Annotated in this window: 55 protein-coding genes (2 of these 55 only partly in view); 24 read left to right on the top strand and 31 right to left on the bottom strand. The window is 48.7% G+C overall.

The features are described 5' to 3' along the window. The 7 genes from lnt to IC612_RS05625 form a co-directional block, all read right to left on the bottom strand. Positions 1-453 carry the 5' portion of an apolipoprotein N-acyltransferase gene (lnt, locus tag IC612_RS05655; protein ID WP_194739208.1) on the bottom strand. It extends 1,212 nt beyond the left edge of the window, so only the first 453 of its 1,665 coding nucleotides appear in the window; its start codon is at positions 451-453; its stop codon lies beyond the left edge, outside the window. Positions 454-485: 32 nt separating this feature from the next. Continuing rightward, positions 486-1,526, bottom strand: coding sequence for a UDP-N-acetylmuramate dehydrogenase (gene murB, locus IC612_RS05650; RefSeq protein WP_194739207.1), 1,041 nt, complete (start codon positions 1,524-1,526; stop codon positions 486-488). A 73-nt stretch (positions 1,527-1,599) separates the two neighbouring features. After that, positions 1,600-2,802: a pyridoxal phosphate-dependent aminotransferase gene (locus IC612_RS05645; protein WP_194739206.1), complete on the bottom strand. Its 1,203-nt coding sequence runs from the start codon at positions 2,800-2,802 to the stop codon at positions 1,600-1,602. 175 nt (positions 2,803-2,977) lie between these two features. Continuing rightward, complete coding sequence (murA, locus tag IC612_RS05640; protein ID WP_194739205.1) at positions 2,978-4,285, bottom strand: UDP-N-acetylglucosamine 1-carboxyvinyltransferase; 1,308 nt, start codon at positions 4,283-4,285, stop codon at positions 2,978-2,980. After that, positions 4,285-4,932: a DUF4290 domain-containing protein gene (locus IC612_RS05635; RefSeq protein WP_194739204.1), complete on the bottom strand. Its 648-nt coding sequence runs from the start codon at positions 4,930-4,932 to the stop codon at positions 4,285-4,287. The genes murA and IC612_RS05635 overlap by 1 nt, the downstream gene beginning before the upstream one ends. Positions 4,933-4,980: 48 nt before the next feature. Beyond that, positions 4,981-5,400, bottom strand: coding sequence for a thiol-disulfide oxidoreductase DCC family protein (locus IC612_RS05630; protein ID WP_228512892.1), 420 nt, complete (start codon positions 5,398-5,400; stop codon positions 4,981-4,983). Next, a complete protein-coding gene (locus IC612_RS05625) occupies positions 5,387-5,866 on the bottom strand; it encodes a heme-binding domain-containing protein (protein WP_194739203.1) in 480 nt (159 codons plus the stop codon). The genes IC612_RS05630 and IC612_RS05625 overlap by 14 nt, the downstream gene beginning before the upstream one ends. Positions 5,867-6,019: 153 nt before the next feature. Between IC612_RS05625 and der the strand changes: the two genes are divergently transcribed. Then, positions 6,020-7,330 carry a ribosome biogenesis GTPase Der gene (gene der, locus IC612_RS05620; protein ID WP_194739202.1) on the top strand — a complete coding sequence of 437 codons (1,311 nt, stop codon included), beginning with the start codon at positions 6,020-6,022 and terminating at the stop codon, positions 7,328-7,330. A 74-nt stretch (positions 7,331-7,404) separates the two neighbouring features. Further along, positions 7,405-8,055 carry a uracil phosphoribosyltransferase gene (gene upp, locus IC612_RS05615; RefSeq protein ID WP_194739201.1) on the top strand — a complete coding sequence of 217 codons (651 nt, stop codon included), beginning with the start codon at positions 7,405-7,407 and terminating at the stop codon, positions 8,053-8,055. Here the strand turns inward: upp and IC612_RS05610 are convergent. Then, positions 8,052-9,530: a helix-turn-helix domain-containing protein gene (locus tag IC612_RS05610; protein WP_194739200.1), complete on the bottom strand. Its 1,479-nt coding sequence runs from the start codon at positions 9,528-9,530 to the stop codon at positions 8,052-8,054. The genes upp and IC612_RS05610 overlap by 4 nt on opposite strands. Positions 9,531-9,690: 160 nt before the next feature. On the opposite strand from IC612_RS05610, the gene aceB reads away from it, so the two are divergent. Further along, on the top strand, positions 9,691-11,265 hold the full coding sequence (aceB, locus tag IC612_RS05605; RefSeq protein ID WP_194739199.1) for a malate synthase A: 1,575 nt from the start codon (positions 9,691-9,693) through the stop codon (positions 11,263-11,265). Positions 11,266-11,294: 29 nt separating this feature from the next. Then, positions 11,295-12,575: an isocitrate lyase gene (aceA, locus tag IC612_RS05600; RefSeq protein ID WP_194739198.1), complete on the top strand. Its 1,281-nt coding sequence runs from the start codon at positions 11,295-11,297 to the stop codon at positions 12,573-12,575. A gap of 77 nt (positions 12,576-12,652) precedes the next feature. Here the strand turns inward: aceA and IC612_RS05595 are convergent, their stop codons facing one another. Then, a complete protein-coding gene (locus tag IC612_RS05595; protein ID WP_194739197.1) occupies positions 12,653-14,965 on the bottom strand; it encodes a S9 family peptidase in 2,313 nt (770 codons plus the stop codon). A gap of 148 nt (positions 14,966-15,113) precedes the next feature. On the opposite strand from IC612_RS05595, the gene IC612_RS05590 reads away from it, so the two are divergent. From IC612_RS05590 to IC612_RS05565, 6 genes are all read left to right on the top strand, one after another. Next, positions 15,114-15,566 (top strand): 6-pyruvoyl trahydropterin synthase family protein, encoded by a 453-nt coding sequence (locus tag IC612_RS05590; RefSeq protein WP_194739196.1) that lies wholly within the window; start codon positions 15,114-15,116, stop codon positions 15,564-15,566. Between the two features lie 14 nt (positions 15,567-15,580). Further along, positions 15,581-16,378 carry a UDP-2,3-diacylglucosamine diphosphatase gene (locus IC612_RS05585; protein WP_194739195.1) on the top strand — a complete coding sequence of 266 codons (798 nt, stop codon included), beginning with the start codon at positions 15,581-15,583 and terminating at the stop codon, positions 16,376-16,378. Continuing rightward, complete coding sequence (locus IC612_RS05580) at positions 16,379-17,374, top strand: LuxE/PaaK family acyltransferase (RefSeq protein WP_194739194.1); 996 nt, start codon at positions 16,379-16,381, stop codon at positions 17,372-17,374. Positions 17,375-17,423: 49 nt separating this feature from the next. Beyond that, a complete protein-coding gene (locus tag IC612_RS05575) occupies positions 17,424-18,137 on the top strand; it encodes a DUF4230 domain-containing protein (protein ID WP_194739193.1) in 714 nt (237 codons plus the stop codon). A 77-nt stretch (positions 18,138-18,214) separates the two neighbouring features. Further along, positions 18,215-20,176 (top strand): ABC-F family ATP-binding cassette domain-containing protein, encoded by a 1,962-nt coding sequence (locus IC612_RS05570; RefSeq protein WP_194739192.1) that lies wholly within the window; start codon positions 18,215-18,217, stop codon positions 20,174-20,176. Between the two features lie 73 nt (positions 20,177-20,249). Beyond that, a complete protein-coding gene (locus tag IC612_RS05565) occupies positions 20,250-22,382 on the top strand; it encodes a S9 family peptidase (protein WP_194739191.1) in 2,133 nt (710 codons plus the stop codon). Between the two features lie 80 nt (positions 22,383-22,462). On the opposite strand, the gene IC612_RS05560 is transcribed toward IC612_RS05565, so the two are convergent. From IC612_RS05560 to IC612_RS05545, 4 genes are all read right to left on the bottom strand, one after another. Then, positions 22,463-22,921, bottom strand: a complete 459-nt coding sequence (locus IC612_RS05560) for a DUF4442 domain-containing protein (protein WP_194739190.1) — start codon at positions 22,919-22,921, stop codon at positions 22,463-22,465. A 58-nt stretch (positions 22,922-22,979) separates the two neighbouring features. Then, positions 22,980-25,085, bottom strand: a complete 2,106-nt coding sequence (locus IC612_RS05555; protein WP_194739189.1) for a M3 family metallopeptidase — start codon at positions 25,083-25,085, stop codon at positions 22,980-22,982. 42 nt (positions 25,086-25,127) lie between these two features. Further along, positions 25,128-25,271 carry a hypothetical protein gene (locus tag IC612_RS05550; RefSeq protein ID WP_194739188.1) on the bottom strand — a complete coding sequence of 48 codons (144 nt, stop codon included), beginning with the start codon at positions 25,269-25,271 and terminating at the stop codon, positions 25,128-25,130. A 248-nt stretch (positions 25,272-25,519) separates the two neighbouring features. After that, positions 25,520-27,667 (bottom strand): M3 family metallopeptidase, encoded by a 2,148-nt coding sequence (locus tag IC612_RS05545; protein ID WP_194739187.1) that lies wholly within the window; start codon positions 27,665-27,667, stop codon positions 25,520-25,522. A 70-nt stretch (positions 27,668-27,737) separates the two neighbouring features. Here IC612_RS05545 and IC612_RS05540 point away from each other — a divergent pair, with 70 nt between their 5' ends. Further along, entirely contained in the window at positions 27,738-28,541 is an 804-nt protein-coding gene (locus IC612_RS05540) for a GIN domain-containing protein (RefSeq protein ID WP_194739186.1), read from the top strand. Here IC612_RS05540 and IC612_RS05535 read toward each other — a convergent pair. The 5 genes from IC612_RS05535 to IC612_RS05515 all read right to left on the bottom strand — a co-directional run bounded on the left by IC612_RS05535 (position 28,538) and on the right by IC612_RS05515 (position 32,837). Beyond that, on the bottom strand, positions 28,538-30,406 hold the full coding sequence (locus IC612_RS05535) for a monovalent cation:proton antiporter-2 (CPA2) family protein (RefSeq protein WP_194739185.1): 1,869 nt from the start codon (positions 30,404-30,406) through the stop codon (positions 28,538-28,540). The genes IC612_RS05540 and IC612_RS05535 overlap by 4 nt on opposite strands. After that, positions 30,406-30,924, bottom strand: coding sequence for an NAD(P)H-dependent oxidoreductase (locus IC612_RS05530; RefSeq protein WP_194739184.1), 519 nt, complete (start codon positions 30,922-30,924; stop codon positions 30,406-30,408). Before IC612_RS05530 ends, IC612_RS05535 begins: the two co-directional genes overlap by 1 nt. Positions 30,925-31,010: 86 nt before the next feature. Then, the gene (locus IC612_RS05525) at positions 31,011-31,820 is read right to left on the bottom strand and encodes a TPM domain-containing protein (RefSeq protein WP_194739183.1); all 810 of its coding nucleotides are present in this window, start codon (positions 31,818-31,820) and stop codon (positions 31,011-31,013) included. Continuing rightward, a complete protein-coding gene (locus tag IC612_RS05520) occupies positions 31,801-32,229 on the bottom strand; it encodes a TPM domain-containing protein (protein WP_194739182.1) in 429 nt (142 codons plus the stop codon). Before IC612_RS05520 ends, IC612_RS05525 begins: the two co-directional genes overlap by 20 nt. Continuing rightward, positions 32,229-32,837 carry a LemA family protein gene (locus IC612_RS05515; RefSeq protein ID WP_194739181.1) on the bottom strand — a complete coding sequence of 203 codons (609 nt, stop codon included), beginning with the start codon at positions 32,835-32,837 and terminating at the stop codon, positions 32,229-32,231. The genes IC612_RS05520 and IC612_RS05515 overlap by 1 nt, the downstream gene beginning before the upstream one ends. A 78-nt stretch (positions 32,838-32,915) precedes the next feature. Between IC612_RS05515 and IC612_RS05510 the strand changes: the two genes are divergently transcribed. Both IC612_RS05510 and IC612_RS05505 read left to right on the top strand, forming a co-directional pair. Then, entirely contained in the window at positions 32,916-33,419 is a 504-nt protein-coding gene (locus IC612_RS05510) for a dihydrofolate reductase (protein ID WP_194739180.1), read from the top strand. 94 nt (positions 33,420-33,513) lie between these two features. Beyond that, positions 33,514-34,083, top strand: coding sequence for a DUF2892 domain-containing protein (locus tag IC612_RS05505; RefSeq protein WP_194739179.1), 570 nt, complete (start codon positions 33,514-33,516; stop codon positions 34,081-34,083). A gap of 84 nt (positions 34,084-34,167) precedes the next feature. On the opposite strand, the gene IC612_RS05500 is transcribed toward IC612_RS05505, so the two are convergent. Genes IC612_RS05500 through IC612_RS05490 form a run of 3 tightly spaced genes read right to left on the bottom strand, consistent with a single transcriptional unit; the run spans position 34,168 to position 36,277 of the window. Next, positions 34,168-34,815 (bottom strand): trimeric intracellular cation channel family protein, encoded by a 648-nt coding sequence (locus IC612_RS05500; protein ID WP_194739178.1) that lies wholly within the window; start codon positions 34,813-34,815, stop codon positions 34,168-34,170. Positions 34,816-34,820: 5 nt separating this feature from the next. Next, a complete protein-coding gene (coaD, locus tag IC612_RS05495; RefSeq protein ID WP_194739177.1) occupies positions 34,821-35,282 on the bottom strand; it encodes a pantetheine-phosphate adenylyltransferase in 462 nt (153 codons plus the stop codon). Next, positions 35,279-36,277 (bottom strand): D-alanine--D-alanine ligase, encoded by a 999-nt coding sequence (locus IC612_RS05490; RefSeq protein ID WP_194739176.1) that lies wholly within the window; start codon positions 36,275-36,277, stop codon positions 35,279-35,281. The genes coaD and IC612_RS05490 overlap by 4 nt, the downstream gene beginning before the upstream one ends. 174 nt (positions 36,278-36,451) lie before the next feature. Between IC612_RS05490 and IC612_RS05485 the strand changes: the two genes are divergently transcribed. The 4 genes from IC612_RS05485 (at position 36,452) to murI (ending at position 40,656) form a co-directional block, all read left to right on the top strand. Next, positions 36,452-37,477: a PASTA domain-containing protein gene (locus IC612_RS05485; RefSeq protein WP_194739175.1), complete on the top strand. Its 1,026-nt coding sequence runs from the start codon at positions 36,452-36,454 to the stop codon at positions 37,475-37,477. A gap of 82 nt (positions 37,478-37,559) precedes the next feature. Then, positions 37,560-38,636, top strand: coding sequence for an RluA family pseudouridine synthase (locus IC612_RS05480; RefSeq protein WP_194739174.1), 1,077 nt, complete (start codon positions 37,560-37,562; stop codon positions 38,634-38,636). Between the two features lie 3 nt (positions 38,637-38,639). Further along, positions 38,640-39,770 carry a radical SAM family heme chaperone HemW gene (hemW, locus tag IC612_RS05475; protein ID WP_194739173.1) on the top strand — a complete coding sequence of 377 codons (1,131 nt, stop codon included), beginning with the start codon at positions 38,640-38,642 and terminating at the stop codon, positions 39,768-39,770. Between the two features lie 55 nt (positions 39,771-39,825). Then, positions 39,826-40,656 (top strand): glutamate racemase, encoded by an 831-nt coding sequence (murI, locus tag IC612_RS05470; protein WP_194739172.1) that lies wholly within the window; start codon positions 39,826-39,828, stop codon positions 40,654-40,656. On the opposite strand, the gene IC612_RS05465 is transcribed toward murI, so the two are convergent. Together IC612_RS05465 and IC612_RS05460 are read right to left on the bottom strand one after the other, a co-directional pair. Beyond that, a complete protein-coding gene (locus IC612_RS05465; protein ID WP_194739171.1) occupies positions 40,628-41,239 on the bottom strand; it encodes an RsmD family RNA methyltransferase in 612 nt (203 codons plus the stop codon). The two genes, murI and IC612_RS05465, sit on opposite strands and share 29 nt — an antisense overlap. Positions 41,240-41,338: 99 nt before the next feature. Then, positions 41,339-42,052 carry a DUF3822 family protein gene (locus IC612_RS05460; protein ID WP_194739170.1) on the bottom strand — a complete coding sequence of 238 codons (714 nt, stop codon included), beginning with the start codon at positions 42,050-42,052 and terminating at the stop codon, positions 41,339-41,341. Positions 42,053-42,202: 150 nt separating this feature from the next. Here IC612_RS05460 and IC612_RS05455 point away from each other — a divergent pair, with 150 nt between their 5' ends. Further along, a complete protein-coding gene (locus IC612_RS05455) occupies positions 42,203-42,517 on the top strand; it encodes a DUF6370 family protein (RefSeq protein WP_194739169.1) in 315 nt (104 codons plus the stop codon). Here IC612_RS05455 and IC612_RS05450 read toward each other — a convergent pair. Together IC612_RS05450 and IC612_RS05445 are read right to left on the bottom strand one after the other, a co-directional pair. Beyond that, entirely contained in the window at positions 42,510-43,004 is a 495-nt protein-coding gene (locus IC612_RS05450; protein ID WP_194739168.1) for a Smr/MutS family protein, read from the bottom strand. The two genes, IC612_RS05455 and IC612_RS05450, sit on opposite strands and share 8 nt — an antisense overlap. After that, on the bottom strand, positions 43,001-43,504 hold the full coding sequence (locus IC612_RS05445; protein ID WP_194739167.1) for a metallophosphoesterase family protein: 504 nt from the start codon (positions 43,502-43,504) through the stop codon (positions 43,001-43,003). Before IC612_RS05445 ends, IC612_RS05450 begins: the two co-directional genes overlap by 4 nt. A gap of 32 nt (positions 43,505-43,536) precedes the next feature. On the opposite strand from IC612_RS05445, the gene truA reads away from it, so the two are divergent. The 4 genes from truA to IC612_RS05425 all read left to right on the top strand — a co-directional run bounded on the left by truA (position 43,537) and on the right by IC612_RS05425 (position 47,729). After that, positions 43,537-44,274 carry a tRNA pseudouridine(38-40) synthase TruA gene (gene truA / locus IC612_RS05440; RefSeq protein WP_194739166.1) on the top strand — a complete coding sequence of 246 codons (738 nt, stop codon included), beginning with the start codon at positions 43,537-43,539 and terminating at the stop codon, positions 44,272-44,274. Between the two features lie 72 nt (positions 44,275-44,346). Next, positions 44,347-46,089, top strand: coding sequence for an ABC transporter ATP-binding protein (locus IC612_RS05435; RefSeq protein ID WP_194739165.1), 1,743 nt, complete (start codon positions 44,347-44,349; stop codon positions 46,087-46,089). A gap of 162 nt (positions 46,090-46,251) precedes the next feature. Beyond that, positions 46,252-46,881, top strand: coding sequence for a type IV toxin-antitoxin system AbiEi family antitoxin domain-containing protein (locus tag IC612_RS05430; RefSeq protein ID WP_194739164.1), 630 nt, complete (start codon positions 46,252-46,254; stop codon positions 46,879-46,881). Beyond that, on the top strand, positions 46,878-47,729 hold the full coding sequence (locus IC612_RS05425) for a nucleotidyl transferase AbiEii/AbiGii toxin family protein (RefSeq protein ID WP_194739163.1): 852 nt from the start codon (positions 46,878-46,880) through the stop codon (positions 47,727-47,729). The genes IC612_RS05430 and IC612_RS05425 overlap by 4 nt, the downstream gene beginning before the upstream one ends. Before the next feature lie 173 nt (positions 47,730-47,902). Here IC612_RS05425 and groL read toward each other — a convergent pair whose 3' ends face one another. From groL to IC612_RS05405, 4 genes are all read right to left on the bottom strand, one after another. Further along, the gene (gene groL, locus IC612_RS05420) at positions 47,903-49,531 is read right to left on the bottom strand and encodes a chaperonin GroEL (protein WP_194739162.1); all 1,629 of its coding nucleotides are present in this window, start codon (positions 49,529-49,531) and stop codon (positions 47,903-47,905) included. Positions 49,532-49,603: 72 nt separating this feature from the next. Further along, complete coding sequence (gene groES / locus IC612_RS05415; RefSeq protein ID WP_194739161.1) at positions 49,604-49,882, bottom strand: co-chaperone GroES; 279 nt, start codon at positions 49,880-49,882, stop codon at positions 49,604-49,606. A 178-nt stretch (positions 49,883-50,060) separates the two neighbouring features. Further along, positions 50,061-52,430: a M1 family metallopeptidase gene (locus tag IC612_RS05410; protein ID WP_194739160.1), complete on the bottom strand. Its 2,370-nt coding sequence runs from the start codon at positions 52,428-52,430 to the stop codon at positions 50,061-50,063. 81 nt (positions 52,431-52,511) lie between these two features. After that, positions 52,512-53,090, bottom strand: a complete 579-nt coding sequence (locus IC612_RS05405) for a HupE/UreJ family protein (protein WP_194739159.1) — start codon at positions 53,088-53,090, stop codon at positions 52,512-52,514. A gap of 68 nt (positions 53,091-53,158) precedes the next feature. Here IC612_RS05405 and IC612_RS05400 point away from each other — a divergent pair, with 68 nt between their 5' ends. After that, complete coding sequence (locus tag IC612_RS05400; protein ID WP_194739158.1) at positions 53,159-53,680, top strand: DUF6702 family protein; 522 nt, start codon at positions 53,159-53,161, stop codon at positions 53,678-53,680. Here the strand turns inward: IC612_RS05400 and IC612_RS05395 are convergent. Continuing rightward, the gene (locus IC612_RS05395) at positions 53,677-54,261 is read right to left on the bottom strand and encodes an acyl carrier protein phosphodiesterase (protein WP_194739157.1); all 585 of its coding nucleotides are present in this window, start codon (positions 54,259-54,261) and stop codon (positions 53,677-53,679) included. The genes IC612_RS05400 and IC612_RS05395 overlap by 4 nt on opposite strands. Positions 54,262-54,291: 30 nt before the next feature. Further along, positions 54,292-55,641: a DNA repair protein RadA gene (gene radA / locus IC612_RS05390; protein WP_194739156.1), complete on the bottom strand. Its 1,350-nt coding sequence runs from the start codon at positions 55,639-55,641 to the stop codon at positions 54,292-54,294. Between the two features lie 289 nt (positions 55,642-55,930). Between radA and IC612_RS05385 the strand changes: the two genes are divergently transcribed. Then, a protein-coding gene (locus IC612_RS05385) for a CTP synthase (RefSeq protein WP_194739155.1) crosses the window boundary here: on the top strand, positions 55,931-56,581 show its beginning. The gene runs 963 nt beyond the window's last position; the window shows 651 of its 1,614 coding nt (coding positions 1-651); the start codon lies at positions 55,931-55,933; its stop codon lies off the right edge, out of view.

The raw sequence follows: 56,581 nt of genomic DNA, 5'->3' as shown, positions 1-56,581 counted from the left end.
CTCCGAAAAAGCGTTGCCCAGATTAAGCCACGGCCAAGTGAGTTCCCACTCCAAATGAAGCTTTTCAAAGGCCATCCAGAGTGCTACAAAAAATACCAGTCCCCAATAGGTCCCCTGCCATTTTTTGTAGTAGTGGTAGAGAATAAATACCACCGAATAGAAAAGTGCATTCACGGTAACGGGAAGGGCTACTGCCAAAAGTGCATTGCTTCCGTCGGGATTCTTCGATCCGTACAGCCATCCCGTCGTGGTGATGTTCCAAATCAGAAAAGTTAGGTACGAAAGTGCAAAGATGCGGCTTGCTTTATTCTTTATAGTCCTAGAAAGCGAAATCTCGTGCTCGGCCAAAAGCAGGGGCACTAAAGCAAAAAACAGAAAAAACACCACTCCGTAGGTGGGCCAGGCAATAGAGAGTAGCAGTGCGCTTATTAGAGAAAGAATCAGGTGCTTCATACGTGGTTGTTTTTAGGCTGTAAAAGGGTAGCTTAAGAGGTGATGATGTTTACTTCCCGTTCCAGGGTGATGCCGAATTTTGATTCGACCGAATTGATGATTTCTTGAGAGAAGGCATAGATTTCCTCTCCCGTGGCCTCTCCCGTAGCGTTTACAAGCACAAGGGCCTGTAGGTGGTGGCAGGCTACGTTTCCAATCCTGCGTCCCTTCCATCCGCACTGCTCGATGAGCCAGCCTGCAGGGATCTTCACGCCTTGGGGCTGTGGGTAGGAAGGTATGGTGGGAAATTGCTGCGCCAAAGCGGAGAAGACCTGGCTCTCCACCGTGGGATTTTTAAAAAAACTGCCGGCATTCCCAAGTATATTAGGGTCTGGGAGTTTACTTTTTCGTATCCGGACCACGGCCTGGGCCACCTGCTGAATGGTGGGTGTAACTACGCCCATGGCCTCAAGCTCGGATGCTATCGCTCCGTAGCTGATCTTTAGGGGGTGGTTTCTTCGGGTAAGACAAAAAAATACTTCGAGTATAATATACTGTCCCTTGGCTTTCCTTTTAAAGATAGATTCCCGGTACCCGAATTCGCACTGGCTATTCGTTAAGGTTTTAATCTCACGGGTACGTAGATCTAGTACAGTGCACCGCTCGAAAACATCCTTTATTTCAACTCCATAGGCTCCGATGTTCTGCATGGGACTGGTACCTACGTTTCCAGGGATTAGGGAAAGGTTTTCCAGACCGCCCCAGTTGTGCCTTAGAGTGTACTCCACCAGGTCCTGCCATACTTCTCCTGCCTGCACACGCAAAAGTACCTGCTCCTCAGTGGTGTGCTCGACGGCAATGCCTTTCAGTCCCAAGGCGATTGTAAGGCCCCTGTAGTCGCCTGAGAAAACAACATTACTTCCTCCTCCCAGTATTAGCAGAGGCAGATCCGGCTCTTTTTTACAGAGGTCTTGGTACCTCTCCAGTGCTGCGTACAACTCTTCTAGGCTAGCGACCTTTAGAAAATAACGGGTACTAACCGGTGAGTGAAAGGTATGGAGGTGCTGAAGGGAAACATTTTTTTCTAATTCCATATGAATCGCAGGTGAAAGTCTGTTTTTAAGAATAAATCCCGGGATCTTACTCTAAGACTCCGGGATGGTGCTATCAGCGGATGGTGCCTGGATAGTGCTCCAGGGCATCGCGCAGAATTTCCACGCTTCGCCTCAAATCGGTCGTGTTAAGCACGTATGCTATACGCACTTGTTTTCTTCCTAAAGCAGGATCGGAATAGAATCCTCCTGCGGGGGCTACCATTACCGTTTCGCTGTCATTACTGTAACTTTCCAGCAGCCACTGCGCGAAATCTTCGGTGTCCTGTACCGGTAGCTCTGCTACGCAATAAAAAGCTCCTTTGGGTTTTGGGCACACCACACCGGGAATGCTGTTTAAAAGTTCCACCAGAAGGTCCCTGCGCTCGGTGTACTCCTTACGTACATCAAGGATGTACTGCGCATCGTTCTTGTGGGCGGCAGTTGCAGCAATCTGTCCCAAGAGCACTGGGGAAAGGCGCGCCTGGGCGAAGAGCATTGCGGCATCGCGGATCTTTTTGGATCGCGTCACGAGGGTACCTATGCGTGCGCCGCACATGGAATAGCGCTTGGATTCGGAGTCAATGACAATGGCATGCTCCTTCAACGAGTCAAATTCCAGGACAGAAACGGCAGAGAGTCCGTCGTATACATACTCGCGATATACTTCGTCGGAGATTATAGCAATATCGTGCTTTAAAGCAATCTGCGCTAGTTTTTCAAGTTCCTCTCGCGTATAGAGATAACCGGTGGGATTGCCCGGATTGCACAGCAGGATCGCGCGTGTTCGGTCGGTTATTTTCTTTTCAAAGTCCGCCATATCGGGCAGGGCAAAACCGGTGTCGATCGTGGAGGGAATAGCTACTACCTTTACGTTGAATGTGCTGGTGAAACCATTGTAGTTGGCGTAGTAGGGTTCGGGTATGATCACCTCGTCGCCTTCATCGCAAAGAGTGGCCAAAGCAAAATTTAAGGCCTCGGAGCCTCCATTGGTCACTATGAAATTATCTGGAGTAAGGTCTGTGAACCCCAGGGAGTGGTAGTAAGACTCCAGCGACTTGCGGTACTCGAGATTACCTTCTGAAAGTGCGTATTCGTAGACGGACAGATCGTTTTCCCTAACGGCTTTCAAAGCTGTTTCCGGTGTCTTAATATCGGGCTGTCCTATGTTGAGGTGGTATACCTTAATACCTTTTTTTTTGGCCTCTATGGCGTAAGGAACCAGTTTTCGGACTGGGGAAGGGGGCATATGCTGGGCCCTTTGGGATATCTTTGGCATAACTGTCGGTTGTTTGCTTGCAAAAATAGCAAATTTTTCCGCTATTGGGGCATAAGACAGCGCTGCTGGGAAGAGTTTTCACCGGGTATTTGCAGTGCTCTAGTACTACAAATGGTCTTCACCGTAGGGAAGACCACTGAGTACCTATTGTCTGTATTCTTACTCTAAGCAGCCACTACATACGCTCGATATACGCTCCGATTTTTCTCAGGCGACCGTCAATGTCTTCGTACCCCCGGTCGATCTGCTCGATATTGTGGATGATGGATTCTCCCTCTGCACTAAGTGCCGCGATGAGCATGGCGTTTCCTGCGCGGATGTCTGGAGAAATCATGGTAGTTCCGCGAAGCGGCGTCTCGTGGTCCAGACCTACTACAGTAGCCCGGTGCGGATCGCACAGGATGATCTGTGCGCCCATGTCAATGAGCTTGTCTACAAAGAAGAGACGGGACTCGAACATTTTCTGATGCACTAGTACGGTTCCTTTCGCTTGGGTAGCCACGACCAAAACAATGGAGAGAAGGTCGGGCGTAAAGCCCGGCCACGGCGCGTCCGATACGGTAAGGATTGATCCGTCGATGAATTTCTGTATCGCATAGCTCTCTTGTGAAGGAATATAAATATCGTCCCCACGGCGCTCGAGAGAAATGCCCAGTTTGCGGAAGGTGGTAGGAATAAGTCCGAGCTCCTCCCAGCACACATTCTTAATGGTAAGTTCGCTTTTGGTCATCGCGGCAAGTCCTATCCACGAACCGATCTCTACCATGTCCGGTAGCATCGTATGCTCGGTACCTCCAAGCTCCTTAACACCGTGGATGGTCAAGAGATTGGAACCGATACCCTCAATGCGGGCGCCCATACGGTTGAGCATCTTGCAAAGCTGCTGAAGATAGGGCTCGCACGCGGCGTTGTAGATGGAAGTGGTGCCCTCAGCAAGTACGGCCGCCATTACTATGTTGGCAGTACCTGTGACGGAGGCTTCTTCTAAAAGCATGGAGGCTCCTTTCAGGCGCTCGCAGGAGAGGCTGTAATGCGCTAGTTTCTCGTCGTAGGAGAACGTGGCTCCAAGCTCGATGAGTCCCTGGAAATGGGTGTCCAGACGTCGTCTTCCTATTTTGTCTCCCCCTGGAGTAGGCATGGAGGCCTTTCCAAAACGGGCAAGCATAGGCCCTAGAAGCATTACCGATCCCCTTAGTTTGGCGCCGTCTTTACGGAATTCCTCGGAATGGATATACTCAAAATTAATGTCGTCGCTCTGGAAGCTGTAGCTCCCCGGCGCGCGTTTTTCTATTTTCACCCCAAAATCTCCCAGGATTTCAATCAGTCGGTTCACGTCGTGAATATCGGGGATATTGGAGATGGTTACTTTTTCTTTGGTAAGAAGGACAGCGCAGAGTATCTGCAGCGCTTCGTTTTTTGCGCCTTGGGGAGTGATTTCCCCTTTTAGCTTATGGCCTCCCTGTATGCGGAAACTTCCACTCATTATTTTCTTCTGTTTTTGTTGGGTTGGTTCTTGTGTCTGGACTTAGGGTTGTGCCCGTTCTGCTGTCCGTTTTTCTGGTTCTTGTTTCGCGTGGAAGAATGGTAGATCTTGCTTTTCTCTAAAGAATCAATCCCGGTAAGGTCCAGTCGGTCCCCGGAGAGTTCTTTCAGGTGGCGGAAAATCACATCGTCGGTCACATGTTCCTTGTTGTAAATATTGTAGGATTTTTTCATGTTGTTGGCAATCACCTCTATAAGCGCTTCTTTTTCTTCGCCGTCCTCTTGTGCAATGGCCATTTCTATGAGTTGAAGGATGCTCTTTCCATAGAATTTGAACTCGCCCTGCAGTTTGGGATATTCCAGTTTCTCAGGGGGTTTCTGACGTTCCTCACGTGCGGGAATCGGGTAGGGGGAATCCACATCGAGATCATAGTCTGCCAAGATAAACAGATGGTCCCAGAGTTTGTGTCGGTAGTCTTCCTCATCCCTTAATTGGGGATTTCTCTGGCCCATGAAATCTACTATGGCCTCGCTCATTTCATTACGCTCCTCTTTGGTGGGTAGTGTCTTACACCGCTCCACAAGCTGTTGTATGAGCCTTCCGTATTCCGGCATATGTAACTGGGTTCTCTCGGTATTGTATTCCATGGCTGCAAATATAGGGATTTGACCCGTATGCTGTAAGGGGAAGTTATTTTAAGGAAGGAACTTTTCACGCTCCTTTGCCGTAGGCATAAAGCAGTGGTCTTTAAGTAGGCGGTTGCGGTTTTCCGCTACACGGTCGTAGAGATAATCCAGCAGTCCCACCGGTAAAATTCCCAGGGCTCCTAAGAGCGGCCAAGGGCCGGGTAGTTCTTTGGCGATACGAAGGGCCGCCTGACTCTTACTGTAGTAGTACGCTCCTCTTTTCCAGAGGTACAGCGTGCTGAGCTGCTGCCTTGAAAGGCCCCGCTCAGAGAGGAACGCTGTTGCGGTTTCTCCCTGAAGGGAGGCAAATACGAAGCGGTCCCTGTGGTCCCTTCGAAGGATCCATTCCACCCAGAAATTGCAGAACCCACAGGACCCGTCGTAGAGCACAATTAGTTTTTCCTGCTCCATACGGCTAAGGCTTGGCATTTAACGGAAGGTTATGGGAATAGCGTATATCGGATTCCATTTTCTTGAAATAAGTGGTAAGCTCTTGTTTCTGCTCCGGGGTGAGTTTGGCCTCGGGATGGGTCAGTAGATAGGACTCCAGAGGCATCTCGCCCGAATCGATCTTTTCCACCGATTCGGAGAGCTTATGGGCCTGGCGCTCGGGACTGTAGGTTGAAAATACGGAAAAATTAAGCTCCACGCGCCCTTCCCGTATGTGGTCCTTCATCCACCAACCTATAGGTTGAATGCGGGTATACCAGGGGTAGCGGGTCTGGTTGCTGTGGCAGTCGTAGCATGCGGCCTTAATAAGTACTGCGGTGGATTCGGGCGTGTTTTTTGTCTGGATAAAGTCCATTCCCTCACTAGAAACGGGGTTTGTGGTGTCTATAGGAAAAAACTGCAGCAGTAAGAAAACAGCAAGAAGTACTACCAAAATATATTTCATGACCTTATGTTTTAAAAAGTGAATTTACGAAAAATGAAGCAGGAGGGCTATCAATTTCGTATCTTTGCGCAAATTTTTGGGCTCGGATAGTCCGGGTAACCCATTAATAATCATCATTCTTGAGCAAGCTCAAGGACTATTAAACAAAATTTTATGAGCAATATTGTTGCCATTGTAGGACGTCCCAACGTGGGAAAGTCCACTCTTTTTAACCGCCTGCTCGAACGTCGTGAAGCGATTGTTGATTCCACCGCAGGGGTGACCCGCGACAGACACTACGGAAAGAGCGACTGGAACGGAGTAGAGTTCACCGTGATTGATACGGGAGGGTACGAAGTTAATACCGAAGATATTTTTCAGGAGGAAATCACCAAGCAGGTGCAGCTAGCCATCGATGAGGCTACCTCCATCATTTTTATGCTTAGTGTGGATGAGGGTCTTACCGATACGGACCAGGAAATCTTCGAGATGCTAAGACGCAGCGGAAAAAAAGTTTATATCGTAGTAAACAAGGTGGATTCTGCCACTTTGGAAGTTGCTGCCACGGAGTTCTATTCCCTGGGTATTGAGAAATACTATACCATGTCCTCGGCTACCGGTTCGGGAACGGGCGAGCTTTTGGACGATGTGGTGGCCGATTTTCCGACCCTGGACTATAAGGATCCGTTTGAAGGCCTCCCACGCATTACTATTGCCGGAAGACCCAACGTAGGTAAAAGTACTCTTACCAATGCCTTATTAGACCACGAACGAAACATCGTGACCGACATCGCAGGTACGACGCGTGACAGTATCGAGACGCTGTATAACAAGTTCGGTCACGAATTTGTGCTGGTCGATACGGCCGGTATGCGCCGTAAGGCCAAAGTGAGTGAAGATTTGGAGTTCTATTCGGTGATGCGCTCGGTACGCGCCATTGAGAATTCCGATGTAGTAATCATCATGGTGGATGCCACCCAGGGCTGGGAAAGCCAGGATATGAATATCTTTGGAATCGCCCAAAAGAACCGTAAAGGCATTGTGATTCTAGTCAATAAATGGGACCTTGTAGAGGACAAGAAGACCAACACCATGCGTGACTTTGAACAGGGCATTAAAGATAAGATCGGGCAGTTTACCGATATACCGGTACTCTTCGTATCGGCACTGACCAAGCAGCGTATCTTAAAAGCGGTAGACACCGCCATGGAGGTCTATAAGAACCGCCAGAAAAAAATAAAAACCTCAAAACTCAACGAGGTGATGCTTCCTGTCTTTGAAAACAATCCACCTCCGGCCCTGAAAGGGAAATACATTAAGATCAAATACTGCGTACAGCTGGGAACCCCTTCTCCGCAGTTTGTTTTCTTCTGTAATCTTCCGCAGTACGTCAAGGAGCCCTACAAGCGCTATGCAGAGAACCAACTTCGAAAGCATTTTGGATTCACGGGCGTACCGATTGAGGTATACTTCCGACAGAAATAAAACCTATCCCCACAGGCCCTTTGGGCCTCTGGGGCTTTTTTTTAACTAATTCCAACCGACAACACCCCCTCCCTATGGTATATAATCTTTCCCAGGAACCTTCCTTACTTACCAGCTGGATCAATGAACTAAGAGACATTAGCGTCCAGAGTGACCGCATGAAATTCCGACGCAATCTCGAGCGCATCGGAGAAATCGCAGCCTACGAGATAAGTAAGCAACTCCCGTATACTAAGTGCACCCTACAAACGCCCCTGGATAAGTGTGCCTCCGTGGAGCTTTTTTCTCAGCCGGTGATCACCACCATCCTTAGGGCAGGAGTGCCGCTCTTTCAAGGACTACTCAATTATTTTGATAAAGCAGACTGCGGCTTTGTGGCGGCCTACCGCAAGCACGAAGAGAACGATTATTTCTCTATCAAGCAGGACTACCTTACCTGTCCTAGTATCGAGGGCAGGCCCCTTATCGTGGCCGACCCGATGCTTGCTACGGGAGCCAGCCTTATTGAAGCCCTAAAGGACCTCTTGACCCACGGAACGCCTACGCAGCTGCATATCGTTGCAGCCATCGCAAGTGAGCGGGGGATAGAGACTCTTTCTCAGGCCTATCCCGATGCCCAAATTTGGGTTGGCGCCATCGATCCGCTCCTTACCTCCAAGGGGTATATATCGCCAGGCCTAGGCGATGCAGGCGATCTCTCGTACGGGGAAAAACTACAGCATTAAGAAAGCGCTTCCCTACGAAGGGTATCAATGGCCTGAAGCATTCGTTCGCGTTGGTGCTGTTTTTCCAGCCGCACCGGGGGCGCCTGGCGCACCTTGCAGTCTAGGATGCCACAGCTCTGGCAGGTGACACCCACACTGCGTTCCAAAAGGTTTTCACTTCGTGCAATGCGGAGTTTTTTGATGCTTTGGGAATTTAAATGCAGCCCCAGGCAATAACTACGGTTGGTACCTTCCGAGAATGGATTGCGCTCGGAGGTGGAAAACACCAGATAGCTCTGGCCACTGTCCCTATAATGGGAGATTTGCGCGCCGCTAAGTGTGCTCTGTTCTTCCAGGCGCAAGAGATTGTCCACGGCAATCCACCGCCGGCAGTAATGCTCCTGAATGTGGTTGCGGTGGGGGGCCTGCGGGCGGCTCATATGCAGTTCCTTTATGATCTCAATTACCTCGGAGTCCTTTTTCTTGGTAAAGCAGAGATAAAAAAGATCCTTAAGGCCCAGCTCGTGGGGAAGAATATTGGTAAGCCGGTAGTAAAAGGTCTCGGGAGAGGTGCTAAATTCCCGCATCAGTGTTTCCAGGTCCTTGGGACTAAACTGTGGGGAATCGAGCAGTTCTTTTATCTTGTAACTTAGGCGCTTTTTATCTATTAAGACCGCTCCGGCGAAATACGAGGCGCGGTGGTTGTTTAACAGCTCTTCAAAATTTTTAAAGTCTAGCCAGGAGTAGGTGGTGGGCCGCTCTTTCAGACCCATCAGCTGAAATCCTACTTCTTTGGCTAGGATGAAAAGACGCTGGCTTTTATCTAGCAGATGGCTAAGCATCAGCTTGCGGACTTCAGGAACGTAGAGCGAGCGCAGCTTGGGAGAGGCCCCGTAGCGGGTAAGCTCCTTGGTTTCTACCCGAAGCGCAAACTTCTTTTCAAGTACTTCCAGTAGGGCCTCTTCTTGCAGCGGGCCCGTGCCACATTGCGGGTGCTCTTGTACAAACTCCTTAGCATACTGTTCCAGATCCGGAAAATAATTACCGTGCAGCTCCTGGTAGGAACCCAGCACGGCAAAATAGAACTGCTCCTGGGAGAGGTTATGGTGGCGTGATATGCTGATTAAGGCATGGATGAAGGCGCTGACCTTGGTGGGCGCATCACTTAGGATGGAGACCAAGGAAGAGCGGCTGATGCCAAAGAGCTCCAGGGGGATTTCCCGAAAGAATGCACTCTGGGTGATTTCCAGAATGTCTTGTAGGTTCTTACCCAGTTTGGTGGAGACCAGATCGTCGAAATCGACTTGCAGTGCCTGGGAAAGAAGGTTTATTTTCTCGGGCTTGGGGTATTTCTTGCCTTTTTCAATTTCGTTTAAATAGGATTTGGAAAGGCCCGTATGGCGTGAGAGGTCCTGGAGGGACCACTTTTTATCCTGACGGAGTTCCCGGAGCTTGAGTCCAAATACGGTCTTGATATAATGGGTATCGCGTTGCATTCTGATTAGAAAAAGGTGGCTTGCGGGGGAAAGTTCCGCCCTCTAAAGGTATGAATAAAGTGCTAGTAGATGCATACAAATTTTTAAAATTATTTTAGCGAACGTTCGCTGTTAGTGAAAGTTTTTTTATAAGTTTGTTTCCATACCAAACATTAGGTCTATGGAAATCAGTACACTAACAATTCATTCCGAGAAGCGCTATCCGCAAATTTTAACCCAACAGGCCCTGCAATTTCTTGAGGCGCTCCACGGGCAGTTTGAATCAATGCGTAGTGGTCTTCTTTTAGAGCGGGCCTCAAGGGCAATTCTCTACCACAGCGGGGTGCTTCCCAGTAAGGACCCTTCCACTGCCGCCCTGCGCAATGCACCTTGGCAATGTGCTGCTGCTCCAAAGGACCTAAGGGACCGAAGGGTGGAAATCACCGGTCCGGTAGAGCGGAAAATGGTGATCAATGCGCTCTCCAGTGGAGCCAATTGTTTCATGGCGGATTTCGAGGACAGCAATTCCCCTACGTGGAGCAATTGTATGGAAGGGCAGGAGAATCTTAAGGGCGCCGTAGCGGGAAATCTTAGCTACACCTCCCCAGAGGGCAAACACTACGCGCTGGGGGAAAACACCGCCACCCTTTTGGTGCGTCCCCGGGGCCTGCATCTAGAGGAAAGGCACCTAAGGGTAGGTGGCAAGCCTTTAAGTGCCTCCTTGGTGGACTTTGGCCTGTTCTTTTTCCATAATGCCAAAGCACTTATAGAGAAAGGATCCGGTCCCTACTTTTATCTTCCTAAGCTCGAGCACTATCTCGAGGCACGGTGGTGGAACAAAGTGTTTGAATTCGCTCAAAACTACCTTTCCATTCCCCAAGGAACCATAAAGGCTACGGTACTTATAGAGACCCTTCCGGCCGTCTACTGCCTGGACGAGATCCTCTACGAACTTCGCTACCACAGCGCAGGACTGAATTGTGGCCGCTGGGACTATATATTTTCCTGGCTGAAGGTACTTGGGCGAAGGCCAGAGTCTTTACTTCCGGACCGCAGTCAGATCACTATGGATACGCCAATGATGAAAGCCTACACGCAGAAGGTTGTGGAGGTATGCCACCGCAGGGGTGTACATGCCATGGGCGGAATGGCGGCGCAGATTCCTATTAAAGAGGACCGTGAGAAAAATGCCCTGGCAATGGAAAAAGTACGAAAGGACAAGCTCCGCGAAGTACTCGACGGACACGACGGTACCTGGGTCGCCCATCCCGGATTGGTTTCTCTGGCTAAAGAGGTTTTTGATACGCATATGCCTGGGCCCAACCAGATAGACAAAAAGCTAAAATCCGATATGATGGGAATGCAGGCCCTGTTAACCCCGCCAAATGGCAGCATCTCGGAGCAGGGCGCGCGCACCAACATCAATATCAGTCTTCTGTATCTGGAGAGCTGGCTGGAAGGACGCGGCGCCGCTGCACTGTACCACCTGATGGAAGATGCGGCCACGGCGGAGATTTCCCGCATGCAGATCTGGCAGTGGCTCTACCACGGCGCCACCACCAAGGAAGGCGTGCGTATCGACAGAAACCAGGTGGAGAAGTGGATAGCCTTAGAATTTGAATCCCTTGCCGCACTCCGGCAACCACCACAAAACCTCAAGACACTTACCACGGCGCGCAGCCTTCTGGAGTCCCTGGTTTTTGACGAGGTGCCGCCGGAGTTTTTGACGCTTCGCGCCTACAAGCTGCTGAAATGACCTACTACTAAATTTTAAAACTCCACCCTATGAACAGAGAAAACCAAGCCCAAGAGCTTACTTTACAATGGAAAAACAATCCCCGTTGGAAAGGTATCCAAAGACCCTATACTGCCACGGATGTACTGGAGCTAAGGGGAAGTTACCGCATTGAGTATTCCATTGCGCGTATGATGAGTGAGAAACTCTTTAACAAACTCTCCAGTGAGGCCTACGTCTCGGCACTTGGCGCTCTAACCGGCAACCAGGCCGTCCAGGAGGTAGATGCTGGCCTTGAGGCCATTTACCTAAGTGGATGGCAGGTGGCGGCCGATGCCAACCTCTCCGGAGAGATGTATCCCGACCAGTCGCTCTATCCCTCGGATTCGGTTCCTGCGGTGGTCAGACGCATCAACCGGGCGCTTCTTCGTGCAGACCAGATCCAGTCGCTGGGAGCCGGCAGTGAGCGAAAGGAATATCTGGTTCCTATCGTTGCCGATGCCGAGGCAGGATTTGGGGGCAATCTCAATGCCTTCGAGCTGATGAAACAGATGATTGAAGCCGGAGCCGCAGGGGTGCATTTTGAAGACCAGCTCTCCTCGGCAAAAAAATGCGGCCATTTGGGAGGAAAAGTGCTGGTACCTACACGGGAAGCGGTCGATAAGCTTATAGCCGCAAGGCTTGCAAGCGATGTACTAGACGTCCCTACGCTACTTATCGCTCGCACCGATGCCGATGCCGCGGACCTTCTTACTTCCGATATCGACCCCTACGACCATCCCTTTATAACGGGAGAGCGTACCAGTGAGGGCTTTTACCGCGTACGCTGCGGGGTGGAGCAGGGCATAAGTAGAGGTCTTGCCTACGCGCCCTATGCGGATCTTATCTGGATGGAAACCTCCAATCCTGATCTGGAGCACGCACGCAGGTTTGCCGAAGGTATCCACGCGAAATTTCCGGGCAAGCTTCTTGCCTACAACTGTTCTCCTTCGTTTAACTGGGCTGCCAGACTCTCGGTTAGCGAGATGGAGACTTTCCATAAGGAGCTTGCAGCGATGGGCTATAAGTTTCAGTTCATCACTCTGGCCGGGTTCCATGCGCTCAATACCTCCATGTTTGAACTTGCCCGCGCATACAAACAGCGGGGAATGGCAGGCTATTCGGAGCTTCAGGAGCGGGAATTTGCGCTCCAGAAAGAAGGTTTTAGGGCCGTAAAACACCAGAGTTTCGTAGGAACAGCCTATTTTGATAGGATTCAGACGGTAATTACTTCCGGCCTTTCCTCCACCACCGCTCTGGAAGGATCCACCGAGACCGAGCAGTTCCACTGATTGCTCGATTGGCATTAGGCTATAATAAAGAAGCGGCGTACTTTATGGTGCGCCGCTTCTTCTATTAACTGATTTTCTTACTTATCCAGATGCTCTTCGAAGTGCTCCAGAATCCTGCGGTATTCGTCGTACCAGGAGCTCGTTTCTCTAAAACCGTGGGCTTCCACCGGATAGGACGCAAGTTCCCAACCGGTTTTCCCCTCCTCGATAAAGCGCTGGGAAAGGCGCACGATATCCTTATACTCCACATTGTCGTCCACCATTCCGTGCAGCATCAAGAGGGGATCGGAAAGATTACCTGCAAAATAAATGGGAGAAGATTTGCGGTAGGCCTCGGGATCGGTCTCAGGAAAATTCAGGATGTTGGAAGTATAGCCGTGGTTGTAGTGCGCCCAGTCGGTCACCGAACGCAGCGCGGCGCCTGCCCCAAACGATCCGGGCTCGGTAAGAAGAGCCATAAGGGTAATGAATCCGCCATAACTTCCTCCGTAAATTCCCACCTTTTCCGGGTCCACTCCGTAGTTTTCTACCAGAAACTTCTTGGCATCGAGGTGGTCGCTAAGGTCCTTTCCACCCATATGGCGGTAGATTCCTGTGCGGTGCTCCCTGCCGTATCCGTCGCTTCCTCGGTAGTCCACATCCATAACCGTATATCCTTTTCTAGAGAGCAGTTGGTGGAACATAAATTCCCGATGGTAGCTGGACCAATAGTGGTGGGCATTCTGCAGATAACCGGCTCCGTGCACAAAAAGTACGGCGCGCCCATTGGATGCTCCCTGTGGCGGGTATACCCGGGCGTATACCGTGGCTTTATCCCGGGCTTGAAACGAGACGACCTTTGGAGGGGTGTAGCCTTGGGCATGAAAGGAAGCTGTAGTGGAGTGGGTAAGTTGCAGGAGCGCAGGTGCTTTCTTGTTTTCTGCCAAATAAAGTTCCCAGGGCTTGGTGGAGAGCGATTTGCGCACCAGAAGCTGATTCTCCCTAGGGGAGAGCAGTACCTCGTGGGCTCCCTCGCCGGAAAGCAGTGCGACCATTGCTCCGCCCCCAGTGCTTAGGCGGTAAAAATCCCTTTTTCCGGGATGCGACGTGTTGGTATGAAGGTAGAAGGTCTTTTTATCGCGGGAGAGATCTACCCCACGCACTTCCCAAGGGCCACTGGTTAGCTGCTTTTTCTCTAGGGTTTTGGTATCGACCGTATATAAATGGGAGTAGCCCGAAGCTTCGCTTTGGTAGAAGAGCGTCTTATCGTCCGAGAGGAAGCCCATTCGGCCCAGTGAAAATGGCTGGGAGGGGATTCCAGGCCCTCCAATCCACGCAGGGTCGTTTTGGTGGTCCAGTATCCGGTAGGTGAGGCGGTCCAGATCCAGGGACAGTATCCATCGGTCCTTGTGGTCCTGGGTGCGGACGTCCACCACGGCAAGGGTACCGGCCTCATTGAATACGGCGCGGGAGAAGGATAGATGCCTTGGTGTTTTTTGCTCTGAGGCGGCTCCAGAAGCATTGGATGCAGTAAGTTTATCTAGATTGATAAACCCTACGGAATCCAGCACTTTGGAGTAGACACCAAGGCGCGCAGGGAAAAGATTATCCACCGAAACCTTGGATTTTATATTCTGACTTTGGTTGTACCCGTCCTGGGTTATAAACACCCCCATGAGCTCTCGCCGCTGCTGGGGTCTTTTTCCTTCGGCAAAGACCACATGCGCTCCGCTCGGGGAAGGGGAAAGATTGAAGATATCGTTTCCGGTTCCAAAGGCTTTAGGAAACTCTTTTGCAAAGCGCTCCTGCTGTCGTTTTTGAAATTCCGTGCGCTCCTTGGAGTCGCGCACGTACTCAAAGAGTTCACTCTGCTGGAGGCTCAGAAAGTTCTCTTTGGGCGCTTTTTTCTCGGTAGACTGCGCTACGAAATGGGTGGTCTGCACCAGGCTTGCCTGGGGGGCGCTGTAACGGAAGATGTTTCCAGCCATCTGAAGATAAAGCGTACCGCTACTGCTTCCTTTACTCATTTGCCCGATGTGGTCTTTGGTATGCAGGATTTTTTCTAGGGTATCTTTGCTGGCATCGTACCGGTAGAGGCTTCCACGTGAAAGCACATAATAGGTCTTGTAGTCCCAGGTTTCCCACTGCCCCCGGTGGGCTAGTATCTGCTCGGTGGTTGCTTTTTGGGCGTTTTTTGTGTCCAGGTCCATGTAGTAGGTGGTCTTTTCCACTTCTGCGTCCGGATTCCATTCAAAAAGTATGGCCTTTCCGTTAAGGGCCCAGGAAGGACGCTCGGGGGTAAATCCAAAAAATTCCTCTCCTTTCATGATTTCGGAGAGCTCTGTAAGGTCTTTCTGTGCGTAGAGGGAAAGGGATAGCAGCGTGAGCAGTAGGGTAAGAAGATGTTTCATGGGATGGGACAGATAGTTTAAGAGCCTAGCGAAGTGCTTCTGGTAGGGGTAGTTAGGGTTTCGGGGCACTAAAATAAGAAAAAAACCGCTACAAAGGCTCTTAGGTCCTTCTGGGGCCCACTACCACAAATTGTAGTATCTTTGCCGCATGATTCGTATCACTAAAATTTTCACTTTTGAGTCCGCCCATGTACTGCACAATTACGATGGGAAGTGTAAGAATATGCACGGTCATTCCTACAAACTCTTTGTAACGGTAAAGGGTGCGCCTATTGCGGATCCAAGCCATCCCAAGAACGGTATGGTGGTGGATTTTTCCGACATTAAGAAAATCGTTCAAGAGGAAATTATCTCCCAGTGGGACCACGGGGTACTGGTCAATGCCACTACCGAGCATAAGAAGCTTGGCCAGAGCCTGGAGCTTCAGGGGCATAATGTGATTTTTGCTCCCTTCCAGCCCACCTGTGAGATGATGCTCTACGCCATTGCAGAGAAAATCTCCCGGCGCCTGGATCCTTCCTTGGAGCTGGTATACTTGAAACTCCACGAAACGGAAAATTCCTACGGGGAATGGTTTGCCTCGGACCAGAAAACCAACTAGAATACTAATCCAACATGAAAACCATTCGTCTAGAGCCTGGAGAAAAGGTGTATTTTGCTTCCGACCAGCATTTTGGATCGCCTTCTTTTAAAGAAAGCAGGCAGAGGGAACTGCTGTTTATTGCCTGGCTTGAGGAGATACGAAAAGACGCCAAGGTGCTTTTTCTCATGGGGGATTTGTTTGACTTTTGGCACGAATGGAAGCATGTAGTACCCAAGGGGTTTGTGCGCGTACTGGGAAAACTCGCGGAGCTTAGCGACCAGGGTATCGAGATTCATTTTTTTATTGGAAACCACGACCTTTGGATGAAGGACTATTTTGAGCGGGAGATTGGCGCCAAGGTGTATTTCTCCAAGCAGTATTTTACCATCGGCGGAAAGGAGTTTCTTTTGGCCCACGGCGATGGTCTGGGACCAGGAGACAAAGGCTACAAGCGTATGAAACGTCTTTTTACCAATCCTTTGGCCCAGTGGGCATTCCGGTGGCTACACCCCGACCTTTCCATGCGTCTGGCACTCTACCTCTCTACCAAGAACAAACTGATCTCCGGAGAGGAGGATAAAAAGTTCCTGGGCGAAGACAAGGAGTTTCTTATCCTGTACTCCAAAGCCAAGCTCAAGGAAAACCCCGTGGATTATTTCCTCTACGGCCACCGGCACCTGCCCATGGTCTTGCCCATACGAGAAAAAGAGCGCCAGGCGCTTTATATAAACCTTGGCGATTGGATTAGTTACTTTACCTACGGGGAATTTTCCACGGAATTCAAACTTCTGGAGTATCCCTCCAAACGTCCATTTACCAGCGAGCACTAAATGCAAAGAGCGTCTTTATTTACCATTTCCAGCCAAGAGGACTTCCTTAAGCGCAGTCTAGAGACTTTTCACTACCAGTATAAGCATGTAGAGGTCTACAGAAGGTTTGTGGACTATCTGGGAAAGGACCCCTCTGGGGTCAAGGATCTTTACTCCATCCCGTTTCTGCCTATCGAACTATTTAAAAACCACCGGATCTGGGACAGCTCCAAGCCCTTTTCCCCGGAAATTCTTACCTTTAAAAGCTCGGGTACGACCGGCATGGAGCGTTCGGTACATTATGTTGCCGATCCCCTGCTGTACCAAGAGAGCATCGAGCGCAGCTTCGTGCAGTTCCTGGGCTCCCCGAAGGAGCGGGTGGTTCTGGGGCTGCTTCCCAGCTATCAGGAAAACGGGGACTCCTCTCTTATTTATATGGTAAACCATCTGATGCAAGAGTCCGGGCGCAAGCAAAACGGGTACTACCTCTACGACCATAAGGCCCTTTCCCATCAGCTTGCTGCTTTGGCAGAAAGAAGAATCCCGGTGCTGCTTTTCGGGGTCTCTTTTGCCCTTTTGGATTATCTGGAAAGTGAGGGGGATAAATCGTTCTTAAAACACCTTGATCTGACGGTTCTTGAAACCGGAGGCATGAAAGGCCGCAAGGAAGAAATCACCAAGGAAGTGCTCTTGGAGGAGCTTCGCCAAGGATTTTGCACCGAGAAGATTTATTCGGAATATTCCATGACCGAGCTGCTTTCCCAGGCCTATGCGTTAGAGGATAACCTCTACAGAACTCCGCCCTGGATGCGCGTCCTTATTCGCCAGGTGGAGGATCCCCTGCGGTATGTGGAAGAGGGAAGGACCGGTGCCATCAACATCATTGATCTTTGCAATGTGCACAGCTGTGCCTTTATCGCTACTAAGGATTTAGGGCTTTTACAGGGCGGGGGCTTTAAGGTTCTGGGGCGCATGGACAACAGCGATGTTCGGGGCTGCAGTCTTCTGGTGGTGTAAGGACTCGCCCGAGGCCTGATATTTGTATTTCTTAAGGCAAATAAGGACTATGAAAAACAAATTGCTCTGGATTTTTCTTCTCTTAGCTATTCTTGGCTCTGCCCTTCTCTATTTTCTTTTCTTTCAGGCCGCTTCCCTTCCCTCGGAAATACTGTGGGCAGTACTTTTGGTCTTTGGCCTCTTGGTGGGAGGCGCCCTTGGCGCCCTGGTATTTAAAAGCGTAGGCACTAGTTCAAAAGTTCTTACCGAAAGCTCCCACACTATAGCACAGAGCATGCGCAAAGTGTTCAAAGTAGTCTCTGCCGAAGGTCATTTCAATGAAATCTACGACTACCGGGAATCCAAAAAGCTTTTTAATTTTATTCCCTCCATAAAAAAGGCTTTGGTCATCGTGGAGGCGAAAGTTCTGGTAGGGTATGATTTTGAGAAGCTTCAGTGGGAACTGGATCCCGTATCGCGAAAGGTCCGATTAAAGTCCTTTCCCGCGCCCGAGATCCTCTCCACAGAGACCGACTACAAATACTACAATATCGAGGAGCAGTTTTTTAATCTTTTTTCCAAGGAAGACCTTTCCCGGATTCAGAAACAAAGCAAGGCGCAGGTCATTGAGGCGGCGCGCAAATCCGAGCTGCCGAAAGTAGCCGCAGAGCAGATGCAGATGCTCCTTACCGAACTTCTTAGTGGAAAGGACTACACCCTAGAGAATCCCGAGCTTATCGCGCAAAGCACTAACCGACTGGAACTAGCCCCAAAGGCCTTCTAAGAGCTTCCTGGAATACGTAAGCGGTTTTACGCTGTAAAATCCGTACTTTTGCACCCAATTAAAACAGACGCGATACTATGCTTTCAGTTCAGGGACTAGGCCTCCACCATGCCGGTAATTACCTTTTCAGGGATGTGAATTTCACCATCAAACGCAGCGACAAGGTAGGTCTTGTAGGTAAGAACGGTGCAGGGAAATCCACCCTGCTCAAAATTCTCTCCTCCGAGATTAATTTTTACGAAGGCCAGGTTACTACCGAGGGAAACATCACCATAGGTTTTTTAAAGCAGGACCTGGAATTTGTCAAGGGGCGTACCGTCTGGCAGGAAACCATGCAGGCGTTTGAGCAGATCAACCTATGGAAACAGGAGCTGGAAAAAGTTAACCAGGAGCTCGCTACCCGTACCGACTACGAGAGCGAGTACTACCACGATTTAATCCACCGCATGACGGATTTAAACGACCTCTTGCACCACCACGATGCCTACAACCTGGAAGGGGACATGGAGAAAGTTCTTCTTGGACTGGGCTTCAAGGCGCAGGATTTCGAGCGGATCACCGATACGTTTTCCGGAGGATGGCGCATGCGTATCGAACTGGCAAAGCTGCTGCTTCAGAATAACGATCTGCTCCTGCTCGATGAGCCTACCAACCACCTGGATATGGAGAGTATCATCTGGCTGGAGAATTTCCTCAAGGACTATACCGGTGCCATCGTGCTGGTAAGCCACGATAAGCAGTTCATGACGGCAGTGTGTAACCGTACTTTTGATGTAAACAACCGTAAGGTGGACGACTATAAGGCCAACTATTCCAAGTATCTGGAACTTCGCAAGGAGCGCCGTGAGAAATTGGAACAGGCAAAGAAGAACCAGGACAGTGAGATAAAGCAGATGGAGGATAACATCAACCGCTTCCGCGCCTCGGCTACCAAAGCCTCCTTTGCACAGTCCCTTATTAAGAAACTGGAAAAGATAGAGCGTATAGAGCTCGACAATGAGGACGTCTCTAAATTCAACATACGTTTTGTACAGAGTGTGGTACCGGGCAAGGTTATATTCGAGGCAGAAAATCTAGGCAAGGCCTACGAGGGGAAGCAGGTGTTTGACGGCGTGGATTTCTTCGTGGAACGCGGAGACCGTATTGCACTTCTGGGGCAGAACGGGCAGGGTAAGACCACGCTGGCAAAGATTCTAACGGGCCAGATCAAGGACTATACCGGCAGCTGGACCTTAGGGCACAACGTGAATATTGGATACTTTGCCCAAAACCAGGAAGAGGTGCTTACTCCGGGAAAAACCGTCCTGCAGGAGGCCGAGGACGCAGCCACCGAGGAAACAAGGCCGCGGGTGCGGGACCTACTGGGAAATTTCCTTTTCAGCGGGGAAGACGTCAACAAGAAGACCCAAGTGCTCTCCGGAGGGGAGCGGAACCGTCTGGCACTTTGTAAGCTGCTGCTTCGTCCCTTCAATACCCTGATCATGGACGAACCTACCAACCACCTCGATATCCAAAGTAAGGAGATCATCAAGATGGCACTCAATAAGTTCGAGGGTACCCTTATTGTTATTTCCCACGACCGGGAGTTCCTTCAGGGGCTTGCCGACAAGATCTTCGAGTTTAGGGACGGGCACATGAAAGAGTTTTTGGGCAATATAGACGAGTACCTGGAGTACCGCCAGAAGGAAAGCATTCGGGAGATATCCATGGAGAAGGCTATCCTAAAGCAGCGGGGTGACTCTGGAAAAGAGCCGGTAGTAGAGGCCCCTGTGGAGACTCTGTCCACAGGCAAAGAACCAAAGGAGCAGGAAAAGCCTGCCTTTCTTAGCCGCGAGGAGAAGAACCTTAGAAACCAGCTCAAAAAGAGCGAGGAAAAGATAACCGACTACGAGAAGGAAATCTCGCAGCTTGAGCTGCTCTTTTCGCGCACCAATCCTACGGAAAAGGAACTGGAAAAATACGAGGCGCTCAAGAAAGAGCTCTCAGAGGCCATGCAGCAGTGGGAAGATACTGCGCAGGCGCTGGAAGCCTACAGTTAAGGGTACTAGGCAGGTGCTGGTGGAAAGCCAAAATTTTGGTATTTTTACTTTTTTAAAGTAAAAACTTTTTTCCATGCGTACATTAAAATGCACCCTTGCGCTCTTGGCTCTTTCTATTCTTAGCTTTGCGCAAAACCAAAAATTCACTATGGCTGAGGCCATAAACGGCATGCGCTCGAGTCTGGCAGTGGAGAACATCTCAGGATTTACATTCACTCCCGACGGTAAATCCTATCTGCAGTCTACGCCGAAAGGGTATCTAATCTACGATCTTTCTACTGGAAAATCCGATACCCTGTTGTCCTACCACCAGCTTTCCCTGCAGCAGCCTTCCCTTAAGCGTCCGTACGGGCTTTCCTACCAAGAGAATGGAGCAATTACCCTGCGCGACGGGTCAGGCTTCTACTTCTTTGAAAACCAGAAGGGCAGCTACAAGCTAACCCCTTGGGCAGGTCTGCCTAAAGAGGCGCAAAATGTGGTGGTACTAAATAAGCAAAATGCAGTGCTTTATACTAAGGCCAACAACCTCTACATCCTTAAAGACGGCAAGGAAAAAGCCATCACCAGCGAGACTAGTCCACACATTATTTCCGGGCAAAGTGTCCATAGAAACGAATTTGGTATCAGTGGAGGTATCTTTACGGCAAAGCAGGAGAGCAAAGTGGCCTTCTACCGAATGGACGAGAGTATGGTAAAGGACTATCCGGTAATTGACTGGTCCAAGGTGCCGGCCGAAAATAAAAACATCAAATACCCTATGGCCGGAAGTACTTCGCATCAGGTTACTTTGGGTATTTACGATATTTCCCAAGAGCAAACCGTATTTCTGGATATTGAGGGCGATAAGGAGCAGTACCTTACATCGGTCACGCTGAGCCCTGATGAGAAAAGTATATTTGTGGGCGTACTTAACCGCGATCAGAACCACCTAAAACTCAATCAGTACGATACCCAGACCGGAAAATTCCTAAGGACGCTCTTTGAGGAACGCAGCGATAAATACGTCGAGCCACAGAACCCTTTGAGCTTCTTTCCTGGTTCCACCACCGATTTTATATGGCAGAGCCAACGTTCGGGCTACAACCACCTCTACCACTACCACGTGGACAAAGGTCTGGTGGGGGCCCTTACCAAGGGTGAGTATCTAGTAAGCGAACTTTTGGGTTTCAACGCCAAGAAGAAGGAGGTGTACTTTGTATCCACAAAGGACACGCCCCTGGAAAGGCACCTCTATAAAGTGAACTGGGATACCTACCGCATGGAGAAGCTGTCCAGAGAACCCGGTATGCATTCCTTTCAGATGAGTCCTGGAGGGGAGTGGATCTACGACAGCTATTCCAATGCCACCACACCGAGAAAGATAGTACTGCATCAGACCTCGACAGGAAAGACCCGTACGCTACTAAGCAGCGCGGATCCTTTAAAGAACTACCTGCGCCCTGAGGTGCGAAGCATAACCCTTCAGGCCTCGGATGGAACTCCGCTTTATGGAAAGCTGGTGCTGCCAACCGATTTCGATCCCAAAAAGAAATATCCTGTGGTGGTGTATCTGTACAATGGTCCCCACCTGCAGCTTATAACCAACTCCTTCCCCCAATCCGGAAACCTCTGGTACGAATATATGGCCCAGCGCGGGTACATCGTCTTCTCGATGGACGGTAGGGGCTCCTCGGGACGCGGACTGAAATTTGAACAGGCGGTATTCAGGGATATGGGAACCTTAGAGATGGAAGACCAACTCCAGGGCGTACGCTATTTAAAATCCCTTCCCTATGTAGATTCCAGCATGATGGGCGTGCACGGATGGAGCTACGGAGGATTCATGACTACCTCCCTGATGCTTCGCCATCCGGACGTCTTTAGGGTGGGTGTAGCCGGTGGTCCCGTAATAGACTGGAGTATGTACGAGGTGATGTACACCGAACGTTATATGGATTCTCCACAGCAAAACCCCGAGGGGTATAACCGGGCGAACCTCCTGAGCAAAGTAGAGAACCTTAAAGGCAAGCTGCTTCTCATTCATGGTGCTCAGGACGATGTCGTGGTATGGCAGCATTCCATTAATTTCCTAAAAGCAGCCGTGGATAAAGGCGTGCAGCTGGACTACTTTGTCTATCCGGGTCATGCCCATAATGTGATTGGAAAGGACCGGGTGCACCTGATGGAAAAAGTAACAGAGTATTTTGATGCGCATCTTAAGCCTTAGCGCAGATTAGCGCTTATTGATATTCCAAGGACCCGATGCCCCTATAGGCTTCGGGTTCTTTTTTTGCTTTTTATAAAAGGTTAGACTACGGCGGCTTTTAACTTGAGACTCCAGACAAAGGTGAATTCCGATACGGTATCCCCCGAGGCGTCGACTCCTTTGGAATGGAGCTCCAGGATAAGAGGCTCCTGGTGCAGTGTCAGGGTATCCAGTGCCCGGGTGATGGCTTCTCCCTCAGAGCAGGTGAAGGTTATCTTTCCGCGCGCCTTTTTGGTAAATACCGCAGAATTTTCTCTGACCAGCATCGATACTTTCAAATCCCTTCTGGAGATAAGGTCTGCCAGAAGGATTCCTGTGGAAAATTCCCCGGCCATGCCCTGGACTGCCCAGAACATGCTTTGGAAGGGATTCTGGCTCAGATAACTTAGTGCCACGCGCGTGGTGCAGCTCTGTGGCGAGAGTTTTTTTACCCGGACGCCGGCCAAAAAGGCAATGGGAATCTTTGCAAGAAGGTAGAGGTTGTACGCAGAGGGTTTCATACCCTAAAGGTACGCCCACAAATCTTATTTTTTCGTACTAACCGTTATGTGCTGCGTACTACTTAAGGTCTTTGGCCCTTTTCAGATGCTCGGTGGAGGGCTCCATACCACTGAAGGAGCGAAACTGTTTCCACAGATCCTTGGAATTGCCCACCGAGAGTATGGTCCTTTGAAAATGCTGGGCTTCCTCAGGCCGCATGCCTCCACGGCGCTGTACCGCTTCCCAGGCCGTATAGGAAAGAATATCCGACCAGACGTATCCGTAATAACCTGCGCTGTATCCCTCACCCCATATGTGGGCGAAATAAGGGGAATAATACCGCAGGGGCACGGGGCTTTTGTCCAGACCTAGATTTTTCAATGCTGCCGCTTCAAACTCCTGGGCAGAGGTGATTTGTGAAGGTTTGCGGATTCGGTGCCACTGCAAATCCAGTGCGGCCGCCGCGACCTTTTCGGTATAGAGGTACCCGGAGCCGAAATTTTGAAGCGCCAGGACTTTGCGTCTTATTTCCTCTGGCATAGGGGAAAGCGTTCGGTAGTGCCTCGCATAGCCTTGCAGCACGGAAGGTTCAAACATCAGAAACTCATGGAACTGCGAGGGAAATTCCACGAAATCCTTGGGCGTGGACGTACCCGAGAGGGTAGGGTACTGCACGCTGGAAAGGATTCCGTTAAGTGCATGGCCGAACTCGTGAAAAAGTTTTCGTGTTTCGTCCAGACTCAGTAAGGTGGGGCGCTGGGGAAGGGGTTTGGGAAAATTAAATACGTTTAATAAGACGGGCTTTTGTCCGGTGAGGTGGGACTGCTCGTAGATACTGCTCATCCAGGCCCCGTCGGGTTTTCCTGCGCGTGAGTACATATCCAGGTAGTACAGGGCAATGGGTTTCAGGTCCCTGTCCTGCACTTCGTACACCATGACGTCCCCGTGGTAGACCGGGAGGTCCTTTCGTTCCTTGAAGTGCAGTCCGTAGTATTTTTGTGCCGAGGCAAAGACTCCGTCGTGAAGTACGCTGCGTACATCAAAATACTGCTTAATATCCTGTTGGTTGATTCCGATTTCTTCTTTTTTCAGGCGCTCTGAAAAATAGAGGTAGTCCCAGGGCTCCAGAGTGATTTCAGGATGCGTTCTGCGCGCAAATTCCTGCAAGGTTTTGTGCTCGGTCTCGGCCTTACGCTCCGAGGGTCCCAGGAGCTGTTCGAGCATCTTTAGGGCTTGGGAGGAACTCGAGACCATCTGATTCTTAAGCCTTAGGTCGGCATAGGTCTTAAAGCCCATGATCTTTGCTTTCTCAAGACGCAGTCGTGCTATCTGCGTAATTAATTCGCGCGTGTCGTTCTCATCGTTCTTCTCTGCGCGCTGGCGTGAGGCGTGGTATATGCGCTCTCTTAGCGCGCGGTTGTCCAGCTCGCTTAGGTAATGCTGCTGGGTGGTTTCTGAGAGCAGCAGCAGGTATTTCCCTTGGTGGCTGGCGTTGCGCGCATCGTTCTGGGCGCGCGCCAAAAGGGAACTGGAAAGACCCTCGAGCTGGCTACGGTCTGAAATAAGTACTGAGGCTTTTCTTTTCGCCCGGGAAAGACGTATTTGGTACTGCGCCGAGAGGGCTGCCAGCTGGGTATTGGTTTCCTTTAGCGCTGCTTTTTTGGAAGGATGGAGTCGCGCTCCACTCAGGAGCATGGTTTGAAGGTAATGCTCTTTTAGGCGCAATTCCTCTTCAGAGAGTCCTTTGCTGCGTATTTTCTTAATTCTGCGGTAGAGCCTTGGATCCGAATACATGCTGCTTTCTAGGGCTGCCATCTGCGGCATAAACTCCTTTTGGAGGCTGTGCAGGTGGGGGTCGGTATCCACTGCGGAGAGCACGAAAAATACGCCCTTGACCCTACGAAGCGGCTCCTGAGCACGCTCCAGGGCCTGGAGCGTATTTTCAAAGGTGGGTCTTGAGGTGTCCTCAAGTATTTGTTTTAGCGCATTTTGTTGGTACAGTAATGCCTGGGTAAAGGCCGGGGCATAATGGTAGTCCCTTATCTTGGAAAAATCTGGAGCCTGGAAGTCCAGATTACTTGGCTCTAGCAGCGGATTGGACGCTTGGGATCCAGGCGTACTTTGGGCACTGGTCCAAAGGAAAGAGAGAAGAGATACTAAAACTATAAAGAAGTTTTTAGACATTGAGAGAGGATTTGCTTTCTTAAAAAACCGCCCAAGATCTTCTTAGGCGGTCTGATTCCAATTTTCGTGGTTATTGCTTTCGTACGGAAAAAGTCCGGAGGGAGTAGTTACCTTCCCCTTTAAATAAACCACCGTAAAAAGATCCGTAATCGTACTATAGATCCTTTCCCGGTGTTTTGTTAACATTTTCCCAATTTTTCACAAAGATATTCAAAGACGCGGGTAAAAAGTACTTTGCTGCAAATGATGTAACAAAGTGGAGTTATTTTGAAAAGTATAGGCATTAGCTGCCTATTGATGGGTATGGTATAAATAAAAATCCCAAGTGGAGTAGCCGTTGAAAAAGGATGCAAACATTAAGCAGGCAATAAAAAACCGGCCGCGAAAAATTTTTCACGTCCGGTTTTTTTACATAATTCTGCTCTAGTTCAGAACTAGTTTGTAAATCCTTTGCTTTTCAGAAGTGCGGAAATCTCCGGATCCTTTCCAGTGAAATCACGGAACGTCTTGTTAAGGTCCACGGAGTTACCTACGGAAAGGATGTATTTTCTAAAGCGCTCTCCATTCTCGCGCGTCATTCCACCGTTTTCAGTAATGTACTGCCATGCCGATGCATTAAGAAGATCTGCCCACATATAGGCATAGTAGCTAGCACTGTATCCTCCACCCCAGATGTGTGCAAAGTAAGGGGAATGGTAGCGTGGTGGTACTTCACTTAAGTTAAAACCGTACTTGGACAGTACCTCTTTCTCAAACTCCAGTGTAGGTTTAAGTTGCGCCTGATTTTCCACGGAGTGCCAGTTCATATCAATCGTGGCGGCCGAGACCAGTTCGGTGGTAGCATACCCTTGGTTGAAACTCAGGGCTTTCTTGATTTTGTCCACTAAGCTCTGTGGCATGGGTTTCCCCGTCTCGGCATGCAGCGCATAGTTCTTCAGTACGGAAGGCTCCAGGGCGAAGAATTCGTTTATTTGGGAAGGAAGTTCCACAAAGTCTCTTGGCACGGCGGTGCCGGCTAGTGTTGGATAGTTTTGGTTGGAGAAAAGCCCGTGGAGGGTATGTCCAAATTCATGAAACATGGTCGTTACATCGTCGTAGGAAATTAGTGCAGGTTTTCCTTGTGGCGGTTTCTGATAATTACATACGTTGAGTATGACCGGCTGTTGTCCCAGCAAATGGCTCTGTCCTACCATAGCACTCATCCAGGCGCCCCCGTTCTTGGTTGGGCGCGAGAAAAAGTCTACGTAGTAGAGTGCCATAGATTTGCCGTCTTTATCAAAGATTTCGTAGGTGAGCACATCAGGATGGTAGACTGGAAGATCCGTTCTTTTCTTGAAGGTAATTCCGTAAAACTGCTCTGCGGCATAGAAAACCCCTTTTTCCAGTACATTCATTACTTCGAAGTACGGCTTGATCTCGTTTTCGTCCAAGTCGTACTTTGCCTTCCGTACTTGCTCGGAATAATAGTTCCAGTCCCATGGTGCCAGGGCAAATCCTCCTTTCTGTGCGTCAATTAGGGCTTGAATCTCTGCGCGTTCCTCCTTGGCGCGCTCTACGGCAGGCTTTGCAAGCTGCGCCAAAAGGTCCATGGCCCGCTCAGGGGTCTGCGCCATCTGGTCTTGAAGCTTCCACTCGGCAAAGGATTTTTTGCCCATAAGTTGTGCCTTTTGCATTCTTAAGTAGGCAAGGCGCTCAAGGGTCTGGCGGGTATCGTTTTTATCGCCTTTTTCGGCGCGTTGCCACGAGGCTTTAAAAAGTTTTTCACGCGTGGCACGGTTATGCAAATTTTGAAGCAGTGGCTGTTGGGTAGTATTTAAAAGGGTAAGGAGGTATTTTCCCTCATGGCCCTGCGCCTTGGCATCTGCCGCCGCTGTAGCAATCTGATCGGCACTCAGGCCGTCCAGCTCTTTTACATCAGAAATGAGCACTCCTCCTTCTTCCCTGGCACCTAGAAGCTTGCTGGAAAACTCGGTAGAAAGGGAAGCCAGCTCGGAATTTATTTTCTTAAGTTCTTCCTTTTTCTCTGCGCTTAATGCCGCACCAGAGAGCTCAAAGTCCTGTTTGTAGACTTCCAATAGCTTTTTACTTTCACTGTCTAGTCCGCTTGGATCGATACTAGTGATGCGCTCGTAGAGTTTCTCATTGAGATAGATCTTATCCGAATGGCTTGAAAAGATCGGCGCATACTTCTGACGCAGCGCCTGAAGTTCGGGGTTGGTATGGGCGCCGGTAAGGGTAGAAAATGCGGTGCGTGCACGGCGAAGTACTTCCCCTGCTTTCTCAAGAGCTACAAGCGTGTTCTCAAAAGTGGGGTCCTCGGGGTTGTTGGTAATATTGTAGAGTTCCGCCTCATGTACGGCAAGACCGAAATCAAAAGCAGGAGCAAAATGCTCGTTCTTTATCTTGTCAAATTCCGGGGCTTGGTACTGAAGGGTGCTTCTTTGAAGCAGCGGATTGGATGCTAAGGCGCCCTGCGCCTGAGGAATGGGTTTACGTTCGTTTGTCTGCATGGTATTTTGGCTTGTACAGGCCGTGGTTAAGGCCAGAGAGCTTAGTAAAAATAATGCGGCTATATTTTTCATAAAAAAAAGGTTGCTATTAATTCATAAAGATAGCAATTTATTAAATTTGGAAAACTAAAACCACCTTGCAATGAAAAAACTTCCATTATTAGCATTTAGCCTTCTGCTATTGAATAGCTGCTATGAGAGCAAGGCCGAAAAGTCCATTACCCAGGCCCTTCCTGAGGTGCTCTCACCGGAGTCGAGTGAACCCTTTGAAAAGAAAATAGAACTCTCCATAGAGGAACTTGAGGTATCGAGCGCCATCGAGGCGGAACTCTTTAAGGACGCAAAGGAAAGAATCGTACTGTATGGGCCTAAGGATGAGGTAGAGAACGTGCTTGTAGAGAAGGAAAACGGCAAGATTACCCTTAGGTTTAAGACCGGTCGATTAATTGCGGGGAAACACCAAGTGCGTGCCCGGATCTATGCCACAGATCTCAGCGCAATTGAGAGCAGTGGAGCAGGAAAAATCACGCTCATGGATGAATTTGTCCAGGAAAAGATGGATGTAGTAGTAGGCTCTGGAGGACGCATCAAGGGAAATATTCAGGCCAATGAACTCTCGGTTGTGGCAAGTTCCAGTGGCGAGTACCAAGGCAAGGTATGGGCGCAGGTGTTCTCGGCAGAGGCCTCTTCTTCCGGAAAGATTACGGTAAGTGGACGCAGCAAGAAAGCCGTGCTTCAGGGCTCCTCCTCGGGAAAGATCTCTGCGGAGAAACTTCAGGTGGAAGAGGCAAGCATCCAGGCGTCCAGCAGCAGTGATGTGGTGGTGAGTGTCAGTAGAAAGGCCGATGCTACTGCCAGTTCCAGTGGAGAGGTACGTATACTACGAAAAGGATCCGTGGAAGTTACCCACGAGGAGAACAGCAGCGGTAGAGTCACCGTGCACTAGGGATCATTGCGCACTTCGTCCTCGTCCTGGTCCATCCAGTCGTGGGTGTTGAAGTTTAGATTGTCGTAGGAAAGTAGGGCCTCTTCCCTTTGAATGGTCTCCCTCGTAGTGAAGAATAGATCTTCCCCTCGACCGTACTCGCGCGCTATTTTTCGTAAAGAGGACTTATCGATGGTAGCAAATCGCTTTCCGAGGCGTCTGGCGGCATATTTTCGCATCCCCGTTTCACTCAGTACATCGATAGCCATATCTACGGCCGTTCCAAGGGTTTCCCGGTACACATTGTCAATGCCTTGGTTGATGTAGTGGTAGGCATCCAGCCGGTTCTTGGCCCGCACAAATATTTTAAGCTTTGGATAATGCTCACGTACCATGTCGGCGATATACCGGTTGCTTTCCGTATCGTCCAGACAGAGCACTAGAATCTCTGCATTTTCAATGCCGGCCGCTCTTAATATAGGCATGCGCGTCGCGTCTCCATAGAATACTTTAAAACCGTAACTGCGAAGTAGTTTAATGCGCTCACTGTCGTGGTCCAGTACCGTGGCCGATACTTTACTTGCCCTAAGAAGCCTTCCGACGGTACTTCCAAAGTGTCCAAACCCCACAATAATTACCTTTTTCTCCGAGACAGGGTTGTCCATGATGTCAAACAGCGGCTCGGAGATATGCTCGGAATTGAATTTGGGCGCGATGTAGCGGTCGTAGGAGAGTAAAAGAAGTGGGGTAATCAGCATGGTGATGGCGGTAACGGCCATCATTTGCGAATTTAAGGTCGGACTAATAAGATAAAGCTTCTGAGAATAATTCAAGAGCACGAAGGCAAATTCTCCCACCTGGGAGAGGGCAAAGGCATAGAAGATATTCTGAATTTTCTCAATTTTAAAGAATTTACCCACGCCGTAGAGTACCAGAAGTTTCACTGCCATTACCAGAAGTACGGTAGTGAAAATAAAGAGGGGATCCGCAAGTATGGTGCTGAAGTTTATGGTTGCCCCTACACTTACGAAGAACACCGCCAAAAGGAGTCCCTTGAAAGGATCTATCTGGGCTTCTAGTTCGTGACGGAACTCACTGTTTGCAAGCATCACCCCGGCTAGAAAGGCGCCCAATGCAGGAGAGAGGCCAATAGCGACCATAAGTTCTGAGACTCCAATCACCAAAAATAGCGAGGAGGCTGTAAGCAGTTCGCTCATCCCGGATTTGGATACGTAGCGTAGGAAGGGTACAAAAACGTATCTGCCCAAAAGGATCAAAAAGGCGATGCCCAGGATCACAGTACCTGCCTGCATCCATTCCGGCAGCCGCTGGATAAGGACCTGTATCTCGTTGTCTTCCTTTATTTCGTAGCGGGCTATTAAGGGAAGGACCGCAAGGATAGGGATCACTGCGATGTCCTGAAAAAGAAGGGTGGCAAAGGAGGCCTCTCCGGCCGTTGTTTTAAAAAGATTCTTCTCCTGCAGCATTTGAAGTACAATGGCAGTGGAGGAAAGCGAGAGGCAAAGGCTGATGGCCAGCGCCTGATTGAGTTTCCAGCCTGCAAGAAGGAAAATGCCCAGAAGCAGCCCCACGGTGAGCAGTACCTGGGAGAGTCCCAGTCCTAAAATGCGTTTTCGCATGGACCAGAACTTACGCGGTTCGAGTTCCAGACCTACAATAAAAAGCAGCATGACCACGCCAAATTCCGTGGCGTGCATGATATTGTCCGTTTCCCTTCCCACAAGCTTAAGTACGAAAGGACCTATGATTACGCCCCCAAGAATGTATCCGACCACCGAGCTTAAGCCCAGGCGCCGTACCAGGGGCACCATAACCAGAGCCGCTCCTAGAAAAATGAGCATATATAGTGCAAGGGATCCTTCCATTAGTCGCCTAGTGTTTCAATAAACTGCTGTTTGTACTGGATGATTTCTTTTTTGGTGAGGTTTTCGGCCTCGTATACCACGAAGGTTTCCCTGATTTCTCCTTTGAACGCGCGAAGCGTTACGATAAGGCCGCTGATGAGCTCATCCACCGTATAGTGGTGTTTTCCTTCCCGTCCAAAAGAGCGTTTTTTACTGCGTGTGGTGGCAAGGATATAGATGGGTTTGTTTTCAAAGGGATTGTTCACGCCCATCTTTATCCAATTGCCATCAAATACTTCATCGATCCATAGCCGCAGTAGTGGTGGCATTCCAAACCATATGATTGGGAAATGGAAAACGAACCGGTCGTATCCCGCAAGCCTTTTCCTTTCCTTGAAGGCGGCAATATGAAAATCCGGATAGGTTTCGTAGAGGTCCAGAAAATCATAATGTTGGTGCCGCTCATAGAAATTAATCAAGAGTCGGTTGGAATAGGAGTATTCCAGATAAGGATGCGCAAAAACTACAAGGGTCTTCAAAAAAACGGGCTTTTTTCAAATTTAATGAAAAAGCCCGTTTCTATTGTTATAGTTCTGTAGATAATTACTTCAAAATAGCGATTTTTTTACCAGCCTCCTGAGGCGCCTCCGCCTCCAAAACTTCCGCCTCCGCCAAAGCCTCCAAAGCCACCGCCCCCTCCAAGACCTCCTCCAAAACCACCGCCTCCTCCTGGAAGCGGAAAAGGAAAGAATCCACCCGGATAGTGGCGTCTGCCTCTTCGGCTTAAGATCACGTCCTCATCGTCGTCCCGGTAGGGACCTCCAGGGCCTCCGCCTCCTCCGCGCACTATGATGCTAAGGGCGAAAATGGCGATGCCTATTACAAAAAGTAGGGTAAGGAAGCTGGGCCGGTCGGACTTTTCCTTCACCAGCGGCTTGAACTTCCCCTGCACGGTTTCCATAAGGGCGGTAGTTCCCCGGTCAATTCCATCGTACCAGCGCCCCTGCTTGAAGTTCGGTGCGATGATATAGTCTATAATCTGTCCGGCCACTGATGCGGTAAGGTACTTCTCCACGTTGCGGCCTTGTTGTATAGACATGGTACGGTCCTCTGTAGCTACCAACAGGACGATTCCGTTGTCCAGGTCCTTTTGTCCGATTTTCCATTTTTCTCCAAATTGCCACGCCACAAAGTTTACATCCTCTCCATTGGTGGAGGGTATAATCACCACTTCGATTTCCGTAGAGGTAGAGTCGGAGAAACGGATGAGTTTTTCATTGAGCTTTGCTTTTTCCTCTGCGCTTAATATCCCGCTCTGATCATAGACAGGATACAGCACCTTAGGCTTCTCGGGTACCACGTACTGGGCCAGAGAAAAAGAAGATACAATAAGGGTGAGAAAAAATAAAAGTCGCTTAAGAAAAGGTAATCTCATTGGAGAGTTCGTTTGGATTTTTTCCTTCAAGAGGGAAATAATGCTGCAGTTTTTCACCGGTCTTCAGGATGCCCTGGCGCAGACCTTCAAAATAATGGCCTTTAGCAAATTCCGAGCTCATCTCGTCGTGGAGTAGGTCCCAAAACTGCTGGTGCACCTTTGCGTGGATGCCCTCATCGCCAATAATGGTGAGGTATTTCTGCTCAAAGTTCACATGAAATAGTACGGCATTAAGCTCCCTGGTCTGGCCCTTGCACAAACGCTTGAAGACTTCGAAAGCCACTTTTGCATTGTCTTCTACCGTGGTGGAATCTATATGTACGCGGATTTCTCCCGTAGAGAGTTCTTCGGCGTTTTTTATAGCTTCCACCAAGGAAGAGAGCTGATGAGGATCTAAAAATGTGTTCATTACTCAGTAAAGACCTCTGGGGCCTGCTCGGCACCTGCCTGGGCCTTGAAGTACGGTTTTTCGGATTTATTGAACAATCCTGCAAGGATATTGTTAGGGAAGGTTTTCACCAGGTTATTGTATTCCTCCACTGAGCCGTTGTAGGTTACGGTTTCTGCACGGATGGAATTCTCAATGGCCGTATATTCCCTTTGGAAATTGATATACTGCTGGTCCGCCTTAAGGTTAGGATACTGCTCCACCACTGCCATAAGTCGGCTGAGGGCTCCGGAGAGTTCTCCTTGGGCGGCCTGGAATTTAGCCATATCGGCCTCCGTCATATTGGTAGGATCTACCGTAATGGAAGTGGCCTTGGAGCGCGCCTCGATCACATTAGTAAGAGTTTCCTGCTCAAATTGTGCGTAGGACTTGACGGTCCTTTCCAGGTTCGGGATTAGATTTGCTCTTTTCTGGTACACCGTCTCTACGTTGGACCATTTGGCATTTACTTTCTGCTCGGAGACCACAAAACTGTTGTAGGAGTTCTTACCCCAAAAGAACAGTACTGCTGCAATAACTACGAGTGCAATACCGATGGTACCGGCACTCATACAACCTTTGTTTTTCATAGTTTAATCGTGTATAATGTGTTTTAATGCTACGTAAATATACAAATTATGTGCTAATTTTGCCGAAAGTGAAAAAAGATGGTAACAATAGTGGTAGCTACGGGCAGACGGGGCGAAATAGGAAAAGACAACCAGCTCCTGTGGAGGCTTCCCCGGGACTTGCAGCATTTCAAGGAACTCACTATGGACCATCCTATTATTATGGGCAGGAAAACCTACGAAAGTATCGGAAAGGCCCTGCCGGGACGCACCAACATTGTGGTCTCTCGCTCAGAGAATTATTTCCTTGAAGGGGCTCTGGTGGTAGGCTCCTTGAAGGAGGCGCTGAAGTTTGCACAGAAAATTGACCCGGAAGTTTTTGTAATCGGCGGGGGTGCTATCTACGAGCAGACGCTCGAGAAGGCCGATGCAATTGAAAGGACCTTGGTCGAGGGTGAGTTTGAGGCCGATACGTACTTTCCTTCACTGGATGAGAAGCAGTGGAAGCTGGTGAGAGAGCAGCGGGTAGAGGCCGACGCGAAAAACCCCTACACGCTATGTTTTCAGCGCTTTGAGCGCAGGGAAAAACAAGAATCCCACTAATATTTTCGCCCCTGGGGTAACCCTAATGGAAGCAAGGCAGGGATTCTGCTTTAAAAATTTTATCTTTGCTGGCACAAAAAGTACCTACTGAACTATGAATAAGAATCTAAAACTGGCGCTTGCGGCCGTTATTATAGCACTAAGTATCTATATGATGTTCTTTACCCGGGATTGGGGATGGGGCATTGTAGTATTTATTCTCTCTTCTCTACCCATTTTACTGTACTTCAAGAACGAGAACCTGCTCCTTTCTTTCTGGCAGATGCGCAAGCAAAATACTGTGGGCGCAGCCAAATGGCTTCAAAAAATTACGAGCTACCGCACGCAGTTACATAAATCCCAGTACGGGTATTTCCATTACCTTCAGGGTCTGACCTTGGCGCAGGACAGTCCAGCAAAGGTGGAGCCTTTGATGCGTAAGGCATTGGAATACGGACTCAATATGAAGCACGACCGCGCAATGGCCAATTTGAATCTTGCCGCCGTGGCAATCTCCAAAGGGCGTAAGCAGGAGGGACAGAAGTATCTGGAAGAAGCACGCAGGCTCGATTCGGCAGGCATGATGACCGACCAGATAAAAATGATGCGCGACCAGCTCAAGATGCCTTCCATGCAAAAACACATGCATAATCCCCATATGCGTCAGAGAGGTAAGTTTTTCTAAACTTTAAAAAAGCATTGGTTATATGATAAAAGCTACAGCGGCAGGAACTTTTTCTGCCGCTGTAGTTTTTTTTTTCCGTAGCAATTAAAATTCGCCCTGGTCGCGAGATTCGTAAAATTTAGGCATTTCCCACTGGTACTTCACTGCCAGGGTACGTATCACTACAATCAGTACGATGGTGGAGATCTGTACCAGCATGTAGGAAAAAGAACTGTAGTAGGTAAGCAGCAAAAAGAGTGATCCACCAACGATACAGGCAGTGGCGTAGATTTCTTTTCTGAATATGAGGGGAATACGGTTTAGGAATAAATCCCTGGTGATACCTCCAAAACAGCCGGTAATCGTACCTAAGGTAAGACATATAATAGGATGGAGATCTGCATTGAGGCCTTTCTGGATGCCTATAATGGTGAAGAGTCCCAGTCCCAGGCTGTCGAATATAAATAGGGTGACTTTAAAGTTGCGCTCGAAGGATTTCACCACAATGGCAAGCACCGCACCGATGAATATCATCGTACAGATGACAAGGTCCCGCATCCAAAAGACCGGTACGTCCAGCAGCAAATCCCTTAATGTGCCTCCGCCTACCGAAGTGACAAAGGCAATGATCAGCACACCGAAAGGGTCGAAGCGTTTTTGCATGGCGGCAAAGGCTCCCGACATGGCGAACGAAACGGTGCCAAAGATCTCAATGAGGAGATTAAAATTTGTATGCAGGGTCTGGGCTTCCATAGCTTCTAAACACGCACGGCGGGTGGTACAAGAAGTTCGTAGTTCCCTTTAAAGGTAATGATTTCCCGAACAATGGAGCTGGAAATAAAGGATTTTCCTGAAGAGGTCAAAAGGAATATGGTTTCCACGCGGTCGGATTTGGTAAGTTCGCGGTTGGTATGGGCGATGGCCTTTTCGAATTCAAAATCCGCCGGATTACGTAGTCCGCGCAGGATGAACTTCACACCACGGCTTTTGCAATAGTCTATAGTCAGGCCCTCAAAATGGTCCACTTCCACGGTGGGGAAATCCGCAAAGGTCTTTTTTATGAATTCCTTTCGCTGTTCTAGGGAAAACATATATTTCTTTTGCGAGTTCTGTCCAATGGCAATGATGATTTTATCAAAAAGCGGCACGGCGCGCTCTACAATATCGTAGTGTCCAAGGGTAATGGGATCAAAGGATCCAGGGAATACGGCTATTCTCATGCGTGTGGTTTAGGTTTTTCAAGGGCCCGCTCGACCTGTCCCTGACATAGCTCCTCGATGGAGATGCCGTAGTGGCGGGCTTGTTGGGGAAGGATGCTCTGAGGGGAGAATCCAGGGTTGGTATTCATTTCCAGCATGTAGGGGATGCCCTTACACAGGATAAATTCACTTCGGGAGAAGCCTTTCATTCCCAGACTTCGGTAGGCTCTAAGAGCTATCTGCTCGATGGTGCAGCGGGTAGCCTCATCGATACGCGCCGGCGTGATCTCCTGACTTTTGCCTTCGTACTTGGCTGCGTAATCAAAGAATTCGCTCTCTGGAACAATCTCGGTGATGCCGATCACTGTAGGCTCCGCATTTAGATCCACTACCCCGACGGAGACCTCCATTCCGTCGAGAAATTTCTCCACCAAAATTTCCTCGTCTTCCTTAAATGCCACGCGGAATGCTTCGGGTAGCTCCTCCAAGGTCTTGACCTTGGAAATCCCCAGGGAGGATCCACTCTGGTTGGGCTTTACAAAGAGCGGCAGGCCTAAGGTGTCGACTATGACTTGAAAATCGTAGTGCTCCCCTTTGCGTATATAGAAACTCTCTGCAGCAGGAATTCCGTACTTGGAGAGTACGGCTAGGGTGTCCTTTTTGTTGAATGTAAGGGCACTTTGATAGAAATCGCATCCCGTGTACCTCTGTCCTATCGTATCCCAATAGGCCTGAAGTTCACCGTTTTCTCCCGGGCGTCCATGAACGGTGTTAAAGCAGACATCAAACCGAAGAGTTTTGCCACTGGGTAAATCCACGCTGAAATCCGCTTTGTTTAGGGGATATCTTTGGCCCTGAGAGTCCAGGTAGAACCATCCCTCTTTTAGGATGTGTACCCGGTGCACATCGTAACGTTCTTTGGAAAGAGAATCGTAAATCAGGGCGCCGCTTTTGAGTGAGACCACAGATTCGTCGCTGTATCCCCCCATTACCACAGCTACGCTCGTTTTTGCCATAGTTTTTCTTTGTTTGAAAGCAAATTTAAACAAATTGTCGTTTGGGTGCTGCTTTTTGTCGATGCGTTTTGCTTTCTTTAGAACTGCGGCCCTAAAGTATTACGCAGCACCAAGGTAAAATCCAAAATACTTTCGCAAATTATTAATTATATTTGCCTACTTAATTGCCTATCTATGCTCAAATCCTTATTCCACTGGAAAGTCGTTGTTAATCTGCTGCTTGCGGCGGGCGTTTTCGTAGCGCTGGTGTGGCTCACCTTCCGTTGGCTGGAACTTCATACCAACCACGGTAAAGAGATTCCCGTACCCAATGTGGTGAATATGTCGGTACATAAAGCAATTGAGGTGCTCGACGATCAGGGACTGGCCTACGAGGTGGACAGTTTTAAGTTCGACCCCAAATTCAAGCCTTTCCAGGTACTGCAAATCTATCCAGGTGCAGGCTCTAGGGTAAAGGGGGGAAGGGCTATACTTTTAAAAGTGAACCCAAGAACCTATGCGCCGGTGCAGGTTCCCGATATCTTGGACCGTTACAAAGGACTGGCGTTCCGACAACTGGAAGCCGTAGGTCTTAGGGTAGGAGATACCATTTACGAGCCGAATATTCAGCGCGATGCCGTGATACGTATGCAGCTTGGAGGAACGATTATTAAACCGGGCGCGAAACTTCCACGGGCTTCCACCATTGATCTAGTCATTGGAACCGGACCGAAGCGTAATGTGACGGTACCTAATCTGGTGGGTCTGACCGTACAGGAAGCTAAAGCAGTTATCACCAATAACCTCTTTGAGATAGGACTGGTGGACTACGAAGACGGTAAAGCCGACGAGTCGGATATTGTCTACTACCAGGATCCCCAAGGGGGAGCGATCCGCGACCAGGGGATGCAGATCGATCTATGGGCCAGTAAAAAGACCCCGGCCCAGCTGCGCTCCAAAATTCAGCAACTCAACAAAATCTACCGTATGGCGGAACCTGCCTACTCGGAGCCACTTGATATAACTTCCGAGCCTCTACGGGTGCCTTCTCCTAGAAGAGAACCGGAGAACCCTCCTTCGACTCAGGAACCAGTATCTACTACTGCTCCTGCGGCAGGAAGCACCGTGAAGAAAGAGGAGAAACCCACTACATCCAAACCCGCCTCTGAACCTGCAAAGACCGAGGAGAAGCCTAAGGTGCGAAAAGTGATTGTAGAGTAGGGAGGTACCTAGGAATTTTAGTACTAATAATTATAAAAACCATAAAGCTTCAGCCCTGAAGGGAGGAAGCTTTTTTTAAAGTATGTCAGAACAAAATACAACCCCTTTCGGTCCTGAGGACGAGTTGGACCTGGAAGGGCTGGAAAGTGGGGATCAGGAAGAAACTTCGGGGCTGTACGAGCACCTAAGCATCACTGTGGATAAGAAGCAGGAACCCTTGCGCATCGATAAGTTTCTGCTGCTGTACCGTCAGAACTCTTCGCGTAATAAAATTTCCCAGAGCTGCAGGGCTGGAAACGTGCAGGTCAATGGACAGGCTGTAAAACAAAACTACCGCGTCAAACCTGGAGATCAGATTTCGGTGCTGCTGAGCACACCGCCTAGAGAGAACGTGATCGTTCCCCAAGATATACCTATTAAGATCATCTATGAGGACCAGGACGTGCTTGTAGTGGACAAGGACCCAGGGATGGTAGTTCATCCCGGCTTTGGGAATTGGGACTCCACACTGGTCAATGCCCTGGCTTTCCATTTCCAGCAGCAAGGTCTGGAGACGGATTTGGACCGTATCGGACTGGTACACCGTATTGATAAGGATACCTCAGGTCTGCTGGTTATTGCCAAAAACGAGTACTCTCTGAGTTTTCTTGCCAAACAGTTCTTTGACCGCAAGACCCACCGTCTGTACTGGGCCTTTGTGTGGGGCAATGTAAAGGAAGACGAAGGAACGATCACAGGACATATCGGAAGGCACCCAAAGAACCGCATGCAGATGAGTGTTTATCCTCAGGGAGAGCATGGAAAGCATGCCGTGACGCATTATAAAGTGATTGAAAGACTGCGTTATATGACCTGGGTGGAATGCAAGCTCGAGACGGGAAGAACCCACCAGATCCGGGCGCATTTCAAGTACATAGGACATACCCTCTTTAACGACGAGCGCTACGAGGGGCATATTCCGCTTCGGGGAGAGAACCTTCCCAAATACAAGCAGTTTATACAGAACCAGTTCCAAACACTTCCCCGCCATGGGCTGCATGCCCATACCATTGGATTTATTCATCCTACTACTAAGGAGTATATGCATTTTGAAAGCCCTATGCCCCAAGATATGCAGCAGGCTCTGGAAAAATGGCGCACCTACCTTTCTACCCGCTAAGCCATGCTTTATTTTCATATTCCCTTTTGCGCGCAAAAATGTTCCTACTGCAACTTTCATTTCTCCACTTCACTGCAGCAGATGGAGCCTATGGTACAGGGGCTGATTTCAGAGCTAGAGCAGCGCCGCGACGAGCTAGAAAACCCTCATATAGAAACGCTTTATTTTGGAGGCGGCACCCCCTCGCTACTCTCCTCGAAAGATCTGGGCCGCATCGTAGATGCCGTGGAAAAGCAGTATGTTCTGGATTCCCATCTGGAATTTACCCTGGAGGCAAATCCGGACGATCTAAGCGCGGGGTACTTAAGAGAACTTAAGGAGATAGGCGTGAACCGGCTTTCGGTGGGAACGCAGAGTTTTTTTGAAAAGGACCTGCGCCTTATGAACCGGGCCCACAGTGCCTCCCAGGCAGAGGATTCCATAAAAAGAGCTCAGGATATGGGAATCACCAACATATCGCTTGATCTTATTTACGGCTCTCCAGGCACGGAGCTTGGGGAGTGGAGAAAAAATCTGGAGAAGGCGGTGGCCTTAGGGGTGGTACATATCTCTTCCTACGCCATGACCGTAGAGCCAAGGACAGCGCTCCATCACTGGGTGGAAACAGGAAAGGTCCCTGCACCTGAAGAAAAGGTACAGGCCCAGGCGTTTGACTACGTACACGAATATCTCTCTTCCCAAGGCTTTGAACACTATGAGATTTCCAATTTTGCCCTCCCTGGAAAGCGCTCTAGGCACAACGCCGCCTACTGGGGCTCTAGGCCCTATCTGGGCATAGGCCCTTCCGCCCATTCCTTCGATGGAGGCAGGAAAAGAAGCTGGAACATTGCAAATAATGCACTCTATCTAAAACACCTCCATGAGCCTGCTGTGCGTATGGAGTCTGAAATACTCTCGGACAGTGAGCGCTATAACGAGCGGATTATGGTAGGCCTTAGGACCCTTGAAGGGGTCGATGTACGGACGCTGGCCCCCTTACTTAATGAGTCTATGGAGGCACATTTCAAAAGAGAGTCTGAAAAAAAACTGCAGCAGGGTCTTTTGGTAGCCAAGGGGCATTTTCTTTCGGTGCCGGTAGCGCACTGGTTCCTCTCTGACGGTATCGCCTCCGATCTTTTTTACCTCGAGACGTAAATGTCCCGACTGCAGCTTCGCATAAAAAATGTAATTTTGTAAAAAGGTCCCACTTTTGAAAAAGAAAAAACCGGATTATTCGCATCTTTCCCCCTGCCAACCTATCGGAATATTTGACTCTGGAGTCGGGGGCCTTACCGTGGCGCGTGAACTAAAGCGCATGCTCCCCCTGGAGAATTTCATTTATTATGGGGATACCAAACACCTCCCCTACGGAGACAAGAGCCCGCAGGCCATTGTAGGGTATGTGACTAAGATTACGGATTTTTTACTGTCCCAGAATTGCAAGGCCATTGTAATAGCCTGTAATACGGCTACTGCCAATGCTCTGAAAGAGGTACTGGAACTGGTACAGGGAAGAGTTCCCGTGATTGACGTCATTTCTCCGGTTGCCGAAAAAGTAGCTTTTGAAATCCACACCAATGTGGGGGTGATTGCTACCAAAGCCACCGTCTGCTCAGGGCTCTATAAGAAAAGTATTAGAAAACACAATAAGTTCATCAAGGTCGACGAACTCGCTACGCCCCTTTTGGTTCCAGCGATAGAGGAGGGATTTAAGAACCATCCGATCACCCATTCCATTATTTACAACTACCTATCCTCGCCTAAGCTTAAGAATATCGAGACGCTGATTTTAGGCTGTACCCATTATCCGCTGCTGATCGAGGAGATCCGTCATTTTTACGGTAATCGTGTACGGGTAATTGACTCTCCGAGAATCGTGATCTCGGCGCTTAAGACGGAGCTGGAGCAGCATAATCTCCTCAATACCGAAACTAAGGGCACCTACCATAAGTTCTATGTGTCGGATCTCACGCGGAACTTCGAGAAGATTTCCAAGAAGATTTTTGGGAATTCTATTCCCCTGGAACTTCATCCTCTGTAGCACTATTTTCATTGTCCTTCGCTAAGGGCTCACTGTACGGAATGAACGAGAAATTAAGGTTCCCGTATTTACGCGATTCTTCAATGGCCGGATGCTGAAGTTTCAGGCGCGCGGCGTGCTCTAGGATAAATACACCTCCGGGTTTTAGGTATTCTCCCTTGAGTACTTGATCTATGAGCTGGAGGTATTTTTTCTCGTCGGTCTGCTCAAATGGAGGATCGGCAAAGACGATGTCGTAGGCTTTCTTCTTCTGGTTTTTCTTGAGGTATTCGTATACGTCGTACCGCAGCACGCTAATCTGCAGGGAAAGTTCCAGCTCGTGCGCCGTCTGGGAAATGAATCCCGCGTGGCGCGCATTGTTTTCCACAGCGGTTATGTCCTGGGTATCGCGCGAGGCGAATTCCAGAGAGATCGAACCAATCCCGGCAAACAGGTCCAGAACTGCTACGTAGGGCAAATCGTACCGGTGCTCAAGAATGCTGAAGAGGGCCTCTTTAGCAAAGTCTGTGGTGGGACGTACGTCAAAATTTTTGGGAGCTGCTATTTTCTTGGCCTTCCAGCGGCCGGATATGATTCGAAACATGGGGGTTGTGTTTGGTGTTTGGGTGTAAAGATACAGTATCGCCTCCAAGGGCAAAAATCCTGGTCCTATAAATTACCCTCGCCCCACCAAGGGAGAGGTTTAGTTTTGTAGGATGAAGTGTTTGCCGGGGATGTTGTCGTAGAGAATCTTCAGATGCGAAGAAAACTTATCCAGTTCCGAGATAAAGGTCTGGTTCTTTGAGGTCTCCCCATAGACATAAAAACGGGTGGTGGGAAGAGAAAAATCCAGTTTGCTAAGTGTAAAAAGGATGAAGTACAGAAAGTCCACTTCGGAATTCACGTCGAGGTTGTTGTAGAGCAGCACTTTCTTATCGCGCAGGGCCACAAACTCACACTGGTTATGGTAGAGGTTGACATGTACTTCGCTGCGGCCTTTGGTGGAAAGTAGGGAAAGGAGTTTCTCTCCGCTGAAAGTAAAGCTCACGCGGGCTTTACTGGATTTTATTTTCTGGTACAGTGCCTCAGGGAAAGTATAATAGAACTGCAGGCCAAATTTCTTGCTCACTGCCAACATCAGTTCCTCTCCCTGGCGGGGCGTGGCATTGAAATTCACTAGTGCGTGCCCTAGCTCGTGCTCCTTGAATCCCTCAGGCATCATAGAAAAGCGGTTTAGGGCGGAATAGACCTTAATATGTGTATACTCCTCTTTTAAGAGATCCTCCAAGATTGATTGCAGCGGGAGCTCGGGCTGTTCTTCGGTGGTGGCGTAGTCGTATTCCTTTACGATGCTGCGTCCTTTTACAATTTGGTAGTGCAGGGCGCTTTGCGAAAGAAGTAGGTTGAGGCTTTTCATAGTGCAGATGCAAATTTATTAAAATTATTCGGTATAGTTTCCACGTAGAAAATCCTTTGAGGAACATGCGTAGAATCATACTCTGTAATGTATATTATGATGTACCTTTACTGCAGTAAATAAATTGAAAATTAGTAAAATCACAGAGCAATGAAAAAATTCTTATTTGTACTTATGCTTGGGTTCTCCATGATCGCTTTTGGGCAAAAATTGGAAAACAAGGTGGTGGAAGTTGGTTGTGGTATGTGCCAGTACGACCTGAAGACCGATAAAGGATGCCATATGGCCATCAACTATGGCGGTAAGATCTACCACGTGGAAGGAATAGACAAAAAAGTCTTTGGCGATGCCCATGCCAGCGATGGATACTGTATGATGAAAAAGCAGGCGCGCGTATCGGGTCAGATTAAGGGTAGTAAATTCCACGCCACACGTTTTGCCTACTTGGAAAAACCCGTTAAGTAAATTCTACCAGCACCGAGCCGCTTTGTTCTTTAAGGATGGCGGTATGGTGGTAGGAAAGACCAACCGATGAATCCAAAAGGTCTATAACGAGCTGTTGTAAGATTCCTTCGCCCACGCCGTGGATGATCTCAAGGCGCTTTAGGCGGTGTGTCTTACAGAATTCGAGCGTCTTGCGCAGCTGATCCTTTTGTAGCCACAGTCGCTCCTGGGGGGAGAGTTTCTCAGGGGTATTGCTAAGTTTATCAATATGTAAATCCAGCACCAGAGGTTTTTTCTGGTGCTTTTTGCTTTTCGGCTTTTGTGGGATCTCCTTATTTGTGGGGACAACCTCATGGTAGAGCTCCGGACTGTAAAGTACCACTTCTGAGGTGCTACGGGTATGTACAAATCCGTGCGCGTCGGAGAACTCGACATTTCCTTTGGATATTTTCGTTACGGTGCCACGAAGGTCCTCTTCTATTACTGAGACGCGGTCTCCTACTTTCATAGGGCGGTGTGTTTAGGTAGTTCTATCACCTGAAGGTCTTTGATTTCCCCTTCGTCCATACTAAAAGAAAGCAGGGTACGGACCTTATGCCATCCGCTTTTCCCTGCGGCGCCAGGATTAAGATGCAGAAGATTAAGATCCTTGTCGTGCATTACTTTAAGGATGTGGGAGTGTCCCGAAATGAAAAGACTAAAGGGCCCATTTTTAAGCAGCTCTTTAGCCCTGGGGGAGTACCGCGTGGGATATCCTCCAATGTGGAGCATCAATACCCTAACCCCTTCCAGGGTAAAATCCAGATACTCTGGAAACTCCGCGCGTAACTCTGCGCCGTCAATATTTCCGTATACTCCGCGTAGTGGGGCGATGGCCTGGAGTTTTTCCACCACCTCCTTGCTGCCAAAATCCCCCGCGTGCCAGAGCTCGTCGGCGCCTTTTGCGTAGTATTCCAGGCGCTCGTCCCAATGGGAATGTGTGTCGGAGAGTAAGAGTATCTTCTTCAAATGTGTTATTTTTGCCGTACAAAGTTACGCATTTGAGGTACGCAATCGAATTTTCTTACAATGGCTCTGCCTATTTCGGCTACCAGATACAACCCCGGGAAGTCTCCGTGCAGGGCACTTTGGAAGATGCCTTGAGTATGCTGCTTGGAGCGCAGGTAAAGACCGTGGGCGCAGGAAGAACCGATACGGGGGTGCACGCAAAAAAGATGGTAGCCCATTTTGATTTTGAGCCGAGTCTTCGGCAGGACCTAGTGACTAGGCTTAACCGCTACCTTCCTGCTGACATTTGGATAGAGAGGATCGTGCCGGTTTCAGAAGATTTCCATGCCCGGTTCGATGCCACCTACCGCAGGTACCAGTACCTGATATCCCTTAAGAAGGATCCGTTCCTGCAGGGATTGAGCTGGAGTATCTATCCGCGCAGCCTTGATGTAGAAGCCATGCAGAAAGGGGCAGAAATCGTACTTCAGTACAGTGATTTTGCCTGTTTCTCCAAGGTGGGGGCGGATAACAAAACCACGCTTTGCCGCATCGACCACGCCTTTTGGGAAGAAAAAGAGGGCGTCCTTGTTTTCAGTATCTGTGCGGACCGCTTTCTTCGCAATATGGTACGGGCTATAGTAGGTACCCTGGTAGATGTGGGACTTGGAAAACTAAAGGCGCAGGACCTACACGGAATCATTCAGAGTAAAAGTAGGGCTAAGGCTTCAGGGTCGGCTCCGGCCCACGGTCTCTATCTGGTCGATGTCGGGTATCCCACGCCCCTATAGGGGTATGCACCCAGCGGGAAGGCACTGAAAAAGTAAAAAACAATACGTATTTTTGCATCAATCCACACACTGATGAATAAAACCAATACCTGGCAACTGCTTCGGCGACTTTTTCTAATCGGAATGAAATTCCGCACCTGGTTTGTATTCGCCTTGGTAATCTCGGTGCTTCTCTCGGTGGTCTCGACCTATCGGCCATACCTCACCATGCAGATCGTGGATAATGACATTATCCGGCTTTCGGACCGCGACTTGATGCTTAAGCATATTTATTGGCTAGTGGGACTGGTGTTTCTAGAGACGTTCCTTAATTTCTTCCTGGTTTATTTCTCTAACTTCATCTCGCAGAATGTAATCCGTGATATACGCGAGAAACTCTACGAGAAGCTTATATACTTTAAGACATCTTTCTTTGATAAAACTCCGATCGGTCAGCTGGTGACCCGCGCCGTAGGAGATGTAGAGACCATTGCTACAGTCTATACCGACGGATTTCTCATGGTCTTTGGGGACATCCTTCGCATTGTCTTTGTCCTTGTGATGATGTTCAATACAAACACCCACCTCAGTTACATCACTCTGCTTATTCTCCCCCTCATGGTGGTTATCACACGTTTTTTCCAGAAGCGTCTCAAAAAAGCCTTTGGAGAGGAGCGTACGTGGACAGCCAACCAGAACTCTTTTGTACAGGAGAGGCTTTCGGGTATGCAATTAATACAAGTCTTTGGGAGGGAGCAGCAGGAGTATAAAAAATTTGAATCGATTAACCTCACTCTGAAAGGAGCGCTCTTACGTACGGTGTTTATTTTTTCGCTATTCTTTCCAGTGGTTGAACTTATCTCCTCTCTTTTCATAGGGTTTATCCTTTTCTACGGAGGGTATATTACAATCACAGCCGGAGTGGTGATTGCATTCATACAGTATATCTCCATGCTGATACGACCACTGCGCCAGATTGCCGACCGCTTCAATAACATCCAGCGTGGCATTGTGGGAGCCGAGCGTGTGCTGGGTCTTATGGACCAGGACCTTGCCATACCCAACCACGGTACCTTTAAGAAAGAGCACTTCGAGGGCCGCATCACCTTCGAGGACGTGCATTTTTCCTACGACCAGAACCAGAAGGTACTCCAAGGTATCAGCTTTAAGGTGGAGCCGGGGGACAGCGTGGCTATTGTAGGAGCCACCGGCGCCGGTAAATCCACCATCATATCGCTTATCACCCGACTCTACGATATTGAGTCAGGAAAAATCACCATTGATGGAGTAGATGTGAAACACTACGAGCTCTACTGTCTTAGAAGCCATGTAGGGGTGGTATTGCAGGATGTATTTCTTTTCCACGGAACGATCTATGAGAATCTGGCCTTTGGAGACGATTCCATCACCCTTGAGCGCATGCAGAAAGCGGCGCGGGAGATCGAGGTGGATGAATTCATTCAGAGCCTTCCGGGGGGGTACGACTTTGAGGTAAGTGAGCGCGGCTCGAGTATTTCGCTTGGGCAAAGGCAGCTGCTCTCATTCCTTCGTGCCTACCTTTCCGACCCTAAAATTCTGATCCTGGACGAAGCCACCTCTTCGATTGATCCACAAAGTGAGAAATTAATTCAAAGGGCAACGGAAAAAATCACCAAGGGCAGAACCTCGATAATTATTGCCCACCGCCTTTCCACCATCCAGGGAGCCGATAAAATTATTGTAATGGACAGCGGCCGTATTGTAGAGACCGGAACCCACCAGGAGCTTCTTGCATTAGGCGGCTATTATTCGTCCCTTTACAAGGCGCAGATTCAACTTTCAAGCCATGATGCCTAGCAGACCTTAAAGGTTGGAATTGTGGTAGTTAATGGACGTCTTTTCTTATCCCTTTTCTCTTAGTCTAAGCGTATTGAATTATATACAACTTAATAGTTGTAAAATTTTTTACAGATAATCTGAAAATATCAGATTATCATTACTTTTTTTTACATTTGCAAAGTGAATGTAGCAGATTATATAGCAGCGTACAAGTCTCAGCCGATTTCCCATCAGCTGCTTGTTTCGCTATTAAAAGAGTACCGAAGACCCAATGATAAAATTCATCGATGGCTTAGTGAAAATCGTCTCGTTGCGCTGCGTAGAGGCTTGTATCTATGGAACTCAGAAATTATTCCAGAGTCCTTTTCAATAGCTAATGCGCTCTACGGCCCAAGTTATGTTTCGTGTGAATCCGCCTTAGCATACCACGGGCTCATACCGGAAGCGGTTTTTACTGTCGTGTCAATGACTTTAAATAACTCTAAGACATTTACAAATGCACTTGGGAATTTTGAATATATAAAACTACCGTTTCCTTACTATCCATTAGGAATTCAGTACATAAAATTAAGGGAAAATCAATTTGCGCTGCTTGCAAGCGCAGAAAAGGCTCTCTTTGATAAGGTGTATACGACACGTGGTATCCGCTTTCGTAGTGTGGAATCCGCGAAAGTTTTTCTACTTGATAATATGAGAATGAATAGGGAGACGCTGCAAAAACTCGACCTCGCTGCAATGGAAAGCTGGATTGCTCACGCACAAAAGAAAGACTCGTTACGGTATTTAATTAAAGCACTTGAAAAGTTATGATCAAAGAATGGATCTTAGAGTATAAGCCCAAGACCAGTACACAGTACCATCAGGCACTTCGTGAAATAATGCAGCAAGTTGCACTAGCTGGTCTCTACCGTGGAGGCTTCTTTGAGAAGGCAGCATTTTATGGAGGTACTGCACTGCGAATATTCTACGGTTTAAATCGATTTTCAGAAGATTTGGATTTTTCACTCCTCCAAAAGCAAGAAGGTTTTAGCCTACTGGATTACGTTAAGGAGATCGAGAATGAATTCCTAGCGGTAGGAATTGTGGTGTCCATACAATCTAAGCAAAAGGCTGTCTCTTCTCCAATAGAATCTGCGTTTCTAAAATCAGAGACCCTATGGAGCGAGTTAGTAGTGCAGTCAGTACTACCTGAATTGGGATTAAGTGAAGGTCCAAAGCTGAAAATAAAGATTGAAGTGGACACTAGGCCACCCTTAGGCTTTGAAACAGAGGAAAAGCTTCTTTTAAAGCCCTTTTCTTTTTACGTTAAATGTTTTGTTCAAGAAGATTTGTTTGCAGGGAAGATGCATGCTCTACTATACAGAAAATGGGTGCACAACGTGAAGGGTAGAGACTGGTACGATATGGAATGGTATATAAGGAAAGGGGTCGAGCTAAATCTGTCCCATTTTGTACTGCGCGCCAAGGACAGTGGGGATTGGAATAAAGATTCCATAAGTCCTGAGGAATTTAAAATACTACTTAAAGAAAGAATCCGGAGTGTGAACCTGGAAACTGCTAAACGTGATGCCATCCGGTTTATCTCTAATCCAGCAGAACTGTCTGTATGGTCGCGGCAGTATTTCTTAGATTTAGTGGAACTCCTTAAATTCAAATAGCCCGATTCCACGTTGTAGGACCACACTCTTTTTCAGCAGATAGGTACAGGGAGTTTCTAACAGCCCCATCCAGTCTCCACTTTAACCAATGCACCTAGTGGCCCTAAAACGAAACCGTCCCAAAAGCCTAAGCCTTTGGGACGGTATACTATATTCTGTAATGCGCTGGGCGATTACATCATTCCTGGCATTCCACCACCCATTGGCGGCATTGCAGGTTCGTCTTTTTTCACTTCAGTGATTACGCACTCGGTAGTAAGAAGCATTCCAGAAACGGAAGCCGCATTTTCAAGCGCTACACGTACTACTTTGGTTGGGTCAATGATTCCCGCTTCAAACATCTGTACGTACTCGTCGTTCTTCGCGTTGAAACCAAAATCGCCTTGTCCTTCCGCTACTTTAGCTACGATCACCGAACCTTCGCCACCTGCGTTGGCAACGATTTGTCTTAGTGGCTCTTCGATAGCTCTTTTTACAATCTTAATTCCGGTAAGCTCGTCTGGGTTGCTTCCCTCAAGGTTCTCAAGGGCTGCGATAGAACGTACAAGTGCTACACCACCTCCAGGTACGATACCTTCTTCTACTGCTGCTCTTGTAGCGTGAAGGGCATCGTCCACACGGTCTTTCTTCTCTTTCATTTCTACCTCAGAAGCAGCACCTACATAAAGTACGGCTACACCACCTGCCAGTTTGGCAAGTCTTTCCTGAAGTTTCTCTTTATCGTAGTCGGAAGTAGTAGTTTCCATCTGCGCCTTGATCTGGTTCACGCGGCCTTTGATTTCTTCTTCTGCTCCGCCACCGTTTACAATCGTAGTGTTGTCTTTGTCGATGCTTACTTTCTCTGCAGTTCCAAGCATGTCGATCGTTACGTTCTCCATGGTAAAGCCTCTTTCTTCAGAGATCACTTGACCACCCGTTAGGATAGCGATATCTTCAAGCATCGCTTTTCTTCTGTCTCCAAAACCTGGAGCTTTTACTGCAGCAATTTTAAGGGAGCCTCTAAGTTTGTTTACAACTAGCGTAGCAAGCGCCTCACCTTCCACCTCCTCAGAGATGATTACAAGAGCTTTTCCTGCCTGAGCTACCGGCTCAAGTACTGGAAGAAGTTCTTTCATGGAAGAAATTTTCTTCTCCACTAGTAGGATGTACGGGTTCTCTAGTTCGGTCACCATTTTCTCTGGGTTGGTCACAAAGTACGGAGACTGGTATCCTCTGTCAAACTGCATACCTTCCACTACATCTACCGTAGTATCGGTTCCTTTGGCTTCCTCAACGGTGATCACACCCTCTTTACCTACTTTTCCGAATGCTTCGGCAATAAGGCTACCGATGGTATCGTCGTTGTTTGCGGAGATGGAGGCTACCTGCTTGATTTTTTCCTGGCTTTCACCTACTTCCTGGCTTTGGGATTGAAGATTGGATACTACTGCAGTAACTGCTTTATCGATCCCTCTCTTTAAATCCATTGGGTTGGCTCCTGCCGCTACATTCTTAAGTCCTTCGCGAACGATGGCTTGAGCAAGTACGGTAGCAGTAGTAGTTCCGTCTCCGGCGATGTCGTTGGTTTTGGAAGCTACTTCCTTAACCATCTGCGCACCCATGTTCTCTACTTTGTCTTCCAGCTCAATTTCTTTGGCTACAGACACACCGTCTTTGGTTACGTGGGGAGCACCAAAAGATTTTTCGATTACTACGTTTCTTCCTTTAGGTCCAAGGGTTACTTTTACTGCGTTTGCAAGAGCATCTACCCCTCTTTTTAGGGCGTCTCTGGATTCGATGTCAAATTTGATATCTTTTGCCATAATATTTCTTTTTTGTCAGGCCTAAGGCCTGGTAGTTGGGTTAATTGTGGTTTCTAATTTTTGAAAAATGTATTAAGAAATAACTCCTAGAAGGTCGGATTCCTTAACGATCAGATAATCTTTTCCGTCTAATTTCAGCTCCGATCCACTGTATTTACCGTAAAGCACTTTGTCTCCTACAGCTACTGTAGTAGGCTCGTCTTTTTTACCTGGCCCTACCGCAACCACGGTCCCTTCCTGTGGCTTTTCCTTTGCTGTGTCTGGGATGATGATTCCGGAAGCAGTGGTAGTCTCTGCCTGAGTCGGTTCGATAAGAACGCGGTCTGCTAATGGTTTAAAGTTTACTGACATAATATTTAAATTTTAATTAGTTACTGCCTGCTATTTCTCCAATGCTGTGCCACGACCGGTGGGAAGGTAATACTGTCAGTTGCATCCTTTTAAAATGCAATTTTGTCAGTTTGGATGTCACCCTAAGACAAAACCCACCGCTTGAGGGTGGGTTTTGTATGGCCTATGTGGTGAAGTGCTATTTTTTTTGTGCTGCCTGCATAGGGTTTAGCCTGCCCGTGGCACCACCTCTGGCAGAGCCTTCGGTTTTTTGCTTGTAGAGCTGGAAGCGGCTCGAAGGTGCAGGGATTTCTCCCCAGAAATTATTGCTCTCGTCGATGTCTGCCGTTTCTTTCATGGGGTCCAGTTGTATGGATTTGAGCTGCTTGTCAAAATGGTAGGTAAGCGACACGTTCTTTTCATTCATACGCCAAATCTGCGCTGCTTTTTTGTCCTGTAACTTCGTGCCGTCCTGAAAAGTGAACTCCAAGATAATTGGCATCACCATTCCTCCCTTGTTGGAGAAATCGATCTGATAGCTGTGGAGGTTCTTATATTTTGCAGCCTCAGCTGCGGATAGTTTCTCAAAGGGGTCCACTGTGAAGGTATAGTTCTTTGTAGTATCCACTTTTTCCTCGCCACGGGTATAGCGGTAGTAGAAGTCCCGCGCCTCTTTGTCGGTATCGGTATAAAAACTTAAGGATTTGTCCTCTAGGTTACGCACTTTGGAGATGTCCCGGAAGGGGTGCTCCTGTGGTTTGTCTATGGTGTATTCTATCGTACGCGCCTCAGGCTCTTTGGAAGTATCGGCAGTGGCTGCCGTTACTTTGTCAATGGAGATGTCCACAGGGTCGGTGCCGTAGAACCATCCCCTCCAGAACCAGTCCAAATCCTCACCACTGGCATCCTCCATCGTGCGGAAAAAATCGGCCGGTTCGGGGTGACGGAATGCCCAGCGCTGGGAGTAGGTCTTAAAGGCTTTGTCAAAGAGTTCACGTCCCATGATGGTTTCCCTTAGAATATTCAGGCCTGTGGCTGGCTTGGCGTAGGCATTGGGTCCAAAATGTATAATGTTGTGGGAGTTGGTCATGATAGGCTCAAGCTGCTCTTTTGGAAGCTTCATATAATCCACAATGGTATGCGCCGGTCCTCTGCGCGAAGGGAAGCGGTTGTCCCACAGTTCCTCAGTAAGGTACTCTACAAAGGTATTGAGTCCCTCGTCCATCCATGTCCACTGCCTTTCGTCGGAATTGATGATCATCGGAAAGAAATTGTGTCCTACCTCGTGGATGATCACACCGATCATTCCGTTTTTAGTAGCCTCGGAGTAGGTGCCGTCCTTCTCGGTCCTTCCGAAATTAAAGCAGATCATGGGATATTCCATTCCGTTGGAAGCCTCAATGGACTGCGCTGTAGGGTAGGGATAAGGAACGGTATACTCCGAGTAGGTCTTTATGGTGTGCGCCACCGCGCGGGTGGAATAGCGGCGGTAGAGGTTGTAGGCCTCCTTTGGGTAAAGACTCATGGCCATTACATTATTGCCGTTCTCCTTTATATGCACTTTCATGGCATCCCAGACAAATTTGCGTGAGGAGGTCCAGGCAAAATCACGTACATCACTTGCCTCAAAGACCCAGGTCTTACGAGCTTTGGAGCGGGATTTTTCTGCTTTGGTGGCCTCGGCAAGGGTTACAATTTCCACTGGCTCACTTGCGTTTTGGGCCTGAAGGTAGCGCTGGTACTGCGCAGGACTAAGGACTTCCTTGAAGTTCTTTCCCTCTCCGGTGGAGGCCACAATATGGTCCGCAGGCACATTCATCGAAACTTTATAATTCCCAAAGACAAGGGCAAATTCGCCCCGACCGGTGAACTGATGGTTCTGCCATCCCTGGAAATCACTATAAACGGCCATGCGCGGGAACCACTGGGTGATGGTAAAAAGATCGTTGCCATCCTCGGGAAAATGTTCGTAGCCTCCTCTTCCCCCCATGGTCAAACGGTTGGGAATGTTATAGCTCCAGTCGATTTTTAGAATGTATTTTTCTCCAGGTGCCAGTACCTTGGGTAGGTCTACGCGCATCATGGTTTTATTGACCGTGTACGGCAAGGCTTTTCCCTGTCCGTCGGTTACTTTATGGAGTTTCACTCCGTAACCGTTATCTTGCAGCGGAAGGGCAGTTAAGGTAAGTCTTTCGGTGGTAGTAACGGTAGGTAGGGTGGAGGACTGCTCGTATCCGGCGTTGTTTATGGAAGAGTGCTCGTTTTCGTCGAGTTGTAGCCACAAGTAATCCAACGGATCCGGCGAATTGTTGTAGTAGGTGATGGTCTGCGAGCCCCTAAGGTTTTTCTTCTCCTCATCCAAATAGGCCGAAATGTCATAATCCGCGCGGTTTTGCCAGTACTCTTTACCCGGCGCTCCGGAAGCGGTCCGGTAGGTGTTAGGTGTGGGAAGAATCGTTCCCAGCTGCTCGAATTTATTTCCGTGGTTACTTTGAGGATTGTTCTGGTGGTTCTGGGCAAAGAAAAGACCCGAAAGACCTAAAACAAATGAAAGGACCAGTTTTTTCATAATGCAATAAAAGGGTTATTAGAGTAAGTAATTCTCAAAAATAGAGAAAAATATTTGAATGCTCGGCGCAAATAACGCCTATCAGCCGGGGATTCGCTCTAGGGTCATCTGAAGGGAGAGAAAAAATACTCCCGAGGAGATAAACAGAATCCAGTCCTTACGCGATACTTTAAAAAGCGAGACAGCGATAAAACTAAATATAAGAAGCACCGCCACCACTACGATCTGCCCCAGTTCCAGGCCTATGTTAAAGCCCAGCAGTGGAAGAAAGATGCTTTGCTCCTTGGCCATGCTCATGCGTGCAATGTTGGCAAAACCCATTCCGTGCACCAGCCCAAAAACCATTGCAAGTATGTAATTCATAGTAGCTAAATTCTTAGGACGGCTGCGAAGTAGCATATTGTCCAAAGCGGTAAGTACTATGGTAAGAGGGATTAAGAATTCGATAAGGGTGCTTTCCACCCGAAAAAGGTCCAGTACACTTAATGCGAGTGTAATAGAATGTCCTATAGTGAATGCCGTGACCAGGATAAGAATTTTTTTCAAGTCGTTCCAGTTATAGGCGCAGATAAGAACCAAAACAAAAAGTTGGTGGTCCAGGGCATCCAGGGAGATAATGTGTTCCCACCCCAGTTTCAGGTAGAATAGAAAATCGTTCATGGTTAGGTGTTTTTTTGGCTTACGAAAATAATGATTAATTTCGCTTTTCAAAGTCCCAAATCCCGTTCATGCCTTTAGTACTACTATTCCTGTCTTATTTTTCACTTTTTGGCATCCGCTCGCTTCCCACCGAAGGGGAAAATGCTTTAGTGCATCCCTACCATGTAGGCTCCCTTGAGCTTCGGTATAATACAAAAGAGCGTGCTTTCGAGGTTACCGGAAAATTTTTTCTGGACGATATGGAGCAGGCGCTCTCCAAACGTGCGGGCAAAGCCCTTAGGTTCCATGATTCTAGCAGTCGGGGGCTCATGGAAAAGACCATGGAGCTCTATCTGCGTGAGCATTTTGCAGTGAAGGCTGATGGAAAAAGGATTTCCTTTACGTACTTGGGGTTTGAGGAGGACTCGGAAGCGGTGCTGGTCTATTTGGAATCCGAACCGCTTAAGGCTCCAAAGAAGGTAGAGGTAGCCCTAAGTGTCCTCTATACTATCTTTGAGGATCAGCTTAATATTGTGCATACCGTAGTGGGCAGTACAAGACAAAGCCACCAGCTACGTTACCCGGACCGCTATTTTTACCGCACTTTTTAATTCAAGGTCGCTTCAAGATTTTTTACAAACGCCTCTAACTGGGGAAAGAATTCTTTGTAATAATCTTCCAACGTGGATTCGTTTTCCAGAAATACTTTATATACGTCCGTACCAATGGGTAGGTATTTGGCCCTATGGACCAGATGCTGGAGCGCTTTTTCAATGTTCTCTTTGTAGCGGGAATTATAGAGCCAGTCTCCCTGCTGCATACGTGGTAAGGCAGTGAGAAGCGCTGGAGGAAGAAACTCTTTATGTACCTCTAGCGTTTGATACACCTTACGGGTAAACGCTTTCCAGTTAGCCTCATTCCCCCGCACAGGGTCATTTGCTAAAAAGTAATCCAGTACCACATCGACCATAGCTCCGCTGTATCTTCCTACCAAAGGGGAAAACAAAAGTTTGGCTTTACGGATTTCCAGGTGGGTATCGGTATAGGAATCGATGGCGTGGTGTAGTACGATTCCCTTCTCCACTTCCCTGGGGTAACTGCGGCGGTCCTTATGGCGAGCAAAGTCCACCAGGAGGTTTCCCACTATTTGGCCGGGCGAGAAGGACAGGTACGCGTGGGCCAGGTAGTTCATAGGGCAAAGGTTTAAGTTACGTCTGAGGGGTTAAAAAAGTGCCTGGTGAAAATCCTCCAATTTACCCACCTGCACAATGGTAATCCCATAGGTGTTTTTAGGAATCTTGCTAAGGCTTGAAATAAATATCCTGTCGTAACCCAATTTTTCGGCCTCCGAGATGCGCTGCTCGATTTGGGGTACCGGACGTATCTCCCCACTAAGGCCAATTTCTCCGGCAAAACAGAATTTTTCCGAAATAGAGATATCTTCCGTGCTGGAGAGCACCGAGGCGACCACGGCAAGATCCAGCGCAGGATCGTCTGTTTTAATTCCCCCCGTGATATTTAAAAATACATCCTTGGCACCAAGCTGGAAACCGGCACGTTTTTCAAGCACTGCCAAAAGCATATTAAGTCTTCTGCTGTCAAATCCGGTGCAACTTCTCTGGGGCGTGCCGTAGACGGCGGAGCTGACCAGCGCCTGAATTTCCAGCAGCATGGGACGGTTTCCCTCCAGGCTCACCGCCACGGAGTTTCCTGAAAGTTCCTCGGTTTTCTTTGTAATAAGGATTTGGGAAGGGTTGCGTATCTCTTTAAGGCCCTGGGCAATCATCTCGTAGATGCCAATTTCTGCCGTGGAGCCGAAACGGTTTTTGCTGGCCCTTAGTAGTCGGAACAGGTGGTTTCTATCGCCGTCAAAGTTCAGTACTACATCCACCATGTGCTCAAGGACTTTGGGGCCTGCAATTTGTCCGTCCTTGGTGATATGTCCTACCAGGATGATAGGAGTGGAGGTCTCCTTGGCCAGCTTGATCAGCTCGTTGGAACACTCCCTTATCTGCGATACAGTGCCGGGAGAACTTTCCAGGGCTTCCGAATGCAGGGTCTGAATGGAATCCACGATCATAAGATCGGGTTGCAGCTTTTTTGCCTCATGCACAATTTTCTCCACACTGACTTCCGTAAAAAGATAGCAGTTGGGGTTTTGGACCTCTGAAAGGCGGTCCGCGCGCATTTTGATCTGGGAGGCACTTTCCTCACCCGAAACGTAGAGAATGGTGCGGTTCATCTTAAGGGCAAGCTGCAAGAGAAGGGTGGACTTGCCAATTCCCGGTTCGCCCCCAATTAGAATCACCGATCCCAGAACAATGCCCCCGCCCAGCACCCGGTTCAGCTCCTGGGAGTTGGTCTTGATGCGGGGTTCTTTCTGAATCTCCACATCAATTAGGTTGATTAAATGGTTCTTTTTCCTAGGAGTGGATTTTGCCCCCGAGGGTTTGTCCACAATTTCTTCTGAAAGAGTGTTCCAGGCGCCACAGCTCTTACACTGCCCGTGCCACTGGGAATATACGCTGCCGCAGCTCTGGCAGAAATAAGCGGTCTTGGTTTTGGATGCCATTTTTGAGTGTAGCTTAAAATTCTATAGTGCAATTTACATTTTTTATCTTCCTTCTGGCCAAAAACATAAGATCCGCCCTAAACCATGCATTGCTTAAAGCGGACCTTAAAAATTGAAAAAATATATAATGACGGGAAGGTAGATCTTTCTCTTCCCTGGTATGAAGACCTATATACTAGATTCATAGGGCAGCAAAAAGTTAAATCCTTCCTGTGGAAGTTTTTCAAATTGCCTTCACCCGCTTTGCCGGTGTGGTTTTTTCCTTTAACTTTGCCCAAACCTAAATCCAATGAGTAAGAAAAGTACCAAGTACATCTTCGTGACAGGGGGTGTCACGTCCTCTTTAGGAAAAGGCATTGTCTCAGCATCGCTGGGCCTACTGTTAAAAGAGAGGGGTTTCAATGTCACCATTCAAAAACTCGATCCCTACATTAACATCGATCCCGGTACCCTTAATCCTTACGAACACGGAGAATGCTATGTGACAGAGGACGGTGCGGAAACGGACCTGGATTTAGGACACTACGAGCGCTTTTTAAATGCGCCGACTTCCCAAAACAATAACGTCACCACCGGTAGAATCTACCAAACCGTCATAGAAAAAGAGCGCAAAGGCGACTTCCTGGGAAAGACCGTTCAGGTCATTCCCCACATTACCAATGAGATTAAGCGGAGAATAAAAATCCTCTCCAAGCAGAACTACGATATCATCATCACCGAAATCGGTGGAACGGTTGGGGATATTGAGTCCCTTCCCTATATTGAATCCGTACGTCAGCTAGAGTGGGAACTAGGAGAGAAAAACTCCATGGTAATCCACCTGACGCTACTTCCCTACCTTTCTGCTAGTGGAGAGTTAAAGACCAAGCCTTCGCAGCATTCGGTGCGGCAGCTTATGGAGAGCGGTATCCAGGCCGATGTCCTAGTATGCAGGACCGAG

It is taken from the genome of Planobacterium oryzisoli, from assembly GCF_015354315.1.
GTDB classification, from domain to species: domain Bacteria; phylum Bacteroidota; class Bacteroidia; order Flavobacteriales; family Weeksellaceae; genus Planobacterium_A; species Planobacterium_A oryzisoli.
This window is presented reverse-complemented; position numbering and strand designations above follow the sequence as displayed.

Excerpts from the sequence above, each read along its gene's own strand:
- murB (WP_194739207.1), bottom strand. The coding sequence starts at position 1,526 with ATGGAATTAGAAAAAAATGTTTCCCTTCAGCACCTCCATACCTTTCAC.
- IC612_RS05645 (WP_194739206.1), bottom strand. The coding sequence starts at position 2,802 with ATGCCAAAGATATCCCAAAGGGCCCAGCATATGCCCCCTTCCCCAGTC.
- murA (WP_194739205.1), bottom strand. The coding sequence starts at position 4,285 with ATGAGTGGAAGTTTCCGCATACAGGGAGGCCATAAGCTAAAAGGGGAA.
- IC612_RS05635 (WP_194739204.1), bottom strand. The coding sequence starts at position 4,932 with ATGGAATACAATACCGAGAGAACCCAGTTACATATGCCGGAATACGGA.
- IC612_RS05630 (WP_228512892.1), bottom strand. The coding sequence starts at position 5,400 with ATGCCAAGCCTTAGCCGTATGGAGCAGGAAAAACTAATTGTGCTCTAC.
- IC612_RS05625 (WP_194739203.1), bottom strand. The coding sequence starts at position 5,866 with ATGAAATATATTTTGGTAGTACTTCTTGCTGTTTTCTTACTGCTGCAG.
- der (WP_194739202.1), top strand. The coding sequence starts at position 6,020 with ATGAGCAATATTGTTGCCATTGTAGGACGTCCCAACGTGGGAAAGTCC.
- upp (WP_194739201.1), top strand. The coding sequence starts at position 7,405 with ATGGTATATAATCTTTCCCAGGAACCTTCCTTACTTACCAGCTGGATC.
- IC612_RS05610 (WP_194739200.1), bottom strand. The coding sequence starts at position 9,530 with ATGCAACGCGATACCCATTATATCAAGACCGTATTTGGACTCAAGCTC.
- aceB (WP_194739199.1), top strand. The coding sequence starts at position 9,691 with ATGGAAATCAGTACACTAACAATTCATTCCGAGAAGCGCTATCCGCAA.
- aceA (WP_194739198.1), top strand. The coding sequence starts at position 11,295 with ATGAACAGAGAAAACCAAGCCCAAGAGCTTACTTTACAATGGAAAAAC.
- IC612_RS05595 (WP_194739197.1), bottom strand. The coding sequence starts at position 14,965 with ATGAAACATCTTCTTACCCTACTGCTCACGCTGCTATCCCTTTCCCTC.
- IC612_RS05590 (WP_194739196.1), top strand. The coding sequence starts at position 15,114 with ATGATTCGTATCACTAAAATTTTCACTTTTGAGTCCGCCCATGTACTG.
- IC612_RS05585 (WP_194739195.1), top strand. The coding sequence starts at position 15,581 with ATGAAAACCATTCGTCTAGAGCCTGGAGAAAAGGTGTATTTTGCTTCC.
- IC612_RS05580 (WP_194739194.1), top strand. The coding sequence starts at position 16,379 with ATGCAAAGAGCGTCTTTATTTACCATTTCCAGCCAAGAGGACTTCCTT.
- IC612_RS05575 (WP_194739193.1), top strand. The coding sequence starts at position 17,424 with ATGAAAAACAAATTGCTCTGGATTTTTCTTCTCTTAGCTATTCTTGGC.
- IC612_RS05570 (WP_194739192.1), top strand. The coding sequence starts at position 18,215 with ATGCTTTCAGTTCAGGGACTAGGCCTCCACCATGCCGGTAATTACCTT.
- IC612_RS05565 (WP_194739191.1), top strand. The coding sequence starts at position 20,250 with ATGCGTACATTAAAATGCACCCTTGCGCTCTTGGCTCTTTCTATTCTT.
- IC612_RS05560 (WP_194739190.1), bottom strand. The coding sequence starts at position 22,921 with ATGAAACCCTCTGCGTACAACCTCTACCTTCTTGCAAAGATTCCCATT.
- IC612_RS05555 (WP_194739189.1), bottom strand. The coding sequence starts at position 25,085 with ATGTCTAAAAACTTCTTTATAGTTTTAGTATCTCTTCTCTCTTTCCTT.
- IC612_RS05550 (WP_194739188.1), bottom strand. The coding sequence starts at position 25,271 with ATGTTAACAAAACACCGGGAAAGGATCTATAGTACGATTACGGATCTT.
- IC612_RS05545 (WP_194739187.1), bottom strand. The coding sequence starts at position 27,667 with ATGAAAAATATAGCCGCATTATTTTTACTAAGCTCTCTGGCCTTAACC.
- IC612_RS05540 (WP_194739186.1), top strand. The coding sequence starts at position 27,738 with ATGAAAAAACTTCCATTATTAGCATTTAGCCTTCTGCTATTGAATAGC.
- IC612_RS05535 (WP_194739185.1), bottom strand. The coding sequence starts at position 30,406 with ATGGAAGGATCCCTTGCACTATATATGCTCATTTTTCTAGGAGCGGCT.
- IC612_RS05525 (WP_194739183.1), bottom strand. The coding sequence starts at position 31,820 with ATGAGATTACCTTTTCTTAAGCGACTTTTATTTTTTCTCACCCTTATT.
- IC612_RS05520 (WP_194739182.1), bottom strand. The coding sequence starts at position 32,229 with ATGAACACATTTTTAGATCCTCATCAGCTCTCTTCCTTGGTGGAAGCT.
- IC612_RS05515 (WP_194739181.1), bottom strand. The coding sequence starts at position 32,837 with ATGAAAAACAAAGGTTGTATGAGTGCCGGTACCATCGGTATTGCACTC.
- IC612_RS05510 (WP_194739180.1), top strand. The coding sequence starts at position 32,916 with ATGGTAACAATAGTGGTAGCTACGGGCAGACGGGGCGAAATAGGAAAA.
- IC612_RS05505 (WP_194739179.1), top strand. The coding sequence starts at position 33,514 with ATGAATAAGAATCTAAAACTGGCGCTTGCGGCCGTTATTATAGCACTA.
- IC612_RS05500 (WP_194739178.1), bottom strand. The coding sequence starts at position 34,815 with ATGGAAGCCCAGACCCTGCATACAAATTTTAATCTCCTCATTGAGATC.
- coaD (WP_194739177.1), bottom strand. The coding sequence starts at position 35,282 with ATGAGAATAGCCGTATTCCCTGGATCCTTTGATCCCATTACCCTTGGA.
- IC612_RS05490 (WP_194739176.1), bottom strand. The coding sequence starts at position 36,277 with ATGGCAAAAACGAGCGTAGCTGTGGTAATGGGGGGATACAGCGACGAA.
- IC612_RS05485 (WP_194739175.1), top strand. The coding sequence starts at position 36,452 with ATGCTCAAATCCTTATTCCACTGGAAAGTCGTTGTTAATCTGCTGCTT.
- IC612_RS05480 (WP_194739174.1), top strand. The coding sequence starts at position 37,560 with ATGTCAGAACAAAATACAACCCCTTTCGGTCCTGAGGACGAGTTGGAC.
- hemW (WP_194739173.1), top strand. The coding sequence starts at position 38,640 with ATGCTTTATTTTCATATTCCCTTTTGCGCGCAAAAATGTTCCTACTGC.
- IC612_RS05465 (WP_194739171.1), bottom strand. The coding sequence starts at position 41,239 with ATGTTTCGAATCATATCCGGCCGCTGGAAGGCCAAGAAAATAGCAGCT.
- IC612_RS05460 (WP_194739170.1), bottom strand. The coding sequence starts at position 42,052 with ATGAAAAGCCTCAACCTACTTCTTTCGCAAAGCGCCCTGCACTACCAA.
- IC612_RS05455 (WP_194739169.1), top strand. The coding sequence starts at position 42,203 with ATGAAAAAATTCTTATTTGTACTTATGCTTGGGTTCTCCATGATCGCT.
- IC612_RS05450 (WP_194739168.1), bottom strand. The coding sequence starts at position 43,004 with ATGAAAGTAGGAGACCGCGTCTCAGTAATAGAAGAGGACCTTCGTGGC.
- IC612_RS05435 (WP_194739165.1), top strand. The coding sequence starts at position 44,347 with ATGAATAAAACCAATACCTGGCAACTGCTTCGGCGACTTTTTCTAATC.
- IC612_RS05425 (WP_194739163.1), top strand. The coding sequence starts at position 46,878 with ATGATCAAAGAATGGATCTTAGAGTATAAGCCCAAGACCAGTACACAG.
- groL (WP_194739162.1), bottom strand. The coding sequence starts at position 49,531 with ATGGCAAAAGATATCAAATTTGACATCGAATCCAGAGACGCCCTAAAA.
- groES (WP_194739161.1), bottom strand. The coding sequence starts at position 49,882 with ATGTCAGTAAACTTTAAACCATTAGCAGACCGCGTTCTTATCGAACCG.
- IC612_RS05410 (WP_194739160.1), bottom strand. The coding sequence starts at position 52,430 with ATGAAAAAACTGGTCCTTTCATTTGTTTTAGGTCTTTCGGGTCTTTTC.
- IC612_RS05405 (WP_194739159.1), bottom strand. The coding sequence starts at position 53,090 with ATGAACGATTTTCTATTCTACCTGAAACTGGGGTGGGAACACATTATC.
- IC612_RS05400 (WP_194739158.1), top strand. The coding sequence starts at position 53,159 with ATGCCTTTAGTACTACTATTCCTGTCTTATTTTTCACTTTTTGGCATC.
- IC612_RS05395 (WP_194739157.1), bottom strand. The coding sequence starts at position 54,261 with ATGAACTACCTGGCCCACGCGTACCTGTCCTTCTCGCCCGGCCAAATA.
- radA (WP_194739156.1), bottom strand. The coding sequence starts at position 55,641 with ATGGCATCCAAAACCAAGACCGCTTATTTCTGCCAGAGCTGCGGCAGC.